The organism is Kineosporia babensis (assembly GCF_021129305.1).
In the GTDB taxonomy this organism is placed as follows: domain Bacteria; phylum Actinomycetota; class Actinomycetes; order Actinomycetales; family Kineosporiaceae; genus Kineosporia; species Kineosporia babensis.
In genome coordinates this window covers 171870-229540 of record NZ_JAJOMB010000017.1, presented here as the reverse complement: position 1 = coordinate 229540, position 57671 = coordinate 171870, and the positions used below count along the sequence as shown (strand labels likewise).

Annotated in this window: 48 protein-coding genes, 1 tRNA gene and 2 pseudogenes (2 of these 51 cut by a window edge); 23 read left to right on the top strand and 28 right to left on the bottom strand. The window is 69.5% G+C overall.

Annotation, left to right across the window (positions count from 1 at the left end; genetic code table 11):
• Positions 1–4, bottom strand: partial view of an ArnT family glycosyltransferase gene (locus LR394_RS42120; protein WP_269329862.1) — the start only. It extends 2192 nt beyond the left edge of the window; the window shows 4 of its 2196 coding nt (coding positions 1–4); the start codon lies at positions 2–4; its stop codon lies beyond the left edge, outside the window.
• A 127-nt stretch (positions 5–131) separates the two neighbouring features.
• The gene (locus LR394_RS27735; RefSeq protein WP_231447456.1) at positions 132–1100 is read right to left on the bottom strand and encodes an FAD:protein FMN transferase; all 969 of its coding nucleotides are present in this window, start codon (positions 1098–1100) and stop codon (positions 132–134) included.
• Positions 1101–1402: 302 nt separating this feature from the next.
• Between LR394_RS27735 and LR394_RS43750 the strand changes: the two are divergent.
• From LR394_RS43750 to LR394_RS27720, 3 genes and pseudogenes are all read left to right on the top strand, one after another.
• Positions 1403–1714: pseudogene (locus LR394_RS43750) on the top strand (DMT family transporter); the annotation flags it as partial.
• Positions 1715–2308: 594 nt separating this feature from the next.
• On the top strand, positions 2309–3373 hold the full coding sequence (locus LR394_RS27725; RefSeq protein ID WP_231447451.1) for a COX15/CtaA family protein: 1065 nt from the start codon (positions 2309–2311) through the stop codon (positions 3371–3373).
• Positions 3374–3406: 33 nt separating this feature from the next.
• Positions 3407–3850, top strand: a complete 444-nt coding sequence (locus tag LR394_RS27720; RefSeq protein WP_231447449.1) for a regulatory protein RecX — start codon at positions 3407–3409, stop codon at positions 3848–3850.
• On the opposite strand, the gene LR394_RS27715 is transcribed toward LR394_RS27720, so the two are convergent.
• On the bottom strand, positions 3839–4708 hold the full coding sequence (locus LR394_RS27715) for an alpha/beta fold hydrolase (RefSeq protein ID WP_231447447.1): 870 nt from the start codon (positions 4706–4708) through the stop codon (positions 3839–3841). The two genes, LR394_RS27720 and LR394_RS27715, sit on opposite strands and share 12 nt — an antisense overlap.
• A 79-nt stretch (positions 4709–4787) precedes the next feature.
• On the opposite strand from LR394_RS27715, the gene LR394_RS27710 reads away from it, so the two are divergent.
• On the top strand, positions 4788–6800 hold the full coding sequence (locus LR394_RS27710) for an AfsR/SARP family transcriptional regulator (RefSeq protein ID WP_231447445.1): 2013 nt from the start codon (positions 4788–4790) through the stop codon (positions 6798–6800).
• 40 nt (positions 6801–6840) lie between these two features.
• Here LR394_RS27710 and LR394_RS27705 read toward each other — a convergent pair whose 3' ends face one another.
• Positions 6841–7524, bottom strand: coding sequence for a hypothetical protein (locus LR394_RS27705; protein WP_231447443.1), 684 nt, complete (start codon positions 7522–7524; stop codon positions 6841–6843).
• 327 nt (positions 7525–7851) lie between these two features.
• On the opposite strand from LR394_RS27705, the gene LR394_RS27700 reads away from it, so the two are divergent.
• Together LR394_RS27700 and LR394_RS27695 are read left to right on the top strand one after the other, a co-directional pair.
• A complete protein-coding gene (locus LR394_RS27700) occupies positions 7852–8346 on the top strand; it encodes a peptidylprolyl isomerase (RefSeq protein ID WP_231447472.1) in 495 nt (164 codons plus the stop codon).
• Positions 8343–9239 carry a rhomboid family intramembrane serine protease gene (locus tag LR394_RS27695; protein ID WP_231447441.1) on the top strand — a complete coding sequence of 299 codons (897 nt, stop codon included), beginning with the start codon at positions 8343–8345 and terminating at the stop codon, positions 9237–9239. Before LR394_RS27700 ends, LR394_RS27695 begins: the two co-directional genes overlap by 4 nt.
• Here the strand turns inward: LR394_RS27695 and LR394_RS27690 are convergent.
• Together LR394_RS27690 and LR394_RS27685 are read right to left on the bottom strand one after the other, a co-directional pair.
• Positions 9236–9844, bottom strand: a complete 609-nt coding sequence (locus LR394_RS27690) for an HAD family hydrolase (RefSeq protein WP_231447439.1) — start codon at positions 9842–9844, stop codon at positions 9236–9238. The genes LR394_RS27695 and LR394_RS27690 overlap by 4 nt on opposite strands.
• Before the next feature lie 137 nt (positions 9845–9981).
• Entirely contained in the window at positions 9982–10230 is a 249-nt protein-coding gene (locus LR394_RS27685; protein ID WP_231447438.1) for a cell division protein CrgA, read from the bottom strand.
• Between the two features lie 92 nt (positions 10231–10322).
• Between LR394_RS27685 and LR394_RS27680 the strand changes: the two genes are divergently transcribed.
• Together LR394_RS27680 and LR394_RS27675 are read left to right on the top strand one after the other, a co-directional pair.
• Positions 10323–11207, top strand: a complete 885-nt coding sequence (locus LR394_RS27680) for a DUF881 domain-containing protein (RefSeq protein WP_231447435.1) — start codon at positions 10323–10325, stop codon at positions 11205–11207.
• Positions 11208–11837 carry an aminodeoxychorismate/anthranilate synthase component II gene (locus LR394_RS27675; RefSeq protein ID WP_231447433.1) on the top strand — a complete coding sequence of 210 codons (630 nt, stop codon included), beginning with the start codon at positions 11208–11210 and terminating at the stop codon, positions 11835–11837. It abuts the gene before it with no gap.
• Between the two features lie 72 nt (positions 11838–11909).
• Here LR394_RS27675 and pknB read toward each other — a convergent pair whose 3' ends face one another.
• From pknB to LR394_RS27640, 7 genes are read right to left on the bottom strand one after another with little or no spacing between them, the layout of a single operon-like run.
• Positions 11910–13904, bottom strand: a complete 1995-nt coding sequence (gene pknB, locus LR394_RS27670; RefSeq protein WP_269329861.1) for a Stk1 family PASTA domain-containing Ser/Thr kinase — start codon at positions 13902–13904, stop codon at positions 11910–11912.
• A 25-nt stretch (positions 13905–13929) separates the two neighbouring features.
• Complete coding sequence (locus LR394_RS27665) at positions 13930–15564, bottom strand: protein kinase domain-containing protein (RefSeq protein ID WP_231447431.1); 1635 nt, start codon at positions 15562–15564, stop codon at positions 13930–13932.
• Entirely contained in the window at positions 15561–17018 is a 1458-nt protein-coding gene (locus LR394_RS27660; protein ID WP_231447429.1) for a peptidoglycan D,D-transpeptidase FtsI family protein, read from the bottom strand. Before LR394_RS27660 ends, LR394_RS27665 begins: the two co-directional genes overlap by 4 nt.
• Positions 17015–18670: an FtsW/RodA/SpoVE family cell cycle protein gene (locus LR394_RS27655; protein WP_231447427.1), complete on the bottom strand. Its 1656-nt coding sequence runs from the start codon at positions 18668–18670 to the stop codon at positions 17015–17017. The genes LR394_RS27660 and LR394_RS27655 overlap by 4 nt, the downstream gene beginning before the upstream one ends.
• Positions 18670–20310, bottom strand: coding sequence for a PP2C family protein-serine/threonine phosphatase (locus LR394_RS27650; protein WP_231447425.1), 1641 nt, complete (start codon positions 20308–20310; stop codon positions 18670–18672). The genes LR394_RS27655 and LR394_RS27650 overlap by 1 nt, the downstream gene beginning before the upstream one ends.
• 3 nt (positions 20311–20313) lie before the next feature.
• Positions 20314–20796 carry an FHA domain-containing protein FhaB/FipA gene (locus LR394_RS27645; protein WP_231447423.1) on the bottom strand — a complete coding sequence of 161 codons (483 nt, stop codon included), beginning with the start codon at positions 20794–20796 and terminating at the stop codon, positions 20314–20316.
• A gap of 10 nt (positions 20797–20806) precedes the next feature.
• Complete coding sequence (locus tag LR394_RS27640; protein ID WP_231447468.1) at positions 20807–21568, bottom strand: FhaA domain-containing protein; 762 nt, start codon at positions 21566–21568, stop codon at positions 20807–20809.
• A gap of 337 nt (positions 21569–21905) precedes the next feature.
• On the opposite strand from LR394_RS27640, the gene LR394_RS27635 reads away from it, so the two are divergent.
• Positions 21906–21989, top strand: a tRNA-Leu gene (locus LR394_RS27635).
• A gap of 232 nt (positions 21990–22221) precedes the next feature.
• Here the strand turns inward: LR394_RS27635 and LR394_RS27630 are convergent.
• Positions 22222–23586, bottom strand: coding sequence for a UDP-N-acetylmuramoyl-tripeptide--D-alanyl-D-alanine ligase (locus LR394_RS27630; RefSeq protein WP_231447421.1), 1365 nt, complete (start codon positions 23584–23586; stop codon positions 22222–22224).
• Between the two features lie 127 nt (positions 23587–23713).
• Between LR394_RS27630 and LR394_RS27625 the strand changes: the two genes are divergently transcribed.
• Genes LR394_RS27625 through LR394_RS27605 form a run of 5 tightly spaced genes read left to right on the top strand, consistent with a single transcriptional unit; the run spans position 23714 to position 28329 of the window.
• The gene (locus LR394_RS27625) at positions 23714–24334 is read left to right on the top strand and encodes a M15 family metallopeptidase (protein WP_231447419.1); all 621 of its coding nucleotides are present in this window, start codon (positions 23714–23716) and stop codon (positions 24332–24334) included.
• Positions 24331–25425 (top strand): alanine racemase, encoded by a 1095-nt coding sequence (gene alr / locus LR394_RS27620; RefSeq protein WP_231447417.1) that lies wholly within the window; start codon positions 24331–24333, stop codon positions 25423–25425. The genes LR394_RS27625 and alr overlap by 4 nt, the downstream gene beginning before the upstream one ends.
• Positions 25422–26387 (top strand): D-alanine--D-alanine ligase family protein, encoded by a 966-nt coding sequence (locus LR394_RS27615; protein WP_231447415.1) that lies wholly within the window; start codon positions 25422–25424, stop codon positions 26385–26387. The genes alr and LR394_RS27615 overlap by 4 nt, the downstream gene beginning before the upstream one ends.
• On the top strand, positions 26384–27661 hold the full coding sequence (locus LR394_RS27610; protein WP_231447413.1) for a sensor histidine kinase: 1278 nt from the start codon (positions 26384–26386) through the stop codon (positions 27659–27661). Before LR394_RS27615 ends, LR394_RS27610 begins: the two co-directional genes overlap by 4 nt.
• Positions 27658–28329, top strand: a complete 672-nt coding sequence (locus tag LR394_RS27605; RefSeq protein WP_269329903.1) for a response regulator — start codon at positions 27658–27660, stop codon at positions 28327–28329. The genes LR394_RS27610 and LR394_RS27605 overlap by 4 nt, the downstream gene beginning before the upstream one ends.
• Here the strand turns inward: LR394_RS27605 and LR394_RS27600 are convergent.
• Together LR394_RS27600 and LR394_RS27595 are read right to left on the bottom strand one after the other, a co-directional pair.
• Positions 28326–29966 carry an Eco57I restriction-modification methylase domain-containing protein gene (locus LR394_RS27600; protein WP_231447409.1) on the bottom strand — a complete coding sequence of 547 codons (1641 nt, stop codon included), beginning with the start codon at positions 29964–29966 and terminating at the stop codon, positions 28326–28328. The two genes, LR394_RS27605 and LR394_RS27600, sit on opposite strands and share 4 nt — an antisense overlap.
• Positions 29963–31426, bottom strand: coding sequence for a sulfatase family protein (locus LR394_RS27595; RefSeq protein ID WP_231447407.1), 1464 nt, complete (start codon positions 31424–31426; stop codon positions 29963–29965). The genes LR394_RS27600 and LR394_RS27595 overlap by 4 nt, the downstream gene beginning before the upstream one ends.
• Positions 31427–31619: 193 nt before the next feature.
• Here LR394_RS27595 and LR394_RS27590 point away from each other — a divergent pair, with 193 nt between their 5' ends.
• The 4 genes from LR394_RS27590 to LR394_RS27575 all read left to right on the top strand — a co-directional run bounded on the left by LR394_RS27590 (position 31620) and on the right by LR394_RS27575 (position 34590).
• Positions 31620–31850: a Flp family type IVb pilin gene (locus LR394_RS27590; RefSeq protein ID WP_231447406.1), complete on the top strand. Its 231-nt coding sequence runs from the start codon at positions 31620–31622 to the stop codon at positions 31848–31850.
• A 92-nt stretch (positions 31851–31942) separates the two neighbouring features.
• Positions 31943–32704, top strand: a complete 762-nt coding sequence (locus tag LR394_RS27585) for a hypothetical protein (protein ID WP_407937136.1) — start codon at positions 31943–31945, stop codon at positions 32702–32704.
• Positions 32705–32818: 114 nt separating this feature from the next.
• Complete coding sequence (locus tag LR394_RS27580; RefSeq protein WP_231447402.1) at positions 32819–33766, top strand: ATP-binding cassette domain-containing protein; 948 nt, start codon at positions 32819–32821, stop codon at positions 33764–33766.
• Positions 33763–34590 carry an ABC transporter permease gene (locus LR394_RS27575; protein ID WP_231447400.1) on the top strand — a complete coding sequence of 276 codons (828 nt, stop codon included), beginning with the start codon at positions 33763–33765 and terminating at the stop codon, positions 34588–34590. Before LR394_RS27580 ends, LR394_RS27575 begins: the two co-directional genes overlap by 4 nt.
• Here the strand turns inward: LR394_RS27575 and LR394_RS27570 are convergent.
• The 6 genes and pseudogenes from LR394_RS27570 to LR394_RS27550 form a co-directional block, all read right to left on the bottom strand.
• The gene (locus LR394_RS27570; RefSeq protein ID WP_231447398.1) at positions 34572–37805 is read right to left on the bottom strand and encodes a BTAD domain-containing putative transcriptional regulator; all 3234 of its coding nucleotides are present in this window, start codon (positions 37803–37805) and stop codon (positions 34572–34574) included. The genes LR394_RS27575 and LR394_RS27570 overlap by 19 nt on opposite strands.
• 21 nt (positions 37806–37826) lie before the next feature.
• Positions 37827–39401: an ABC transporter permease gene (locus LR394_RS27565; RefSeq protein WP_231447396.1), complete on the bottom strand. Its 1575-nt coding sequence runs from the start codon at positions 39399–39401 to the stop codon at positions 37827–37829.
• Positions 39401–39871: an ATP-binding cassette domain-containing protein gene (locus tag LR394_RS43745; protein WP_407937139.1), complete on the bottom strand. Its 471-nt coding sequence runs from the start codon at positions 39869–39871 to the stop codon at positions 39401–39403. Before LR394_RS43745 ends, LR394_RS27565 begins: the two co-directional genes overlap by 1 nt.
• Positions 39872–39877: 6 nt before the next feature.
• Positions 39878–40222, bottom strand: a pseudogene (locus tag LR394_RS43740) (ATP-binding cassette domain-containing protein); the annotation flags it as partial.
• 140 nt (positions 40223–40362) lie between these two features.
• On the bottom strand, positions 40363–41634 hold the full coding sequence (locus tag LR394_RS27555) for an ATP-binding protein (RefSeq protein ID WP_231447393.1): 1272 nt from the start codon (positions 41632–41634) through the stop codon (positions 40363–40365).
• A gap of 102 nt (positions 41635–41736) precedes the next feature.
• Entirely contained in the window at positions 41737–42471 is a 735-nt protein-coding gene (locus LR394_RS27550; RefSeq protein ID WP_231447392.1) for an NUDIX hydrolase, read from the bottom strand.
• A 118-nt stretch (positions 42472–42589) separates the two neighbouring features.
• On the opposite strand from LR394_RS27550, the gene LR394_RS27545 reads away from it, so the two are divergent.
• Both LR394_RS27545 and LR394_RS27540 read left to right on the top strand, forming a co-directional pair.
• Positions 42590–43582 (top strand): SPFH domain-containing protein, encoded by a 993-nt coding sequence (locus tag LR394_RS27545; protein WP_231447390.1) that lies wholly within the window; start codon positions 42590–42592, stop codon positions 43580–43582.
• Complete coding sequence (locus LR394_RS27540; RefSeq protein ID WP_231447387.1) at positions 43579–44442, top strand: diacylglycerol kinase catalytic domain-containing protein; 864 nt, start codon at positions 43579–43581, stop codon at positions 44440–44442. Before LR394_RS27545 ends, LR394_RS27540 begins: the two co-directional genes overlap by 4 nt.
• A gap of 4 nt (positions 44443–44446) precedes the next feature.
• Here LR394_RS27540 and LR394_RS27535 read toward each other — a convergent pair whose 3' ends face one another.
• Positions 44447–44701 (bottom strand): helix-turn-helix domain-containing protein, encoded by a 255-nt coding sequence (locus tag LR394_RS27535; RefSeq protein ID WP_231447385.1) that lies wholly within the window; start codon positions 44699–44701, stop codon positions 44447–44449.
• Positions 44702–45005: 304 nt separating this feature from the next.
• Between LR394_RS27535 and ligD the strand changes: the two genes are divergently transcribed.
• On the top strand, positions 45006–46250 hold the full coding sequence (gene ligD, locus LR394_RS27530; RefSeq protein ID WP_231447384.1) for a non-homologous end-joining DNA ligase: 1245 nt from the start codon (positions 45006–45008) through the stop codon (positions 46248–46250).
• On the opposite strand, the gene LR394_RS42115 is transcribed toward ligD, so the two are convergent.
• Both LR394_RS42115 and LR394_RS27515 read right to left on the bottom strand, forming a co-directional pair.
• Positions 46247–50635, bottom strand: a complete 4389-nt coding sequence (locus LR394_RS42115; RefSeq protein ID WP_331283108.1) for an AAA domain-containing protein — start codon at positions 50633–50635, stop codon at positions 46247–46249. The genes ligD and LR394_RS42115 overlap by 4 nt on opposite strands.
• Positions 50636–50698: 63 nt before the next feature.
• Entirely contained in the window at positions 50699–51709 is a 1011-nt protein-coding gene (locus tag LR394_RS27515) for a TetR/AcrR family transcriptional regulator (RefSeq protein ID WP_231447382.1), read from the bottom strand.
• 106 nt (positions 51710–51815) lie between these two features.
• Between LR394_RS27515 and LR394_RS27510 the strand changes: the two genes are divergently transcribed.
• The gene (locus LR394_RS27510; RefSeq protein WP_231447380.1) at positions 51816–52247 is read left to right on the top strand and encodes an organic hydroperoxide resistance protein; all 432 of its coding nucleotides are present in this window, start codon (positions 51816–51818) and stop codon (positions 52245–52247) included.
• Between the two features lie 559 nt (positions 52248–52806).
• Here LR394_RS27510 and LR394_RS27505 read toward each other — a convergent pair.
• Positions 52807–53775, bottom strand: a complete 969-nt coding sequence (locus LR394_RS27505; protein ID WP_231447378.1) for an NAD(P)-dependent alcohol dehydrogenase — start codon at positions 53773–53775, stop codon at positions 52807–52809.
• A gap of 251 nt (positions 53776–54026) precedes the next feature.
• Between LR394_RS27505 and LR394_RS27500 the strand changes: the two genes are divergently transcribed.
• The gene (locus tag LR394_RS27500; RefSeq protein WP_231447376.1) at positions 54027–55469 is read left to right on the top strand and encodes a CAP domain-containing protein; all 1443 of its coding nucleotides are present in this window, start codon (positions 54027–54029) and stop codon (positions 55467–55469) included.
• Between the two features lie 11 nt (positions 55470–55480).
• Here LR394_RS27500 and LR394_RS27495 read toward each other — a convergent pair whose 3' ends face one another.
• Both LR394_RS27495 and LR394_RS27490 read right to left on the bottom strand, forming a co-directional pair.
• On the bottom strand, positions 55481–56701 hold the full coding sequence (locus tag LR394_RS27495; RefSeq protein WP_231447374.1) for an EAL and HDOD domain-containing protein: 1221 nt from the start codon (positions 56699–56701) through the stop codon (positions 55481–55483).
• Positions 56702–56910: 209 nt separating this feature from the next.
• Positions 56911–57671, bottom strand: the 3' portion of a protein-coding gene (locus LR394_RS27490; RefSeq protein ID WP_231447372.1) for a class I SAM-dependent methyltransferase. The gene runs 559 nt beyond the window's last position; 761 of the gene's 1320 nt are visible here — the last part of the coding sequence; the start codon falls outside the window, past its right edge — the gene reads right to left on this strand; it ends in the stop codon at positions 56911–56913.

The window sequence follows — 57671 nt, the reverse complement described above, 5'->3', positions numbered from 1 at the left end:
TCATCAGTTCTGGTCCTTGTCGTATGGCAGTCGGAAAGCAGCAAGCGGTCGGAAAACGCCCGGAAGAAAGCAGTCCTCACTAGGTAGACGCGCCGGAGGCACCCAAACGTGAGGTCACGCGTCGGTTGGTTCTAAAGGTCTTTCAGGGCAACGGTGTGGGCCTCCCAGTTGCCCGCGAGCAACTCGTCCTCGGCCGTTGTGACCAGCCGCGCGGGCACCCACAGCTGAGTCAGCCAGGTACGCGCCCGGGTGCCCCGCACCAGCGAGGCGGTGGTGTAGGCCGAGGCCTCGAGCGCGCTGAAGCCGATGGCGCTGACCATCCGCCAGACCGGCAGCGGCAGTTCCCCGGTGTGCGGATCGATCAGCTGACTGACTCGCGGATCCCGGCGATGACCAGGCCGGACCCCGGAACGTGAGGTGGCCAGCGCGGAGCCGGGATCCAGGTAGACCTCGCCGTACGGGCGATCCTCGATGCGCACCCGCCATCCTTCGGCCGGCGCCGGACCGGCCGAAGCCACGTTCCCACCGAGCTGGACCAGCACCCCGGCATCCACCCGCTCGTGTACCCGGGCGGCCGCCCGGTCGCAGATCGCCGCTTTGGCGGTGGCACTGAGGTCGAGCGTGGTTCCGGCCGGGACCTGGAGCTTGCGGCCCTCCAGCCGGACCTGCTCCCAGCCCGGCACCGGCCGGGACCGGGTGGTGCGGGACCCGCAGACCGGCAGCGCCGAACGATCCCGGCCGCGGGAATCGGCCCAGGTCATCGCCGCGCCCACCGTGGGGTCGACATCACCGTCGGTGCGCTCGGCCACCCGCAGAGCCGCCGCCACCAGCTCGGCCAGCAACGGGCTGATCGTCACCGGACGACCTGCCGCGCGGTAGAGCTTGTGCAGTTCGGCATCCTTCCGGAACCGCGCCGCCGCCTTCTCGGCGGCGGCGAACTGCCGGGCCACGATCCGCCGGGCCACGTTCAGCGCGGCCGGATCGTCCACCGTGACCGACGCGGTGGTACCCCAGGCGGGCCAGCTGGCGCTCCTGGCACCGCTGGTCCGGGTGCGCTGCATCGGCAGAAGACCAGGTGCGACGAGATCGGTGATGGCCACGGCTCCTCCTCAGGAATTCGTTGTCATCACCTTGAACTCGGCAGCTGGATTGATCGGCAGAGCAGTCTGAAAGTCTGCTGTGCGTGTTACCTAAGAAAGACCTGTGAATTCTGTGCACCACCTGTGCTGGTGGGACGGAATTCGAATCGGGTCATCGAATGCCCGATTTGCAGGGACCGCCCCCGAAATGAGCTTCTAATTCGCGGAAATTCGGCCCGTTCGCCCCGGGGTCGGCTACTCCGCAGTCAGTTTCGGGTTAGGCTTCCGGGAAAGTTGATCACGTCCGGATCTGGGGGATTTTCGTGGCTTGGCTGGCCTTGGCCGGGGCAATCGTGCTGGAGGTCATTGCGACGGTCAGTCTGAAGACCGCCGACGGATTCACCCGCTTCTGGCCGAGTGTGATTGTGGTGGTGGGCTACGTCGGCTGTTTCAGCTTACTCGGATTCGCGCTGAAAACATTTGACGTGGGCCTGGTTTACGCGATCTGGTCGGCGGTCGGAACGGCGGCGATCACGATCGTCGGGATCATGCTGTTCGGTGAGTCGATCACCCTGCCCCGGGCCTGCGGGGTGCTCCTGATCGTGCTGGGTGTGATCGTGCTGAACCTCAGCGGAGGTGAGGCCCATGCGGCCGGCGGTCCAGCCAGCCAAAAGCCGGCCACTCAAAGGCCCGCTACCCAAAAGCCCGCCACTCAAAAGCCGGTCGGCCAAAAACCAAATGCCCAGAACAAGACCGCGTTCATCCCGAATCAACGGGCCCGCGTCCAGAACCGGCCTGTACGCATTCACAATCGCGGGGCGCACATCCGCAACCCGGTCGCCGACATCCGCAACCAGCCGATCGAATTCAGCATCGGCCCGGACGCCACGATCACATCCTCGGCCTTTGTCGGGGCGATCTCGCTGGACCGGGTCAAGCTCACCCGCCCGGACGCCCCGCCCAACCTCGGAAAGGCCCCGCAAGAAGCTGAGTCGGAATCCGGAGAAGCGCCCATGCTCACCCCACGCACCGGCCTCGTTCCGAGGCAGGCGCGACCCCGGCACGATATGAGCACCGATCCGGATTCCGACCTGGGACCGATCTTTCCCGATCTGCGGCGTAAGGAGACCTGACCTTGGTCCCGAACCGGCGCGTCCATTCGTCCCCGAAAGCCCGTGACCCACGCCCTGCAACCGGATCACCGCAGGCTGCATGACAGACTCGACCCCATGCGTACGCCGTTCGGCCTGCTGGAGCCCTACGTAAATCTGTCTCCGCGAGCGGTGCGCTGGGCCACCACGTTCGCTCTGCTGTGCAGTATCGGCATCATCCTCACCGGCGGCATCGTCCGGCTGACGGGTTCCGGTCTGGGCTGCCCGACGTGGCCCAAGTGCACCGACGACTCGCTGATCGTGCCTGCCGAGATGGGCATCCACGGCACCATCGAGTTCACCAACCGGATGCTGACCTTCGTGATCTCGATCGCGGTGGGCCTGGCGATCATCACCGCCCGACTGCAGAAGGTGCCCAACCGCTGGCTGGTGCGCACCACCTGGTCGCAGTTCTTCATCATCCTGCTGAACGCGGTGCTCGGCGGGATCACGGTCTGGACCGGCCTGAACCCGTACATGGTGGCGATCCACTTCTGCGCGGCCACGTTGCTGCTGACCACCACGACGCTGAGCTACGACTACGCCCACAGCCCGGCCTTCGAGCGCTGGAGCAGCAAGTTCTCGGTGCCTGAGGGTCCGGGCACGCGCTACCGCCGGGCCAAGGCGCTGATGGAACAAGACAAAGCCGACAGTGCGAGCGTCCTCAATCAGATCCCGCCCGACCCCACCCGTCCGGTGCGCACCAAGCTGGCCTGGATCCTGCTGGCCGTGGGTGGGCTCCTGGTGGTGGCGGGCACACTGACCACTGGTGCCGGCCCGCACCCGGGCGACTCCAACGAGGTGCACCGGATCGAGCTGGACTGGGCCGGGCTGGCCTGGCTGCACGGCCTGATCGCGCTCCTGGTGCTGGTGCTGGCCGTGGGCTGCACCTGGGCCGCCCAGCAGGCGGGCGACCGCAAGACCTTCCAGCGCGGCCTGATCCTGGTCGGGCTGCTGCTCGGGCAGGGGCTGATCGGCGTGTACCAGAGCCTGGACGGCCTGCCCTGGGTCGTGGTTGCCGCGCACATGGTCGGTGCAGCGCTGGTCTGGGTGGGTCTGCTGCGCGTACTGCTGGCCACCATCCACCCCGATCCGGTGGCCCTCGAGCGGGAGCCCGAGACGCCCGCCCCGGCCAACGCTTGACCTCAAGCACGGTTCATTTCCTACGGTGACCGCATGAACGAGTACCCCACCGAGCAGGTCGCCGCCCAGCCGATCGGCTACTGGAGCCGGGTTGCCTACCAGGCAACCGTCGGCCGGCTGCGCGCCGAACTGGCGATCCAGCAGCTCACCCAGCCGCATTGGTGGACGCTCAACCACGTGGCGCGAGGTACCTGGGCGCGGACCGAACTGGCGGACAAGCTGCAGCCGTTCGACGACCTGGGGATCGAGTTCGAGGACGTGTTCGACGATCTGATCGAGCGCGGCTGGCTGGCGGAGAACGAGACCCTCAGCCTGACCGCGCTCGGCACCCAGGAGCTGGAAAAGGCCCGGGGACGGATGTCCGCGGCGCAGCAGGACACGCTCGCGGGCATCGATCCGGACGACTACGTGACCACGATCAACACGCTACGGCGGATGATCGAGAACCTCGGTGGGGACAGCTCACTACCGAGCTAGCAGGTCGCGCAGGGCCTGGACGATCAGCTCCGGGTCCTCCTCGGCCATGAAGTGCCCGCAGGTCACGGTGCGATGTTCCAGATCGGGCGCCCAGTGCTGCCAGCGCTGCACGGCGTGCCCGGTCATCTGCGGTCCCCAGTCCTGCTGCAGCACCAGCACCGGCATCTTCAGCCGGTTGCCCTGCGCGCGGTCGGCCTCGTCGTGCTCCACGTCGATCCCGGCCGAGGCGCGGTAGTCGGCGACGATCGAGCCGACGGCTTCGCGGGACTTCTTCAAGTACAAATTGCGGACGTCGGTGGGCACAGGCGTCTTGGCCCACCCGTCGAGGAAGTGGCCGAAGAACTCGTCCGGCACGGCGTTGATCATGGTTTCCGGCAGGCCCGGGGGCTGGGCCATCAGGTAGAGATGCCAGCCCACGGCGGCGGCCCGGCCGGCCATCACATCCCAGGTGTCCAGCGTGGTGAAGACGTCGAGCGAGGCCAGGTGCGTGATGACGTCGGGGTGGTCGAGGCCGGCGCGGATCGCCACCAGGGCGCCGCGGTCGTGGCCGGCCAGGGCGAACTTCTCGAAGCCGAGGTGCTGGGCGACGGCGACGATGTCGGCGGCCATGGTGCGCTTGGAGTACGTGGTGCCGCTGTCTTCGGGCTTGTCGCTGTCACCGTATCCGCGCAGGTCAGGGGCGATGACTGTGTTGGTTCGGGCCAGTTGGACGGCTACCTCGCGCCAGCAGACGTGGGTTTGCGGGAAGCCGTGCAGGAGGACGATCGGGGTGCCGGTGCCGCCCACGGCCACGTTCAGGTGGATGCCTTCGGTGGCGGGGATTCTGGTCACTTCGAAGCCGGGGATCTGTGGGGTCATGCCGGTTACGGTGTCCTGGGTGAATCAGTAGCTGATCAGTGGCTGGTCAGGTCGGCATGAAGACCTACTGTGTAGCCCGATGCTGAACTTTGCTGTGCTCGGCCCGCTGGAGGTCGAGAACCATGCCGGGCCGGTCAGATTGGGCGGCCTGAAGCAGCGCGCGGTGCTGGCCCGGTTGCTGATCGCCGCCCCTCGCGTGGTCCCGGTGCAGTGGCTGATCGACGACCTCTGGGACGACCCGCCCCAGAACGCGCTCGGCACGGTCCAGACCTTCGTCGGGGCGTTGCGCAAGGCCTTGGAGCCCGATCGGCCTCCTCGCACGGCCTCGCACTTGCTTCTCACCCAGGCGCCCGGTTATGTGTTGCGGCCCTCCGCAGTAGACGCCTGGAAATTCGCCGAGGAGGTCCGCGAGGGTGAGCGACGGCTGCACGCCGGCCAGCTTCTACCCGCTCACGACCAGCTAGAACGTGCTTTGGGACGGTGGCGCGGGCCTGCGTACGCAGAGTTCGGCGATCAGTCCTGGGCTCGGGTGGAAGTGCAGCGACTGGAGGAGTTGCGGTGCCTGGGCGTTGAGCGCCGGGCCGAGGCGGCGTTGGGGTTGGGGAGGGCGGCGGCGGTGGTGCCGGAACTTGAGGCCCACGTTGCGCGGCATCCGTTACGGGAGGACGGGTGGCGGCTGCTGGCACTCGGGCTGTACCGCAGCGGTCGGCAGGGGGATGCGCTGGCTGCGTTGCGGCAGGTTCGGGAGGTGCTGGCCGATCAGTTGGGGGTGGATCCGGGCGAGGCGTTGCGGCGGTTGGAGCAGGATGTCCTGGCCCAGGCCGAGCATCTGGAAAAGCCGGTGACGGAGAAGGTTTCCGGGCTTTGGCGGGCGGCGATCAGCGGGCAGGACCCGACCACGACCAGCGCGGCCGGTCGGCGGGAGCGGCTGGAGGCGTTGCTGGGGCTGGTCCGGGCGCTCGCGGTCACCGGGGAGCTGGCGCAGGCCCGGCAGTACCGGGCCGAGGCGGTGCGGGCGGCCGCCGAGCTGGCCGACCCGCTGCTGTTTGCCCAGGTGGTAGGGGCTTTCGACGTCCCCGCGATCTGGACGGCCAATGATGACGAAGAATTGTCGACGTTTCTGGTCGAGTCGGCGGAACAGGCGCTGGTCGGGCTTCCGGCTGAAGAACACCTCGTCGAGCGCACCCGTCTGCTGATCACGATCGCGCTGGAAAGGCGGGCCGACAGCGGGCCGCGCGGGCTGCAGGCGGCTCGTGAGGCCGAGCAGCTGGCCCGCCGGCTGGGCGATCCGAGCCTGCTCGCCCTGGCCCTCAACGGCCGCTTCCTGCAGACCTTCGACCGGGCCGGCCTGGCCCCGCAACGTGCCCTGATCGGTCATGAGCTGCTGGAGATCGCTGCGGCTCAGCCGCCGGATCAGGGGTTGCCGACGGTGGCTGTGCTGGGGCATCTGATCCTGTTGCAGGCGTACGCGGCGCTGGCCGACCTATCGGCCGCCGACCGCCACGCCGAGACTGCTGACCGCCTGGCCGAGCAGCACGGGATTCCCCTGGTCGGGGTGTTCACGGCCTGGTACTCGGCGCTGCGCACGGCCATCACCGGCACTGCCGATGCCGCCGAAGCCGCCTATGCCCAGGCCGCCGCCAAGCTTCCCGGCTCAGGCATGCCCGGCGTGGAGAATGGCATCCTGCCGCTGGCCCTGCTCTGCCTGGACCTGACCCACGGTGGAGACGGAAAACGCCTGTCAGGAGAAGACTTCGGCCCTTACCAGCCCTGGTACCAGGCGATCATCGACGCCAACCCGGCGCCGGCGTCCCCACGTGATCTGCTCTTCGAGGTTCGCACCTGTCTGCAGGCCGAGGTGGCGATCCGGAACAACGACCAGCCAATGATGACAAGCCTTTACGCGCAGCTGCTTCCGGCGGAGGGAGAGCTGGCCGGGGCGGGCAGCGGCATGGTAACGCTGGGGCCGGTGGCCGGATATCTGGGCAGGCTGGCCGAGGCTCTGGGCGAGAACGACCGAGCCGAAACGCACTTCGCCAAGGAGCGCGAAGTCCTCGCCCGGACGCACCACGAAAGTCCCGGTCACCCCTGAGAGGCGACCGGGACGTCCGTTGCTGTGAAACCCGAGCCGGTCAGCGCTCGGTCTTGTAATCGTCCGTGACCTGCGCGGACTCTTCGTCCTCGACCGACGCCACCGGGGTGCCGGGCGTGGCCAGCGGAGTGCCGTTCGCGGCGCCGTTGATCGTGGTGACCCCCGGGTCGGGCGTCCACGGATCTTCGGTGGCGCTGCGCTGCTTCCAGGCCACTGCGGCCGCACCGGCGGCCGCCGTGATCACCGTGAAGATCAGGAAGCGACGGCGACGCTGACGGCGACGGGCCTTCTTCTGCGCCTTCTTGTTGGCCGGCAGGTTCTGCACCACGTCGGCAGCGCGCTCCTGGGCGTGGTCCACGGCGTTGTCGCGGGCCGCGATGGCCGCCGCCGAGGCCGCGGCGATCGCCTCGGCCAGCTTCGGCAGCAGGTCGTCGACCACCTTGTCCCGGCCGTGGGCGACCACCGGAGCGGCCTTCTCCCGAGCCTGGCTGTAGCCCTTCTCCAGGGCCGGACCGGCGTGGTCGGCGGCGTTGCGCACCGCCGGGACCACCTTGTCCTTGGTGACCACGGCCACCTTGTCCTTCGTCGCGTGGGCGACCGGGGAGACCCGCTCGGCGACGAGCGTGCCGCCCGTGCGGGCGTTGACCGCCGCGGTGTCCAGCGCGGACCGCAGCTGAGCCCGGGCCTCCTTCTGCGCCTTGGCCCTCTTGCTTCGCGCTCTCACGGCCATCGTCCTCCTTCTCGTGCGGGTCTCTCCACGTCTGGGGCCCATCGTTCCGCGATCTGGGCGATGTGCCACCCGAGCCCGGTCGTCGGATCAACTATGTGATCTTTAACGGCCGGTTCCAAGCCGAAGTGCCGGGTGTCGGATCGAAGTGCGGTGCTCGTGCGTTGGACCAGGAGCCCCAGGAGGTGCCGGAAGTGTTTGCGGAGGGCGAACCGCGCAGGTCGTGTGCCACCGTCCGTGACAGACTTCCCCGGCACGCAAACCCGCCACGCAGAAGGGGTCAACCCGTTGACCGAGCAGCTTCCCTCGAACCTGTACGCCGACATGCTGACCAACCACGGTCTCATCCGGATCCAGTTGTTCCCCAACCACGCGCCGAAGACGGTGCGTAACTTCGTCGAGCTCGCCGAGGGCACCCAGGAGGGCGCCAACAACGGCAAGCACTTCTACGACGGCATCATCTTCCACCGGGTCATCGAGGGCTTCATGATCCAGGGTGGCGACCCGACCGGCACCGGCACCGGCGGCCCGGGCTACAACTTCGACGACGAGATCCACCCGGAGCTCTCGTTCACCCAGCCGTACCTGCTGGCGATGGCCAACGCCGGGATCCGCGGCGGCCGGGGCACCAACGGCTCGCAGTTCTTCATCACCACGAGCACCCCGACCCACCTGCAGGGCAAGCACACGATCTTCGGCCAGGTCGCCGACCAGTCCAGCCGCGACGTGGTGGACAGCATCGGCAAGACGGCCACCGACCGTCGTGACCGTCCGGAGAAGGACGTGGTGATCGAGCGGGTCACCATCGAGCGCGGGTGAGCTCTCAGCCCTCCATGGGTGGCGCGGCGGCCGAACCGGTCTGTCCGCGCCACCCGGACCGCGTTTCCTACGTCCGCTGCCAGCGCTGCGAGCGCCCGGTCTGCCCCGAGTGCCAGCGCGCGGCCGCGGTCGGGGTGCAGTGCATCGACTGCGTGCGTGAGCAGAACAAGGGCGTGCGCCAGGCCCGCACCCCGTTCGGGGCCGTGCTGACCCAGGACACCCGTCCGGTGGTCACCTTCACGATCATCGGCCTGTGCGTCGTGGCCTGGTTCCTGCAGCGGTCGAACCCACAGGTCACGGCCGATTTCTCGTTCTACTCGCCGTACGCCCTGTCCGAGCCCTGGCGGCTGGTCACGGCGGCGTTCCTGCACTCGCCCTCGAGCCCGCTGCACATCCTGTTCAACATGTACGCGCTCTGGGTCACCGGGCCGTACCTGGAGCGGCTGTTCGGCCGGATCCGCTTCGTGGCGCTCTACCTGATCAGCGCAGTCGGCGGCTCGATCGGCTACTTCCTGCTGGCGGTGCCGGACGCAGACGTCGGCTCCGGCTGGCGGACCATCACGGTGGGCGCCTCGGGGGCCGTCTTCGGCCTGTTCGGCGCGTTCTTCGTGGTCCAGCGCCGGCTGAACGGCGACACCACCCAGGTCGTGGTGCTGATCGCGATCAACTTCGCGTTCGGCCTGTTCCTGCCCAGCATCGCCTGGCAGGCGCACCTGGGCGGGCTGGTGGCCGGGGTCGCGGCCGCCGGGGTTCTGGCGTACGCACCCCGGGCCAATCGCACGGCGGTGCAGGCCGCGGGCCTGGTCGGGCTGGTGGTGCTGCTGGCGGCCGCCTACGCGATCAAGATCAGCCTGGTCCCGGAGGGGCTGCTCATTCCGCTCGGCGGCTACTAGACCTCGAAACCGAGGTCGCGCAGGGCCTCCTGGCAGGCCTGCTGGGTAGTGAACCGGTAGGCCTGCCAACCACGCTGCCGGGCGGCCTCCACGTTCGGCGGCCGGTCGTCGAAGAACACCAGCTCGGGTCCGGGCCGCTGCAGCGCTTCCTCCACCGCCTGGTAGATCTTCGCGTCGGGCTTGATCAGGCCCAGGTCACAGGAGAACACCCGCTCGTCGAACCCGGCCGACCAGTCGCTGCCCTTGACCACCTGGGCCATCGAGGCCGGTGCGTTGGACAGCAGCGCCGTGCTCACCCCGGCGTCCTGCAACGCGGTGATCAGTTCCAGCCGGCCCGGGGCCAGCCGGGACCAGCGCTGGGCGTCGAACTCATCGACCCGGGCGAGATCTTCTTCCGAGAACTCCATGCCCAGGTCGGCCGCGACCAGACCCCAGTACTCGGCGGGCCGGGTGCCGCGGTCGTAGTCGGGCCGGTGCTTCCAGTACGGCACCGCGAAGCGCTCGCGCTCCACCCCGATCAGATCCGACAGCTCGGGCACGCCACCTTCGGACGTGGTCAGCACGCCACCGATGTCGAAGACCACCGCGGGTTGTGTCTGTTTCAAGAGTGTTTCACCATTTGCTCGACCTGGTTCGATATGGCCCGCGGTGCGGTGATTTTCACGCCGCAACCGCTGGGCTCGATCGAAGTTGTTCACACCTGTGGAAAAGTCTGGGGACAACTTTCACCGGTGTAATTCATTCAGCGCCAGCGGGTGAGCATCCCGAAGCCGACGAGGGCGATCCCGATGCCGACCACCAGGTTCCAGTCACCCAGGCTGGGGACCGGGTAGTCGCCCTGGGTGAGGTAGTAGGCCACGATGTAGGCCAGCCCCAGCAGCAGGAACCCGACCATGATCGGCGCGAAGAAACGGCCGTTGGGCTTCTGGGCGGCAGCCTTGGCTCGGGGGGCTTCGTAGCCGCCCTTGTTCCGCGGCTTGGACTCGGGCATGGACGGACTCCTCAGGGGACGGACGGGCTCTCACAGCTGCTGCACGCGCCCACGGGCCGTGGGCGTGCGGCAATGTCCTCTAGCGTAGTGCCGTGGCCCCCGCATCGGACGATTCAGTCGAGGTGCACAGCCACGGCCGCTCTCGCACAGCTCCGCCCGACCCTCATCTGCCCCTCGCGGGCACTGCGCACCCAGTTGTGCGGCGCCCGCGGCGCACCCGGGTCGGGGCCTTCGGGGTCGGGGCCGTGCTGGTCGTGGCCGGGCTGCTGTTCTCGACCAGTGCCTACACCTCGCACGGCACCCAGCTGCGCTCCGAACGCGCCAGCCTGGCCGATCTGCTGCAGGCCGAGAACGAGCGGGTGCAGGAGCAGTCGGCCCGCGTCGCCGAGCTGAACGAGCAGGTCAAGGCCGACACGGCGGCCGCCGCGCTGAGCGATGCCACGATCCGCGACCTGGAACAGGGCTCCAGCGACGTGGAGGCCGAGGCCGGACTGGTCCCGGTCAGCGGCCCCGGCCTGACCATCACCCTGGACGACGCGCCGCGCGACTCCTCGGTGCCCAGCCAGGCCCGGCCGGACGACCTGGTGGTGCACCAGCAGGACGTGCAGGCCGTGGTCAACGCGCTGTGGGCGGGCGGCGCCGAGGCGATGATGCTGATGGACCAGCGGGTGATCTCGACCAGCGCGGTGCGCTGCGTGGGCAACACCCTGATCCTGCAGGGCCGGGTCTACTCCCCGCCCTACGTGATCCGGGCGATCGGCGACGTCGAGGCGATGCGTACGGCGGTCGACGACTCCCCGCAGATCAACATCTACCTGCAGTACGTGGCCTCGCTGCGGCTGGGCTGGGACGTGGAGCAGGTCCAGAAGCTGGACTTCCCCAGCTACCAGGGATCGCTCAGTCTCAGCCACGCCCGGGTCGCGGGTGCCGAACCCACCACTGCCCGAGAAACCACCGACAGTCCCCAGGAGTCCTGAGTGAAGCCCGTCAGAGTGCTGGTCGTGGACAACTACGACAGCTTCGTCTACACGATCGTCGGTTATCTGACCCAGCTCGGCGCCGAGTGCGTGGTGCGCCGCAACGACGAGGTGGAGCTGTCGGACGCGGACGAGTACAACGGCATCCTGCTCTCACCCGGTCCCGGCGCCCCCAAGGACGCCGGCATCTGCCCGGAGATGGTGCTGCACTGCGCCGAGAAGAAGCAGCCGATGCTCGGCGTCTGCCTGGGCCACCAGGCGCTCGGCGAGGCCTTCGGGGCCACCGTGACGCACGCCAGCGAGCTGATGCACGGCAAGACCAGCGCGGTGCTGCACGAGGGCGTCGGTGTGCTGGAGGGCCTGCCCACCCCGTTCACCGCCACCCGCTACCACTCGCTGGCCGTGGTGGCCGACACCGTGCCAGCCACGCTGCAGGTCACCGGCCGGACCGAGGGCGGGGCGGTGATGGCCCTGCAGCACCGCGAGCTGCCGCTCTTCGGGGTCCAGTTCCACCCCGAGTCGGTGCTCACCGAGGGCGGGCACCGGATCCTCGCGAACTGGCTGGCGGTCTGCGGCGACCCGGGTGCGGTGGAGCGCTCGGCCGGGATGGCACCGCTGGTGCGCCGCTGACGTCTGCAAGCTCCTGAACAAAACCGAACGGCCCCAGGCAGGTTGCCTGGGGCCGTTGCGCGTACTGCGGGACTACGGGTTGAACAGGCCGCCGCCGTCTTCCTCTTCTTCTTCGTCGTCACCCGCCGACTCGGTCGGGGTGGCCGAATCGGTGGGGGTGACCGAATCGGTCGGATCCGCGGTCGGTTCTGTGGGCGTCGACGGTTCGTCGGTCGGCTCCTGGGTGGGCACGCTCTCGGCCTTGGCCACCCGCAGGCCGACCGTGGAGCCCCGGGCCACCGACTCGTCGGCGCCGACCTCCGCTTCGATGACGGTGTTGACCGCGACGTCGTTCGTCTCGACGGTGGTGCGGGAGACCTTCAGGCCGACCGCCTCGAGCGCCTTCTTGGCCGCGCCGTAGTTCATCCCCTCGACGCTGGGCACGGTGACCTGGGCCGAGGTGACCGTGATGTTCACCGTCGTGCCGGGCTCGAGGCTGGTACCCGATCCCGGATCGCTGCTGACCACGATGCCGGCCGTGGTGGAGCTGCTCCTGGTGGCCTCGCCCACGCTGCCGAGCACCAGGTCTTCCTCGGCGAGCAGCGTCTTGGCCTGCTCCTGGGTCTTACCGTTCAGCTCGGGAACGCTGGAGGTGTTCGCGTCCTTGCCGATGGTCAGCGTGACCGTGTCGGTGGTGGTCACGGTCTCACCCGAGGCCGGGTCGACCGTGATGACCTTGCCGACTTCGGTCGCCTCGGTGGTGTTCTTCTTCTTGATCTCGATCTGCGTTTCGGGCAGGCCGGCGTCGGTCAGCGCCTTCCGGGCCACCTTCTCGTTCATCCCGACCAGATCGGCCGGGATCTCGACCTGGACCGCGGAGTCACCGCCGCCCCCGCCGTCACCGCTGCCGTCCCCGCCACCGAACAGGCCGGTCTGGCTGAGGATGATCGCGATCACCACGATCAGGGCCAGGATCCCGGCCCCGATCATCAGCGGCTTGCGGTTGCTCGGTTCCGGCTCCCGCGAGCGCCGGCTGTACTGGTCGGGCTGCTGACCGTACTGGTCGTACTGGTCGTACTGATTGCCGACCGTGGTGGCCTGGTCGCCGTACGCGGAGGCCGCGTTCGGCACCGGCGGCATCGCCTGGGTGCCGTCCGCCGCCGGCATGAACTGCGTGGTGGCGTTGGAGCCGGTCATCGCCGGCATCGGCGCGTAGATCTGCCGTCCGCCCCGGGCCGCCTCGACGTCGGCGCGGAAGTCCTGCGCGGTCTGGTAGCGCTCGTCGCGGCCCTTGGCCAGCGAGTGCAGCACAATCCGGTCGACCGCTTCGGGGATGCCGCCGACCACGTGGCTCGGCGGGATCGGCTGCTCCCGGACGTGCTGGTAGGCCACCGAGACCGGCGAGTCACCCATGAACGGCGGGCGGCCGGTGAGCAGTTCGTAGAGCAGGCAGCCGGCCGAGTACAGGTCGCTGCGGGTGTCCACCTGCTCACCGCGCGCCTGCTCGGGGGAGAGGTACTGCGCGGTGCCGATGACGGCCTGGGTCTGGGTCATCGTGGAGGAGGAGTCGGCCATCGCCCGGGCGATGCCGAAGTCCATCACCTTCACGTCGCCGACCGGGGTCAGCATGACGTTGGCCGGCTTGATGTCCCGGTGCACGATGCCGATCCGGTGGCTGTACTCCAGCGCGGCCAGCACCCCGGTGGTGATCTCCAGCGCGGCGTCCACGTCGAGGTGATGACCCTCGCCGAGCACCTCTCGCAGGGTGCGGCCCTCGACGTACTCCATGACGATGTACGGCAGGTTCACCACCCCGCCGGTGGCCTCGACCATCGACTCCTCGCCGGTGTCGTACACCGCGACGATGGAGGGGTGGTTCAGCGCGGCGGCGGACTGCGCCTCGCGCCGGAACCGGGCCTGGAACGTGGCATCCCGTGCCAGATCGGTACGCAGCAGCTTGACGGCGACGGTCCGGCCCAGCCGGGCGTCACGGCCCTCGTGCACCTCGGCCATACCGCCACGGCCGAGCAACCCGCCGATCTCGTAGCGGTTGCCGAGCACCCGCACGTTGTCGTTCACCGGTTCCATCCTGACGTCGTCCTGGCCGCGTCCATCATCCCTTGATCCCGACGCCTGTGCCCAGGCCAGTGTTGCGCTCGAACAGCCCGGACGAGGTGAAGTGACCGGATCGCAATCCGGCTTCGTACGCCGAGGCGGTGGCCGCGTCGCTTCTGGTTGCTAGGTAAACGATCGCGACCAGCACGATCAGCGCGATCAGGGCGATCAGCGGGATCGACAGCCGGCGCCGGCCACCCCGTCCGCCCGACGAGCCCTCGCCACCGGAACGGCCGTGGCTGGCCCGGGTCCGAGAAGGACCCCGGTTGGCGCCGCGCGCGGAGTAGTCACCGGCTGAACCCAGCGAGGAGAACGGATCGTCGTCCTGACGGTCGTAACCGCCCTGACCGCTGGAGTACCCCTGGCGCGGACGGCGGTTGTCGTCGTAGCCCGAGTCGAAGCGCTGCTGCTGGTCGTACCCGCCCGGACGGCCCTGAGGGCTGCGCGGATCAGGCCGGTTCTGCGGGCGGTAGCCACTGGGCTGCTGCTGGCGCGGATCCTGGCGCGGGTCTTGCCGGGGGTCCGGTCGCTGGTCCCGGCGGTAGCTGTGGTCCGGCGCGGGGGCGTACCCCGAGTCGGCCAGCGGCGCCTGACCCTGCTGACCCCCTGGCCCGCGGCCGTCGTAGGGGTTTTGCTGACGCTGGTTGCGCGACTCCCAGGCCGAGGGACGCGCGGGGCCGCCGGCGTTGCGGTCGAGGGCGGCGTTACGGCGACCGGTCGGGGCGATCTGAGTCTCGCCGTCCTGCGGCCAGGCCTGGTCGCCACTGGCGGGCGGGGCCAGTTCCGGAGCGCCGCCACCGGGGCGTCCACCCAAGCCGCGCAGTCGAGCGTCCTCCATCAGCGAAGCCAGCTCGTTGGCCCCCTGAGGCCGCTTGGCCGGGTTCTTCGCCATCGCTGACATCACGATGCTGCGGATCTGCGCCGGGATGGTCTCCGGCAGCGGCGGCGGCTCGTCCTGCAGGTGCGCAGTGGCCACCGCGACCTGGTTGTCGCCCTCGAAAGGGCGCCATCCGGTGAGGCACTCGTAGGCCACCACCCCGAGCGCGTACACGTCCGACAGCGGTGAGGCCGTCTCTCCGCGGGCCAGCTCCGGAGCCAGGTAGTGGGCGGTACCCATTACCTGGCCGGTGGCGGTCAGCGGCTCGTGGTCGCGGGGCCGGGCGATCCCGAAGTCGGTGACCTTGACCCGCAGCTCCGGCGTGACCATCAGGTTCGCCGGCTTGATGTCCCGGTGGATCACCCCGTGCTGATGCGCGGCGTGCAGGGCCCGGGCCGCCTGCGAGACGATCGAGAGGGTCCGCTCGGAACCCAGCGCCCCCTCGTCGGCGATCATCGCCGACAACGGGTCACCCGGGACCAGTTCCATCACCAGGTAGGCCGAGCCGAGCGCCTCGCCGTAGTCGTAGACCGCGGCGATCCCGCCGTGGCTCAGCGCCGCGGCGGTCCGGGCCTCGGCCCGGAACCGGGCCTGGAAGTTGGCGTCCGGAGCCAGGTCGGTGCGCAGCACCTTGACCGCGACGGGCCGGTTCAGGACCTCGTCGACAGCCGCCCAGACCTCGCCCATGCCACCCACGGCCAGGCGCTCGCGCAGGACGTAGCGTTCACCAAGTCGTTGTCCAACATTGGTGATCATTTGATCACCGCCTCCATCACAGCCTTGGCGATCGGAGCCGCGACCCTTCCGCCAGAGGCTTCGCTACCTGCATTTCCACCGCGCTCGACCACCACCGCAACCGCGACCTGCGGATCGTCCGCCGGTGCGAAGGCAGTGAACCAGGCGTGCGGGTTCTCGCCCGGCTGATTCTGCGCGGTGCCGGTCTTACCGGCCACCTCGATGCCAGAGATCTGCGCGTTGGTGGCGGTGCCTTCTCGCACCGTCGCCGTCATCATCTCGGTCAGCTGGTCGGCCACGTCCGAGGTGACCGCCTCCGAGAGTTCTTCCGGGCTGCGTTCCGACACCGTCTTGCCGTCGGCGCTGAAGATTCGCTTGACCAGGTTGGGCCGCATCACGACCCCGTCGTTGGCGACCCCGGCCGAGAGCATGGCCACCTGCAGCGGGGTGGTCCGGACCTCGTACTGGCCGATGCCGGACTGGGCCAGCTGCGGCTCGTTCAGCTCGCCCTCGGCGAAGCTGCTCTTGGCCACGGTCTGCGGGACGGTCAGTTCCTGGCCGAAACCGAACTTGGCCGCCTGCTCCTGCATGATGTCCTGGCCCAGGTCCATGGCCATCCTGGCGAACGTGGTGTTGCACGAGTCGGCGAACGCCTCCAGCAGCGTCGGCGAGCCGTCGCCGCAGGCGTGCATCCCGCTGTTGCTGATCGTCGCGGTGGTCTGCGGCAGCGTGATCGTGGTCGAGCCGTCGATGTTGTTCTCGGAGTCCGGGGCGTAGTCGCCGTTGGACAGCGCGGCCGCCGCGGTGACGATCTTGAACGTCGAGCCGGGCGGGTAGAGCTGGGCGATGCTGCGGTTGATCAGCGGCTCCAGCTCGTCCGCGTTGAGCCGCGCGCGCTCGTCCCGCGATGCGGTGGTGTCGTGCGTGGAGAGCTTGTTCGGGTTGTACGACGGCTTGCTGACCATGGCCAGGATGTCGCCGGTCTTCGGGTCGAGCGCGACTGCCGCCCCGCGTTGGTCACCCAGGGCGTCCCAGGCGGCCTTCTGTGCGGCGGGAACGATCGTGGTCTCGACCGAGGCGCCCTTTGGCTGCTCCCCGGTGAGCATGGTGGTCAGGCTGCGCAGGAACAGCTCGTCCGCAGTTCCGGAGAGGTAACTGTTCTCGGCGTTCTCCAGCCCGTACGTGCCGCTCAGCAGAGCGTAGTAGCCGGTCACCGGCGCATACATCTGCCCGTTGGGGTACTCCCGCAGGAACGGGTACGCGCTGTCCTCGACGGCCTTGGAGTTGGCGATCACCTTGGTGCCGGCCAAGATCTGGCCACGCTCGCGGCTGCGCTCCTTGGCGATGGTGCGCAGATTGCGGGGGTGGTCCTCCAGCTCCTTGGCCGCCACCACCTGGATGTAGGTGACGCTGATGAAGAGCGAGGCGAAGAGCAGGGTGATGACCGCTGCCAGCCTGCGGATCGGGCTGTTCACCGGTTCACCGCCGATTCCTGGTCGTAGTCCGGTGCGTCGGGCCGACGCCGGGTGTTCTGGCCGAGCTGATGGCCACCGGTCCGGGGCCGGTTGTCCCACTCCGGCTCGTCGAGGCCAGGCTGATCGTCCCAGCCGTGCTCGGTGTCGGCCGAGCGGTAGTGCTGATCCTCCGAGGCCCGGCTGTGCCCGACCGGGATGCCCTGACTGTTCGGCTCGTTCTCCTGGCCGCCGAGGCGGCGCCGGTCCTCCTGGAATTCGGGGTCGTTCTTGAGTTCGTCGGGCAGTTCGTCGAAGGGCAGGTCGAACAGCGGACCTTCGGACGCGGTCGGTGGGCGCCGGGAGGAGTCGGAGATCCGCAGCAGGATTGCGATGATCATCCAGTTGGCCAGCAGCGACGAACCACCGGCGGCCATGAACGGCAGGGTCAGACCGGTCAGTGGGATCACCCGGGTGATCCCACCGACCACCACGAACACCTGCAGCGCCATACTCAGCGCCAGGCCGGTGGCGAACAGCTTGCCGAACCCGTCGCGGGCCGCGATCCCGGTGCGCAGGCCGCGCTCCACGATCAGGGCGAAGGCCAGCAGGATGGCGAACAGGCCGGCCAGCCCGAGCTCCTCGCCGAGGGCGGCGAAGATCATGTCGCTCTGGGAGTACGACAGCGTGGTCCCGTAGGGGCTGCCCTCGCCCAGGCCGGTACCGATCAGACCGCCGCTGGCCATCCCGAAGATGCCCTGGACGATCTGGGTGCTGCTGTCGATCATGTCCTCGCGGAACGGGTGCAGCCAGTAGTTCACACGCCCCTGGACGTGGCTGAAGAGCTGGGTGGCCACGAAGGCCCCACCCAGGAACAACCCCATACCCAGAACCACCCAGCTGACGCGCTCGGTGGCGATGTAGAGCAGACCGATGAACAGCCCGAAGAACAGCAGCGAGGTACCGAGGTCGCGCTCGAACACCAACACGGCCAGGGTGACGCCCCAGGCGGTGAGCAACGGGCCCAGGTCCTTGGCCCGGGGTAGCTGCATCCACAGCACCTTCCGGCCCGCCAGAGACAGCGAGTCCCGGGCGGTGACCAGATATCCGGCGAAGAAGATTGTGAGCAGGATCTTGGCGATCTCGCTGGGCTGGAACGAGAACGGCCCGATGAAGATCCAGATCCGGGCGCCGTTGACGGTCCGGCCCAGGAACGGGACCAGCGGCAGGAGCAGCAGCACCAGACCGCCGGCCATCGCGCTGTAGGTGTACCGGCTGAGCTGCCGGTGGTCCCGGAGCCAGACGATGATCACGGTGGCGGCGACGACCGCCAGCGTGGTCCACAGCAGCTGCTTGAACGCGGCCGACCCGAGGAAGCCCTTGCCCAGGGCCAGGTCGACCCGGTGGATCATCACCAGACCCAGGCCGTTCAGCAGCATTGCCAGCGGCAGCAGCGTGGGGTCGGCGTAAGGCGCGAACTTACGCACCACCAAGTGCAGCACGAGTGCCAGAGCGCCCAGCCCGGCGCCGTAACCGAGCATGCCCGGCGGCAGCGCGTCGTTCACCGCCAGGCCGACCATGGCGTAGGCGCCGATCGCCAGGCCGATCGCCACGACGATCAGCAGGGCTTCCATGTTCCGGCCGGTACGCGGCGCGGCGGAGCGTGCGGCCGCCATCAGTTCGTTCCCCCGCAGTCGGGCGAGGTCTCACCGCCCGGCGACGTGGACGGCGTGGTCGGGCCGACACTCTGCGTGGGCGTGTCGGTGCTGTTCGTCTGCGCAGCATTGCCGGCGTTGCCACCGTTGCCCGCGCCTTCGGTGGGCTCGACCGTCGGGCCGGCCGAACCGGTGGGCTCGACCGTCGGGGTCTGGGCGGCCTGCTCGGCCGCCTCGCGGCACTGCACCTCGGTGCGCAGATCGTCCACCTTGGACCGGGCCGCGGCCTCGTTCTCGGCGGTGATGCCGCTCTCGACCTTGCTCCGGCTCTCGTCGGACAGGCCGTCCAGCGGCACGTCCGGAGCGCGGGTGGCGATGCTCTTCAGGTCCAGCGGGCCGACCGACTGCGGCAGGCCCTTGAAGATGGCCACCGCCCCGGCCTCGGCCCCGACGAAGTACTGCCCCTGGCTCCACCGGTAGGCCCCGAAGGCACCCCCGGCCAGCACCAGAACCAATACCAGGCCGAACAGACCGAGCCGCAGGCCCCGGCGACTCTTGCCGCCCTTGCCTTCGTCGCCCTGGTCATGTCCGCCCCGGCGCCGCCCGGGCGGCGGCTCCTCCTGACGGGAGGAACCGTCCTCGTAGCGGTCGTCGAACTGATCGTCGTACTGGTTCGGGTACCCGTCGCGGTACTCGTCCTGGTACGGCTGCTGCTGGTACCCGTCCTCGTAACGATCGGTGTACTGGTCGTCGTAGAGCTGCTCGCCCGGGTGGTCGCGGTTGTCGTAGTCGCGCACCACCGGGATCGGCGCCGTCGAGGTCAGTTCGGCCGCTCGTTCAGCCGCGGATCCACCGAACCCGATCCGCGGCTGGGGATGAAGAGAGGCGGCTCCGACGACCACCGGCTCGATGCTGACGGGGGAGCTGACCGGGTCGACCACGTCGGCCACGATGCAGGTGACGTTGTCCGGGGCACCGCTGCGCAGGGCCAGCTGAACCAGCTGGTCGCAGGTGCTGGCCGGGTCCTTGCCGAAGGCCAGCGTCTCTTCGATGGTCTCGAAGCTGACCACGCCGGACAGCCCGTCCGAGCACAGCAGGTAACGGTCGCCGATCCGGGCCTCGATCATCGACAGGTCCGGGTCGACGTCGTCCATCACGTCGCTCAGCACCCGCATCAGGACCGAACGCTGCGGATGCTGTTCCGCCTCGGCCAGCGTGATCCGCCCGTCGTCCACCAACCGCTGGACGAAGGTGTGGTCCCGGGTGATCTGGTCCAGCCGCCCGTTGCTCAGCACGTAGGCCCGCGAGTCACCGATGTGCGCCAGCCCGAGCCGGGTGCTCCCGACCCGCAGCAGCGCGGTGACCGTGGTGCCCATGCCGGACAACGCCGGCTCCTGCGCCACCCGCTGTTCCAGCTCCCGCTGCACGTGCCGGAGAGACTCCAGCAACTCGTCCAGCGCCGCCTCGCCCGCGTCGTGCTGCATGTCGTTCAGCGGGGCCATCTCACCGATGGCCATGGAGGACGCGATGTCACCGCCCGCATGTCCGCCCATACCGTCCGCGATGATCAGCAGGTCGGGACCGGCGTAGCCGGAGTCCTGGTTGTTGGACCGGACCAGGCCGACATCGGAGCGCGCCGCATACCGCAACGCGATCGCCATGTCTTACCTCCGCAGCTCTAGGACGGTACGCCCGATCCGGACCTGTGCTCCGGGGGCGATCGGTACCGGGTCCTGAACGCGGTTGCGTCCCAAGAAGGTCCCGTTGGTTGACCCGAGATCTTCGACCATCCAGACACCGTGCCGCAACGACAGCCTCGCATGCCGGCCGGAGGCGAAGTCGTCGTCCAGCACCAGAGTGCTCTCCGGTGCCCTTCCGAGCAGGATCGGAGCCTGCCCGAGCGGGATCGTCGTGCCTTTCAGTGATCCCGCGGTCACGACTAGATGGGTCGGTGGCGGGGGTTCCTGCTGCGCCGGAGGTCTGCCTCCACCACCGCGGGCCGGGGCGGGGGCGGCCCCGGCCATGGCTGGGCGGCGGGCGGCACTGTTGAACAGGTCGCGGCGCAGGACCGCCACCACCGACAGCACCAGCAGCCAGAGCACTGCAAGGAAACCCAGCCGTAGCAGGGTCAGCGTGAGCTCGCTCATCGCGGTTTCATCACCATGATCCGAAGCGGACGACGAGAGTGCTGCGGCCGATCTTGATCTGGCTGCCGTCGACGACCTCAGCGGTATCGATCCGCTCTCCGTCGACGAACGTGCCATTGGTCGAACCCAGGTCGGCGGCGACCAGGCGGCCGCCCTCGACCCGGACCTCGGCGTGTCGGCGGGACACCCCGATGTCGTCCACGATCACATCGGCCTCAGTACCGCGGCCGATCACAGTGACCGCCGCGGTGATCGGGTAGACCCGCCCGTCGACCACCAGCGCCGGATGATCCGGCTGCTGCTGGTGCTGGGCGGGCGGTTGCTCGCTGTACCCCCCGTAGCCCGGCTGCGGCTGCTGGCCCCGGGAGAGAGCCTGCTGCTGCGGATGGGCCTGCTGGGGCCGGGTGCCGCGGGTGGTGGTGCTGCGGACCCGGAAAAGGCCGGTGTCGAGGTCGTGCGCCTCCTCGAAGCGGACCGTGATCGGCCCGACGAAGGAGTACTCCTGGGAGCCGGCGTGCTCCGCGACCACGTCGCGCAGCTCGTCGCCGAGCGTGTCCTGCCATTCGCCGAGGCGTGAGAAGTCACCCTCGCCGAGCTCCACCACGAAGGTGTTCGGCGCCAGGGTGCGGCCGCGGGCGACCACGGTGGCCCGGTCGTCGATCTCGCGGCGCAGGGCGCTGGCGATCTCGACCGGCTGCACCTCGCTCCTGAAGGCCTTGGCGAAGGCGCCGTTCACGGCGCGTTCGATGCCCTTCTCCATGCGGTCGAACATTCCCACGGCTACCTCCTCCCGGTCCGGTGGCGACTGGCGGTCCGGGTAGATCCTGCCGCAGTCACCCCTCTATGCACGACCGGGCCGCTCAGCGGCACCTGTCGCGGCGCATCCTCGGGCACAACGGCCGAGGGGCGCGCGACGATCCGCGTCATCGGGTCCGGTCACCTCCAGCGTATCCGCGAGCCGGTCCATCTCGCGGATGCGACGGGAACCGAAGATCGTCCGCGATTATCCCCCGATGTCCGGCTTGTGGCTCATCGGACGACCGGGCGGTGGCGGGGTGGTCAAGAGGCCCCCGCAGATCGTGCTAACGTTCTGCACACAGCAAGGGCAAGCGCGAGTGGCGGAATAGGCAGACGCGCACGGTTCAGGTCCGTGTGCCCGAAAGGGCATGGGGGTTCAACTCCCCCCTCGCGCACCGAAGTTAGGTGCAAGAAGAAAAGGGTCCGGCTTCAGGCCGGGCCCTTTCTTGCTTTGCACGTGGTCGAGCTCGACTGCTCCGGTCAAGAAGAAAACAGCATCGGACCAACGGCCCCGACACCCGGTAGCGAGGCAGTACGCAGCGTGTTCGGGTGTGAAAGAACCCGCCCGCCCGGAAACAGTGAGGGTCGTCACTCCGGCCGGGCGCAGGCGGGCACGAGGAACCTGCCTCAGCTCGTTCTCGCCATCGGCCGCAGCCGGGAAGGCGCCGAATCCAGCAGGGCCTCCACCAGAATCTCCAGCCCGCCGTCCCGGGATCCCTTGACCAGGACCACGTCCTGCGGGCTGACGTTCGCCCGCAGCCATTCCAGTGCGGCCGCCTGGTCCGGAACGTGCAGCCCGCCCGACTCCTGCGCGGTGAGCGCCGCCCCGGGCCCGACCGCGATCACGTCCTGCACCCCGAACACCCGGGCCAGAGCGCCCACTGCCCGATGGGATTCGGCCGCGTGCTCCCCGAGTTCGTGCATCTCGCCCAGTACCGCCACGGTCCGCCCGGTGCGCCGCCGGCCGATCCCCTCCAGGCAGTTCAGGGCAGCCATGGCCGCATCCGGGTTGGAGTTGTACGTGTCGTCCAGCACCAGCAGCCCGTCGGTGCGGGTCTTCACCTCGAGCCGATGCGGGGTCGGGCCGACCTCGCTGAGCCGGCTCGTCACCGCGGCCAGGGACTCACCCGTGGCCAGCGCCATTGCCGCGGCCGCCGCCGCATTGCGCACCTGGTGTTCCCCGCTGCGCAGCAGCCGCACCGCCGCCCACTGCCCCTGGTACCCGAGTTCGAAGCTCGGGCGGCCCAGATCGTCCATGCTTATCCGCCGCCAGGTCACCTCACCGCGCCGGCCGAAGGTGAGGACCGGGGCGATCGTGCGCGAGGCCATGCTCATCACCCGCGGGTCGTCGCCGTTCAGCACAGCCACGCCGTCGGCGGCCAGCCCTTCGATCAGCTCCCCCTTGGCCCGCGCGATCAGCTGGGGCGAACCGAAGCGCCCCACGTGCGCGGTGCCCACGTTCAGTACCGCCGCCACATCGGGGGCGGCCATCGTGGTCAGCCAGGACAGGTGCCCGACCGACCGGGCGCCCATCTCCAGTACCAGCTGATCCGTGGCCGCGCCCACCTCCAGACAGGTCAGCGGCACCCCTAGCTCGTTGTTCCGATTGCCCGAAGTGGCGACCGCGCCGGGCAGAATGGCGGCCAGAAAGTCTTTCGTGCTGGTTTTGCCGTGCGATCCGGTCAGCGCGAACACCTTCGGCTTCACCCGCTCCACCACCCGGCGGGCCAGCAGCGCCAGCGCCACCACCGGATCGGGCACCACCACGGTCGGGGCCTCGGTGGGGCGTGAACCCAGCACGGCGTGAGCACCCGCCGCATGGTCGTGCCCGTCGACCTGGTCGCCGGGCAGAGCCACGAAAAGGCCACCGGCAACCGGGGTACGGCTGTCCAGGTAGGCCGGGCCGGCCACCCGCACGGTACGCATCCGCGGGTCGCCGTGGACGTAACCGCCACAGGTGAGGGCGATCTCGCCAAGAGTCATCGGGATCATGCCCCGACTCTGCTACTTACGGGTCAGCGGCGCGTCATACCCAGGTCTGATCATTCAGCCGACAGAACATCCGCCTGGTACTTCAGGAGGAGGCAGCCGACCGGGGGTGGTGGCGAAGGTGGTCACCGTGACTGTTCTCCTCTCCGACCCGCAGGTCCGGGCCGTTCCGGTGCACGAGTCCGGTGAGCGGCTGGTGCGCCTGTCGGCGGCCTACGGCCCGGCCCGGGCCACGGTTCGGGCGGGTCTGGCCAGCCGGCTGGCCCAGGCTCAGACCCTGATGCCTTCCGGTCTGCAGTTGCGGGTGGTGGAGGGGTACCGCCCGGCGGCCCGGCAGCAGGCGATCATCGACCGGTACACGGCCGAGATCCTTCTCAAGAACCCGAAGGCCGACGAGGGTGAGCTGGCCGGCCTGGTGGCCCGGTTCGTCTCCCCGTTACCGGTCGCCCCGCACGTAGCCGGTGCTGCTGTGGACCTGACCATCGTGGACGGCGACGGGCAGGAACTCGACCTAGGTACGGCGATCGACGCGACGCCGGAGGCCTCCAACGGCGCCTGCTACTTCAACTCTCCCCTGATCGCGCCGGAGGTCCGCGCCAACCGGCGTCTCCTGGCCGCTGCCCTGCACGCCGCCGGCTTGGTCAACTACCCCACCGAGTGGTGGCACTGGTCGTTCGGAGACCGCTACTGGGCCCTGGGAGTCGGCGCCCGCTACGCCCTCTACGGTCCAGTACCGAGGAGCCAGCCGTGAAACTGGCCACTGAACAAACCGAAACCGGCCTGAGCGTGGATCTGGCCGCCGTAGCCGCGAACACCCGGCACTTCCGCAAGGTCACCAACGGCGAGCTGATGGCCGTGGTCAAAGCCGACGGTTTCGGCCACGGCGCGGTAAACGCCGCCCGCACCGCACTGGCCCACGGCGCCACCCGGCTCGGCGTGACCAGCCTGGCCGAAGCCCTGGAGCTACGCGCCGCAGGCCTGAAAGCTCCCATCCTGAGCTGGCTCAACCCGATCGACGCGGCCTGGGACCAGGCGGTCCGGGCCGGTATCGAGACAGCCGTGCCCAGCCTGGAGCACCTGGCCGCGCTGCCCGAAACGGCTGCCGTACACCTGCACCTGGACTGCGGTCTGGCCCGCGACGGCGCCGATCCCGCGATCTGGCCGCAGCTGTGCCAGGCGGCCCGAGGCAGGCGGGTGGTCGGCGTGATGGGGCATATGAGCAGTGCCGATGTGCCCGCCGACCCGATGAACGCCGCGCAGCGCGAGACCTTCGACTGGGGCGTGCGGGTGGCGCTGGCGAACGGCCTGAACCCCGGGCATCGGCACCTGGCCGCCACCGCCGCCACCCTGAACGACCCGCTCAGCCACCACACGATGAGCCGGATCGGCGCCGGCCTGTTCGGGATCGACCCACTGAACCGGCTGCACCCCGCCCTCACCTTGACCACGCCGCTGATCAGCGTGCGCACCGTAAGGAAAGGCACTGGCGTGGGGTACGGCCACAGCTGGGTCGCGCCGGACACCACCCGCCTGGGACTGATCGGCCTGGGGTACGCGGACGGCCTGCCCCGTGCGGCTTCCAACCGGGCTCAGGTGCTGGTGCGCGGTGAACGGCGGCCACTGGTCGGAAGGATCTCGATGGACATGGCGGTGATCGACCTGGGGACGGCCGAGGCCGGGCCGGGCGAGCCGGTCACGGTCTTCGGCCCGGGTGGTCAGGGCGAGCCGACGATCGCCGAATGGGCCTCGTGGGCCGGAACTATCGAGCACGAAGTGATGACGGGTCTGGGTTCCAGACCGGTACGCAGGGTGCGGTTCGCCGGCCCGGGAAGGCAGCGATGAGCATCCGCGTGGCAGTGATCGGCGGAGGGCGCAACTGCGAGCACGAGGTCTCGCTGGCCTCGGCCCTCTCGGTGGAGGAAGCCTTGCGGCACAACGACTATCAGGTGGTGCGGCTGACCGTCGACCGGGCCGGGGTGTGGCGCGACGCGGAACTGCGCCCGATCGGCCTGGCCGGGGCGGTGCGGGTGCTCGGGACCTGCGACGTGGTGGTCCCGATGCTGCACGGTCCGCACGGCGAGGACGGCACCCTGGCCGCGCTCTGCGACCTCGCCCAGCTGCCCTACGTGGGATCCGGATTGCGGACGGGTGCGCTCGCCATGGACAAGTGGGTCACCAAGCTGGTGGCCCAGGCAATCGGGATCGCGGTCGCGCCCGGCGTGCTCCTGACCCGCAGCACCGCGTCCTCGTACGCTTTCACCGGGCCGGTGGTGGTCAAGCCGGTGGCGGCGGGCTCCAGTCACGGGGTTTCGCTGATCGAGGACGAGGCGGGACTGGCGAGCGCGCTCAAGGCGGCTCTGGAACTGGACGAGCGGGTGCTGGTGGAGAAGCAGATCCGCGGACGTGAGGTGGACGTGGCCGTGCTCGCTCGCCCGGACGGCACCCGGGTGGTGGCCCCGGCGCTGGAGATCGTGCTGCACCAGGGCATCTTCGACCAGCACGTGAAGTACGACGGCAGCGCCGATCTGCGGGTGCCGGCCGATCTGGCCGAGGCCGACCGCAAAGCCCTGGAAGCCGCCGCGGTGGCGATGTACGACGCGTTGGGCTGCGCCGGGGTGGCCCGGATCGACTTCTTCCTCACGGCCGACGGCCCGGTGCTCAACGAGGTGAACACAGTGCCCGGTTTCACCGCACAGTCGCAGGTGCCGAAGATGTTCGCGGCGGGCGGGACGAGCTACCCCGACCTGGTCGACCTACTGGTCCGGGACGCCTTGTCCCTCGCCACCGTGCAGCAGGAAGCATGAAAACCGACATCTGGAGCCTGCTGCGCACCTGGTGGCCGGACCTGCTGGCCGGTTCGCTGCTGCTCCTGCTCGGGCTCGTCGAGGCGGTCCGCACCAGCGGTTTCAGCTACCAGCGCTCGGACCTGGCCGCCGCGATCATCGTGCTGGCCATGGCGCTGGCCGTCTTCCTGGCCCGGCCCGTACCGCCAGCTGCGCTGGGCCTGGTCTGGTTCGTCGGCCTGTACCAGCTGGTGGGCGGTCCGGGCATCATGGCGATCCAGTTCGCCATCGCCTACATCGCCTTCGCCGTGGCCCGGTGGGGCAGCACGATCACGCTCTGGCTCAGCGCGCTGTCGTTGCCGTTGGCGGTGATGGGCGGTCTGCTGTTCCTGAACAGCATGACCAACGTCTCGGCGGTCACGTTCGCCGGGCGGTCCCCGCTCTCGCTGGCGGCCGACGCGCTGGGGGTGCCCTGGCCGCTGATGACCGCCGCGTTCATCCTCACCCTGCTGGCCGTGCCCTGGCTGATCGGCCTGGCGGTGCGGCTCAGCGTGCGGGCCAGCGCCTCGCAGGCCTCGCTGGAGGTGGCCGAGGCCGATGCGGTGCGCGCCCAGCGGGAGACCGAGCAGGCCCGTGAGATCGCCGCGCTGCGTGAGGAGCAGGCCCGGCTGGCCTCGGACGTGCACGACGTGGTGGGGCACTCGCTCGCGGTGATCCTCGCCCAGGCCGAGTCGGCGCAGTTCCTGGGCGACGACCCGGTGGTGCTGAAACAGACCATGGCCACCATCGCCACCTCGGCCCGTTCCTCGCTGCAGGACATCCGCCAGGTGCTGGCCGGCGCGCAGCAGGCCGGGCAGGCGGCCGCCGCGCACGGCTCCTACGAGGGCCTGATCGCCGGGGTGCGCTCGGGCGGGCACGAGGTGGAAGCCGCCGAGGTCGGCCAGTCCCGCCCGCTGCCCCCGGAGCTGGAGGTGGTGGCCCACCGAGTGGTGCAGGAAATGCTGACGAACGCGATCAAGCACGGACGACGCGAGCGTCCGGTCCGGATCGAGCGGGCCTGGCCGGAAGGGGCCTGGGCGCAGGACCTGCGGATCGAGGTGTCCAACTACGCAGCCGACAGCCGGCTGGGCGACACCCGGCCGATCGAGCCGAACCAGGGCAACGGCGGCCAGGGCCTGGAGGGAATGCGTCGCCGGCTGGAGGCGGTTGGTGGCAAGCTCGACGTGCGTCAGCGAGCCGAACCGGAAGGGCAGGTCTTCACCGTGACCGCGTGGATCCCCGTGAGCGGGCGATGAGCGAGCCGGACATCCGCGTCCTCCTGGTGGACGATCAGGAGCTGTTCCGGGCCGGGGTGCAGGTGATCATCAACGCCCAGCCCGGGATGAGTGTGGTCGGCTCGGCCGGTGACGGCCTGGAGGGCATCCGGCTGGTCGACGAGCTGGAACCGGACGTGGTGCTGATGGACATCCGGATGCCGGAGATGGACGGGGTGGAGGCGACCCGGCAGATCTTCCTGCCCGACCGGGCCGCCCGCCGGGCCCGGCCGGTCCGGGTGGTCGTGCTCACCACGTTCAACCTGGACGACCGGGCCGCGCGGGCGATCCGCTACGGCGCCAGCGGTTTCCTGCTGAAGGACACCACTCCGCTGATGCTGCGCGACGCCATCCGCACCGTGCACGCCGGCAACGCCGTGCTCGCCCCCAGCGACCTGAGCACCTTGCTGGACAGCCAGTTCCAGGAGGCGGTGCCGATCCCGGCCAGCTATCAGCAGCTCACCGAGAAGGAACGGGAGGTGTTCGAGGCGGTGGCCCGAGGCCTGTCCAACACCGAGATCGCTACCCAGGTCTTCGCCAGCGAGTCGACGGTCAAGACGCACGTCGGCTCGATCCTGCGCAAGCTCGCCCTGCGCGACCGGGTCCAGATCGTGGTCTTCGCCCACCAGCACGGCCTGGTCAAACTCTAAATCCGAGTACGCCCTCGGTCCTGGCGGCGCCGGCGCAGGTGCGCGTGGGCCGAGCGGATCTGCTGGATCGACTCGGCGGGCAGTTGCAGGGTCTGCCCCAGCAAGGCCTCGTCGACCAGCTTCACCGCGTCGGCCAGCCGGAACCGGGACAGCGCGAAGGCCACGTCCGCACGTACCGCCGACAGCGCCGGGGCGGCCGCCTTCAACAGCGAAGGGCCGGGCAGCGGCAGCCGTTTCGCCTCGCTCGGCTCCAGCTTGAGCAGACCGCCCCCGTAGGACCGGCCGACCGTCTCCCCGCCGAGCAGGGTGGCCGAGCTGAGCGCGGCCAGCGGCAGCAGATCAGCCGCCCAGCCCAGGCCCGGGTGCAGGTGCACGCCGTGCACCGAGTTCAGGTGATGCGCCCGCGCGGTGTTGGTGACCAGCCGGGCGGCATCGGCGTTCATGTAGGTCAGCAGCAGATCCGGCGGCTCGACCAGGCGCACCTGCCACCACGGGCTGCGGATCCGGCACTTGTAGGCCTCGTCCACGCCCATCTTCTCGCCGGCCCGGACGTAGGCCACGGCCGCCGGGCTGCGCTTGGTGCCCGGCCGGAAGAGCCAGGTGGCCGAGCCGGTCTGACCCAGCGCGGCCAGGTCCTGGGCCGAGAACTCCAGCTGGCGCAGGTGCGCGGAACCGGGCGGCGACAGCGGCAGCAGGTCGGCCGGGCCCAGGCCGAGCCCGGCGGCCTGCGCGGGGTTCAGCGCGAAGTAGCCGTTGTTGCCGGTCACGATGCCGAGCGAGACCTTGCCCCAGTCGTCCAGCACGCCGAACCCGGCCCCCGGCAACTGCGCGAAGGCGCGCAGCGGTTCGGCCGGGATCAGCGCCGACGTCCACTTCTGCTCCGGCGCCGGTACCGCGAACGAGGCAAAGTCCGCGTCCAGAGCGAGATCCTCGAGCTCGGCGGCGTTGCGCACCTGCACGGTCTCCAGCCGGGGCGAGGCAGCCGCCTGGCCGTATCCCTCGGCCAGCAGCAACATGATCTCCGCGACCACCCCGGGAAAGACCCGCTCGGTGAAGGCGACCAGCCGCACCCGGGCGAAATTCTCCAGCAGGTACCGCCGCACCGGCGCCGCGTAGTTGACGCTGAGCAACTCCGCCGGCAGCACCAGACCGAGCCGCCCACCCGGCCGCAGGAACCCGGCGGCGTGCACCGTGAACGCGGCCCAGCTGGAGGCCAGCCCGGTCAGCTCGACGCCCGCCCGCCGGGCCGCGTTCTGCGCCCGGATCCGGTCGGTCCCGGTGAAGTCGTGAAACCTTACGTAGGGCGGGTTGCCGACCACCGCGTCGTAGTCACCGGTCGGCGCGACCATGAAGAAGTCGGCCCTGGTGATCCGGATCCGGGCACCGGTTTCTTCCAGAGCCGACAGCGAAGCCGAAACCGCCGCTGGGTGCCGCTCAACCCCGTCCAAAAGCCATTCTGAACCAGCCGATTCGGCAGCCGCGAGCAAGAAGGGAGCATCCCCGGCCGCCGGCTCCAGCATCCGCCCGCCGCGCTCGCCGCCCTGCATGGCCCAGCGAGCCACGTAGCGGGCGATCGGGACCGGCGTGAAGTAGGCGCCGCGGGCCTTGGCCGGATCGACCCCGTCCAACGTGGTCACTGAGTAACGCCCTGCGCCTTCGCGCAGGCGACCGTACCGGCACAGGCCTCGGCCCGGCGCAGCGCGGTGTTCAGTTGTTTCAGCCGCTTGGCGGGCATCTTCCGGGCGATGTTGTTCAGCTGGAACGGGTCCTTGCTCATGTCGTAGTACTCCTGCTCACCGCTTTTGTACACGACGTAGAGCCAGTCCGGGCCCCGGATCGCCTCGTAATCCGGTGGATTGCCCCCTTCGGGCAACGGGTAGTCCGGGTCCTTCTTGTCGGTCACCGGCCCGTGGTGCTCGACCAGCACGAACTTGCGCTCCTCGGGGCCGGGGTCCTCCTTGCGCCACAGCGGGGCCAGGCTCCGGCCGTCGACCGTCTCGGGCACCTGCGCCCCGGCCAGATCGCCGAAGGTGGAACGAATGTCGATGTTGGAGGCCAGCGCGTCCACCGTCTGCCCGGCCGGCACGTCCGGGCCGACCACCACGAAGGGCACCTGGATATCGGTGTCGAAGGCGGTGGTCTTGCCGTTGGTCAGCGAGTGCTCACCCATGTGATAGCCGTTGTCGGAGCTGAACACCAGGTAGGTGTTGTTCGCGATGCCCAGTTCGGTGAGCTGCTTGCGCATCGCCGTGATCATCTCGTCGATGCTGAGCATGGTCTGCGCCCGCAGCCGGAAGTCGCGGTCCATGTTCTTCTGGTCGGCCTTGGTGAGCTGGTACGGCTTCAGCCACGAGGGCGCGTTCTTCGGCCGGGCACCGTAGGACTCGGTGCGCGGCGCCTTCAGCCCGGCCAGTTCGTTCTTGTGGCGCTCGGCCGGGATGTACGGCGCGTGCGGCATGAACGGGGCCACTTCCAGCATGAACGGCTGGTTCTCGGAGCCGGCCCGCCGGATGAAGTCCTGGGCCCGGCCGGAGAGCACGTCGGTGATGTAGTCCTGCGGGTCGGAGCCGTACTTCACCACCTCGCCGTTCTGGTTCAGGCTGTAGTTGTAGCCGTTGTACCCGTAGCCGGCCACCGCCCACTCGCTCCAGCCGGCCGGCACCTTGCGGGGCTTTTCCGGGAACCCGGGCTGGTACTGGTTGAGGTACTTGCCCATCATCGCGGTGCGGTAACCGGCCTTCTGCAGGTCCACCGCCATGGTGTCCGACTCCAGGCCCAGGGCCTTGAAGGTGACGTAACCGCCGTCGTCCCCGACGTTGCGGTAGATACCGGTGTTGTGCGGGTAACGGCCGGTGAAGATCGAGGCGCGGGAGGGGCAGCAGAGCGAATCGGTGACGTAGTAGTTCGAGAAGGTGGTGCCCTCCTGCTGCATCTGGGCCACCGAGGGGACGTACTGCAGCAGGTTCATCGACATGTCGTCCAGCAGGACCAGCACCAGGTTGGGCTTGGCCGGGTCCTGCGCGGTTCTTCTCGGCTCCGGGTCCGCGCCGCTGGAGCCGGTGCATCCGGCCAGCAGGGCCGCCAGCACAACTGTCACGACCCCGAGGATCCTGCCGGGCCGTACCCGCTTCTCGCCCACCACTGCCCTTCCGGTCCTGGCCCGGACCTCCCGGGCTGTCGCCGTAGTCTCCCGGTTTCTCCTGAGCGCCCGCACACAGGCACGCCCGATTCCGGGCAAGCGTGAGCGGGTGGTTGCGTTCAGTGAATTTGAGACGCGTATGGTCACCGTCGTGACGCACCGGCCGGTTCGCGACGGGGGCGCCTCGGCGCTCGAGTACGGGCTGATCGCCGGCGGCGTGGTAGCGGCGTTCCTGATCGCCTTCGTCGGGCTGCAGGCGGCCGTGGGCGCGGTGTTCGGCCGGGTCGTCTCCTCGGTGGAGCAGCCCGGCCCGGCGCCCAGCGCGATCCCGGGCGGCGCCCGTAGTCAACCGGTGCCGGAGGCAACCACCGGCTTGCCCTGAGCGGCGGAACCGCTGCTGTCGCGGACTCGTTCGAAAGAGGGCAGTGTCACGGCGTAAGGCGGTGACGACTAGACGGAGGAGTGTGACCTGTCGTGGGCTTCTTGGACAGGCTGCTAGGGCGCGACAAAGGGCAGCAGAACCAGGGGTACCAGCAGCAGGGGTACCAGCAGAACTACGGTGGCCAGAACTACGGCGGCCAGCAGCAGTACGGCCAGCAGTACGGCGGTCAGCAGCAGCCGTGGGGTTCCCCGGCTCCGCAGCAGCAGTACGGCGGCCAGACGGTGGGGCGCCCGGGCGCCGAGCCCGGCAGCGACGCCAAGGCCGATGAGGCCGCGATCGCGCGCTACCGCTACATGCTGAAGACGGCTCCGCCGGAGAAGATCGAGGAGGCACACGCCGAGGCGTTCGCCAAGCTCTCGCCGGACCAGCGGCGGATGGTGCTGGCCGGGCTGTCCGAAGAGGTGCCGCCGCACGAGCGCGCCGCCTCCGACGACCCGCGCTCGCTGGCCCGGATGGCCACCCGCGCCGAGATGCGTAATCCGGGCACCCTGGAGCGCAGCTTCAACCGCCCGGGTATGGGCGGCGGCATGGGTGGCGGCGGCGGGATGGGCATGGGCGGCATGATCGCCGGTGGCCTGCTCGCCGGTGTGGCCGGCGCCTTCGTGGGGACCGCGATCGCCGACGCGATGTTCGACGGCGACGAGTTCCAGGAGGGCTACGAGGCCGCGGCCGACGACTTCACCCAGGCCGCCGAGGAGGCCCCGGCCGAGATGGAAGAGGCGGCCGGTGACTTCGGCGGTGGCTTCGGCGACTTCGGTGGGGGCGACTTCGGCGGCGGGGACTTCGAGCTCTGAACCCCTTGCCGAAGAACGCCGCTGACAGCGCCTGACAGCGGGGCGTGCGCGGCCTGACAGTGCGAACGGCGACCTTGGAGGAGTCAAGCCCGACTCATCCAAGGGAGCCACCCCATGGCATACGCCTTCGAGGCCGAGGGCCTGGTCAAGCGCTTCGGCGCCACCACCGCCCTGGCCGGCGTCGATCTGGCCGCCGCCGAGGGCACCGTTCTCGGCGTTCTCGGCCCGAACGGCGCGGGTAAGACCACCGCGGTCCGGGTTCTGGCCACGCTGCTGCGCCCCGATGGGGGCCGGGCCAGCGTGGCCGGCCTGGACGTGGTCCGGCAGGCCCCGCTGGTCCGCCGCCAGATCGGCCTGACCGGCCAGTACGCCTCGGTCGACGAGGACCTGACCGGCACCGAGAACCTGGTCCTGATCGGCCGCCTGCTCGACCTGACCCGCCGCGACGCCCAGGCCCGGGCCCGGCACCTGCTGGCCCAGTTCGACCTGAGCGAGGCCGCCGACCGCCCGGCCAAGAACTACTCCGGGGGCATGCGCCGCCGCCTGGACCTGGCCGCGAGCCTGGTCGGCCGGCCCAGCGTGATCTACCTCGACGAACCCACCACCGGCCTCGACCCGGCCAAGCGCGACGACGTCTGGCGGCTGGTCCGCGGCCTGGTCGCCGACGGCACCACCGTGCTGCTGACCACGCAGTACCTGGAAGAGGCCGACGCCCTGGCCGACGACATCACGGTGATCGACCACGGCCGGGTGATCGCCCACGGCACCCCGGCCGAGCTGAAGCACGTGGTCGGCGGGCAGACCCTGGTGGTCCGGCCTACCGACCCGGCGCACCTCGACACCGTGAGCGCCCTGCTCGGCCAGGTGTCCGGCAAGGCCGTGGACTCACCGGCCCGCGGCGTGCTCAGCACCGCCGTCGACGGCGACAGCGCCCTGACCACGGTGGTGCGCCGGCTCGACGAGGCCGGCATCTCGGTCACCGAGCTCTCCCTGCATCTGCCCAGCCTGGACGAGGTCTTCTACACCCTGACCGGGGTCAAGAAAGAGGAGCGTGCGGCATGACCAGCACCCTGATGACCGAGGCGCCGGACGTTCCCACCGCGCCCACCTCGGACACCCCGGCCAAACCCTTCGCCCTGATCCGGCACTCGCTGGTGCTGGCCGGGCGCTCGATCACCAAGATCAAGCGCACCCCCGAGCAGCTGGTCGACGTCACCATCCAGCCGATCATCTTCACCGTGCTGTTCGTGTACCTGTTCGGCGGCGCGATCTCCGGTTCGCAGCACGCCTACCTGCAGTTCGTGCTGCCGGCGATCCTGGTCCAGACGATCATGTTCGCCACCCTGGCGATCGGGGTGAACCTGAACACCGACATGTCCAAGGGGGTGTTCGACCGGTTCCGCAGCCTGCCCATCCCCCGCGCCGCGCCGCTGGTCGGGGCCGTGCTCGGCGACGTGGTCCGGTTCGTCACCAGCATGGTGGTGCTGTTCGCCTTCGGCTACGCGATCGGCTTCCGGGTGGAGACCAACCTGTTCCAGGCCCTGGCCGCCTGCCTGCTGGTGCTGTTCTTCGCCTTCTCGCTGACCTGGATCGCGGTGTTCATCGGCACCGCGGTGCGTAACTCGGGCACCGTGCAGGGCATCGGCTTCCTGCTGATGTTCCCGCTGACCTTCGGCTCGAACATGTTCGTCCCGGTCGACACCATGCCGGGCTGGCTGCAGGCCTGGGTGAAGATCAACCCGGTCACCCACCTCACCGAGGCCTGCCGAGGATTGCTGACCGGCGGGGCGGTGGCCACCCCGGTGCTGCAGACCCTGGTCGCCGGACTGGTGATCACCGCGATCTTCGCCCCGCTGGCGGTGCGCACCTACCGCTCGCGCACCTGATCCGGATGCGCCGCCGGGCCCGGCCCGGGCTCGGCGGCGCTGCGGGCGGTCTGCAGGATGAACGCCTGGGCCTCGGGCCGGCTCAACGCCTTGCCCTTCTCGTAGGCCGCGGTGAACAGCCCGGACTCCAGCACTTCCCGGGCCTGGGCCACGACCAGCGAGATGTCCGGGTCACGCAGGCCCTCGTAACCCCGCAGGGCCTCGGCCGCGCCGAGCAGCTCCACCGCCGGCACGGTCTGCTCGACCGCCAGGAGATACCGCGCCACGGTCAGCGTCACCCGGGCCACCACCGGCACGTCCCGGCTCTCGATCGCGTGCTCCAGCACCTCGGGCAGATGCCCCAGGGCCGACTCCAGATCGCCGTCCTCGATCTCGTAGTACGTGAGCTCGCTCAGCATCAGGGCCCTGAGCTGGGGAATCGACCGCGGCGCGTTCCGGCTCAGCTCCAGCCCTTCGGCGGCCAGGCGCCGGGCCAGCTTCAGGTCGCCGTCGGCCGCCGCCAGCCCGGCGATCCCGGAGATCGCGAAGGCCTTGGTCATCCAGGACCCCGACTCCTCCGCGCTGCGCCGGGCGATCTCCAGATCGCGGCGGGCCCCTTCCAGATCGCCCATCTCCTTGCGCAGCCGGGCGATCCGGACCAGGGCGTAGCCCTCGTCGTCGATCACCCGCAGCTCGACCATCATCTGCCGGGCCGTGCTCAGCAGCTCGACCGCCTCGGCCAGCTGCCCGCGCACCCGCAGCAGCTCGGCCTGCTGACTGCTCGCGGTGGCGATCCCCCAGCGATCCCCGATGGCCTGAAAAGCGGCCAGCGCCTGCGGGATCCGTTGCTCGGTGATCTCGAACTCGCCCTCGTTCTCGGCCAGCACCGAGGACATCAGCATCAGCATCGCCCGGGCCCACGGATCGGGATGCTCCAGGTTGCGCTCGACCGCTCGCCAGCCTTCGGCGATGTCCTCGCGGAAGGCGGCCAGCCCGGGCTCCACCGCCACCATCAGCGGATGCGCGGTGGCGAGGTCGACCTGGCGGAGCTGCTGTTCGATCGTGTCGAGCTGTTCGGCGTCCGGTGGGCCCTCACCGGCGAACGACGAGCCCACCATGGCCATCACCATCACGAAAAGCTTCGGCCCGGGCGGGCTCTCACCCGGGATCCGGAGCGCCTGCTCGGCCCAGCTGCCGGCCTCCTCGTGCCGGCTGGTCATGGTCCAGAACCAGATCAGGGCTCCGGCCAGGCGCACCCCCAGATCGGCGTCCTGGGTCTCCACCGCGAATCTCAGTGTGGCGAGCAGGTTGTCCCGCTCGGCGGTGAGCCGGTCCAGCCAGCTCAGCTGCTCCGGCCCGCGCAGGTGCGGGTCGGCGGTCTCGGCCAGATCCAGGAAGTACGCCGCGTGCGCCTGGCGCATCGCCGCCATCGCCCCGCGTTCGGCCAGCCGTTCCAGCGCGAACTCGCGAATCGTCTCCAGCATCCGGTAGCGCGGCTGGGCCTCGTCCACCCCGGCCACCACCAGCAGCGACTTGTCCGCCAGGGAAAGCAGCAGGTCGGCGACCACGTCCTCGTCCAGATCGGGGCTCGCGCAGACGGCCGCGGCGGTCTCCGAGGTAACCCCGCCCGGGAACACCGAGAGCCGCTCGACCAAGTCGCGTTCATCGTCCGTAAGCAGTTCCCAGCTCCACGCCACCACCGCGCGTAACGTCTGGTGCCGGGGCATCGCAGTCCGGTTTCCGCCGGTCAGGAGGCGAAAACGATTGTCCAGCCGACCGGCCAGCGCTTCCGGGCCGAGCGAACGCATCCGCGCCGCGGCCAGCTCGATGGCCAACGGCAAACCGTCCAGACGGCGGCAGATTTCCGTTACGGCGTCGATGTTCTCGGGGGTAAGGGCAAATCCGGGACGTACCAGCGCGGCTCGGTCGGTGAACAACTGGACCGCAGGGGACTCGGCGGCCTGGGTAGACAGCGGACGCACCGGCCAGATCGACTCCCCGACGATGCCCAGCGGCTCCCGGCTGGTGGCCAGCACGGTCAGCTCCGGGCAGCGGGCCAGCAGAAACTCGGCCAGTTCGGCACAGGGCTCGATCAGGTGCTCGCAGTTGTCCAGGACGACCACCGCATCCTGACCGGACAACGCCTCCACCAGGCGACGACGCGCGTCCCGCATCGGTGGTTTGTTCTGCAGCATGGTCTCGACCTGGGAACGCTCGATCGAGCCGATGCTGCCCAGCACGGTCGAGGGCACGTCGTCCGGGTCCATCACCGGGGCGAGCTCGACCATCCACACGCCGTCGCGATTGTTCAGCCGGCTGGCCACCTCGCCCACCAGCCGGGTCTTCCCGGCCCCACCGGTGCCGACCAGGGTGACCAGCCGGGCCCGTTCGAGCTGCTCGGTGATCCCGTCCAGTTCCGGCTGCCGACCGACGAACGTGGTCAGCGGCACCCGCAGATTGGTGCGGCGGGGTAGCGGGTCGGCTTCTTTGCTTTTGGACGAGGAACGCAGGCCGGCGTCGTCCCGCAGCACCTGGGTCTGCAGCTGTTGCAGGGCCGCGGGCGGATCCAGACCCAGCTCGTCGGCCATGGCCCGGCGCAGGCGTTCGTACACCGCCAGTGCCTCGCCCTGCCTGCCGTCACCCGCCAGTGCCCGGATCAGCAGCTCGTGGGTGCGCTCGCGCAGCGGGTGCCGGGCGATCACTTCTTCCAGTTCAGCCACCGGATCGGCCGGGCGGCCCAGGGTGAGCAGCGCGGCCGCGCGTTCGTCGATGGCGGTGAGCCGCAGGCGTTCCAGGCGCTCGATCCAGGCCTCGGCGTAGGGCGCGTCCGCCACCTCGGTCAGCGGACTGCCGCGCCACAGCTGCAGCGCCTGGCCGAGCAGATCCACCGCCTCCTGGGGTGTGGCAGTGCGCCGGCCCTGGCCGATCAGGTTCTCGAAGGCCAGCGCATCCACGTCCTCCCTGGCCACGACCAGGCGGTAACCGGCCGGGCCGGACTCCACCAGATCCGGCCGGGGCAGGGCCCGGCGCAAGCGGGAGACCAGCGACTGCAGGGCGTTGACCTCGTCGGCGGGCGGATCCTGCAGCCACAGCGACTGCACCAGCCGGCTCACCGGCACCCAGGAACCCGCGTCGGCCGCCAGCCGGATCAGCAGGGACCGCAGCCGGGCGCCACCGATGTCGACCGGCGTTCCGTCTGCCTCGATGGTCAGCGGCCCGAGTACGCGTACCTGCACCAGGCCAGTCTCGCACCGCTGCTAATGCAGATCCCGCCGGTTAAGGGCGATGAGCCCGGCCGCGGTCAGGACAGCAGTAAGGGCGAAGAGCCACAACCAGGGGACGACGGTGAGGCCGGCACCGGGAAGCTCGGGCAGGTGCGTGAAGGGGCTGATGTCGAGCACGGCCTGCGGCAACTTCAGCGCCGGGCCGAGCAGTTCCACCACGGCGGTCAGGCCGACCGCCAGCCACGCCAGCAGGCCGGCCCGGGGCCGGAACCCGAAGATCAGCACAGTCAGCCCGGCCAGCACCCAGACCGCGAACACCTGGCTGAGCGCGGCCAGTACCGCACCTGGCACCTGCCCCGCCAGATCACCGCTGACCAGGCCGAAGGTGACGCCGGTGAACAGGCCACCGACCAGCATCAGCAGCGCACTGCCGGCGATCACCACCGCCAGGTGCCCGAGCGCCCAGTTCAGCCGGCTGACCGGGGTGGCCAGCAGCATCTCGGCCCGGCCCTCGGACTCCTCCGCGCTCAGCCGCAGCAGGGCCGACACCGCATAGGCCCCGGCCAGCACCCCGCAGATGGCGAACACCGTGCCGAGGTACGAATCCACCACCGAATCCCCGCCACCCAGGGCCTCCAGCACGTCCGCCAGCTGGGCCGAGTCCTCGACCAGGCCCTGCACGCTGTCGGCCAGGAACCCGACGGTCGTCCCGAGCACGGCGAACCCGACCACCCAGCCCAGCAACGGGCCGCGCTGCAGCCGCCAGGCCAGGGCGAACGACGAGTTCAGACGCCCTTGGGCCGGTCCGGGCCGGGCGGCCACGATCCCGGAGCCGAAGTCCCGGCGGGCCACGAGCCGGAACGCAACCACCGACAGGGCGACGGTTGCGCCGACCGGGAGCAGAGGCGTCCATAATTCGACCTGATCACCACCGAACGGACGCATGCGCTGAGCCCAGCCGAGCGGTGAGAGCCACGAGATCCAGGCAGTTTCGGTCGAATCGCCGATCGCCCGCAGCAGGTAGGCCGTCGCCAGAACCGCACTCGCGATCGCGGTGGCGGCCCGGGTGACCTCGGTGAGCTGCGCCGCCACCGCACCCAGCCCGGCGAACACCAGACCGGTCAGCCCCACCGCCAGCCCGAACCCGGCCGAGCCGCCCGGCGGCAGACCCACCACGATCAGGCCCAGCGCAATCAGCCCGGCCAGCACCAGGTTCGCGACCACCGCCGTGAGCAGCGCCGCCCGCAGGGGAGCGGATGCGTTGATCGGGGCCGAGCGCAGCAGTTCCAGCCGCCCCGACTCTTCGTCGGCGCGGGTGTGCCGCAGCACCAGCAGGAAACTCATGATCGCGGTGAAGGTGCAGGTCGTGCCCATCGCCCGCCAGGTGGTCAGCCCGCCGATGGTGAGCAGATCCTGGGCCGGGCCGGTGGTCGCCAGCAACCCGGCGTTGGCCTGGATGTCCTGCGCGAACGGTACCCGCGAGGCCCGGTCGGGGTAGATGTCGGCGAACGAGGCCGCGATCCCGGCCGGGACCAGACCCAGAATGATCAGCCAGATGCTCAGCTTGACCCGGTCCTTGCGCAGGGCGAACTTCATCAGCGCCCACATCAGGACACTTCCTCGTGCCGGTAGTGCTGCAGGAAAAGCTCTTCCAGCGTGGGTTTACGGCTGATCAGGCTGCGCGTGCCCGCCGCGCTCAGCCGGCGCATCACCTCGGCAAAGGCCTCCGGCGCGACCTCGCAGCGCACCCGCACCGGGTCCCCGCTCTCGACCGTGGCCTGGTGAACGCCGGAAAGGTCGTTGAGATCAGCGGGTTCGCGATCCAGTTCGGCCTCGATCGTAGTGCTGGTGAGCTGGCGCATCTCGTCCAGCGAGCCCGAGTCCACGGTGCGCCCGGCCCGCACGATACTGACCCGTTGGCACAGCTGCTCCACCTCGCTGAGGATGTGGCTGGACAGCAGCACGGTGCTCTGCGACTCGGCCACGCACTCCCGAAACACGTTCTCCATCAGGGGATCCAGGCCGGACGTGGGCTCGTCCAGCAGAAGCAGCTCGGCCTGCGAGGCGAACGCCGCCACCAGCGCCACCTTCTGCCGGTTGCCCTTGGAGTAGGCCCGGCCCTTCTTGGTCGGGTCCAGCTCGAACCGCTCGATCAGCTCGTCGCGGCGCTTGCGGTGCAGTCCGCCGCGCAGCTCGCCGAGCAGATCGATCACCTCCCCGCCGGACAGATTCGGCCAAAGCGTCACGTCACCGGGCACATACGCCAGACGCCGGTGCAGCTCGGCCGGGTTGCGGTGCGGATCTTCGCCGAGCAGCCGCACCGTGCCGCCGTCGTAGTTGAGCAGACCGAGCAGTACGCGCAGCGTGGTCGACTTGCCCGCGCCGTTCGGCCCGAGGAAACCGTGCACCTCACCGGTGTGGACGGTCAGATCGAGCCCGTCCAGGGCCCGGGTGCTGCCGAAGTTCTTCACCAGGCCGGTGATCGAGATGGCATCACTCATACCTTCGACCGTACGCCTGTGCTCGGTTCGGACGGCCGGTGACAGCTCACGCTGAAACAGACCCGCATCTAAGGGCCGAGCAGGGCGGCCGGGATCACGGCGATACCGTCCGGCCGACGGTATGCGTGGGGCCCGGTGTTCACCACCGCCGCCGTGATCAGCTCCTCGCCCAGTTGAGCCCGTAACCACTTCAGGTGCCGGACATCGGATTCGCCGACACTCGCCCCGAGCTTCACCTCGATCGCCAGGATCCGCTGATCGGGGCGCTGGACGATGAAGTCGACCTCGTGGTCGCCGTTACGGGTGCGCAGATGATATGGGTGAGCCTCGGCGACCTGACTGAAAACCCTTATCTGCAGGGCGATCAGCGACTCGAAGAGAGCGCCGAGGAAGGAGCCGTCACCTCGGACGGTGGGTGTCGTCCGGTTGTTCAGCAGCGCAGGTACGTCGAGGCCGAGTAGTCGGGCGGCCAGCGCCGGGTCAGTCAGGTGATGCTTCGGAGCTTGGGCCATCCGGGTGAAGGCGTTCGTCGTCGGCAGCCAACCGGCCAGCGGTTCCAGCAGCCACAGCTGTGACAACGTGTCGCGGTAGACCATGGTGGTGGTCTTGGCCGGTTTGGACGACTCCCCAGCGGTAGCCGCATCCAGGATGGCGTTGTACGAAGCTGATGTTGAGGTAGCGGCGGCATAGGCGCTGAGCCAGGCCCGCAGACTCTGCGGCCTGCGCACCTTCACACCCTGCTCGGCGAAGTCGTGTTCCACGATGCCGTTGATGTAACCGTCCAACTGAGCCCGGCGGGCCCGGGCCGGCAGACTGCGGATACCGGGGAACCCGGAGGCGACGATCTCCTCGGCATACTGCCGCAACCCGATCTCGGTATGCCCGTCGATCTGGGCCTGGGGATTCTCGAGTAGGTCGCGCAGACTCACGGTCGGTTTCGCCAGGCGTCGCTCCGCGAGCGTCATCGGGTGCATCCGGAGCCTGACGATCCGGCCGGCGCCCGAGTGTGTCGGAGCATCCACAGGAGAAGCGCTGCCGGTGAGCAGGAATCGGGCCGCCTCCGGGTTGCGGTCGACCTCGCGCCGTACCAGGTCCCAAGCTTCGGGCAGTCGTTGCCACTCGTCCAGAAGCACCGGCGTCCTGGCCGATGCCAGGCGCCTGGGGTCGGCCAGGAGCAGTTCGCGCTGCGCCGCATCGTCCAGAGCGAAGGTGGTGACCGCTCGTTGCTGGGCGGTGGCCGTTTTGCCGACACCTTTGGGGCCATCGAGGCTGATGGCCGCCAGTCCAGGGAGGAGCTCATCAAGCTCAAGATCGACTATTCTGGCGTCATAGCTGCTCACGAGGCTAAAACTACCGTTAGCAGGTGTTCTACGCTCCCGTTAGCAGGTTCTTTGTCGAACCGTTCGCAGATCGTCACGGCCAGGGTCCAAGGCCTCGCCCGGTCAGATCACCGTGGGGCTGGGCCGCAGGATCGGCGGGTTCAGGCTCTGGGTGGGGCCCTGCCGGAACAGCTGGGCCGGGCGGCCGCCGCCGCGGGTGGTCATCTCGCCGGTCGGCTCCAGGAAACCCAGCGTGCCGGTCACCTTGCGGTGGAAGTTGCGGGCGTCGAGGTCCACGCCCCAGACGATCTCGTACACCCGGCGCAGCTCGCCCACGGTGAACTCGTCCGGACAGAAGGCCGTGGCCAGGCCGGTGTACTCCAGCTTGCCCCGGGCCCGGTCCACGCCGTCGCGCAGGATCCGGCTGTGGTCGAAGGCCAGCAGCGAGGGAGTCTCGGGCAGGGTGCTGTCCAGGAACGAGGCCACCGGAGACCATTCGGCCGACGTGGCGTCGCTGCCGCCGACCACCTCGGGCGGGTTCGGGATCAGCGCCAGGTAGGCCACGCTGACCACGCGCATCCGCGGGTCGCGGCCCGGGTCGCCGTAGGTGCCCAGCTGCTCCAGGTGCATGCCCCGGGCGCCGGTCTCTTCCTCCAGCTCGCGCGCGGCCGCTGCGGCCAGCGTCTCGTCGGGCTGCACGAAGCCGCCGGGCAGGGCGTAGCTGTCCTTGAACGGCTCCGCGCCCCGCCGGATCAGCAGCGCCGCCAGGCTGTCCTGAATGATCGTGAGCAGGACGATGTCCACCGTCACCGCGATCGGCGGGTATTTGGACGGGTCATAGGTCTCGGTGCCGGACACGGCGATGGGTCCCTTTCGAGTGACGGTCTTTCGTCCGGTTGACGATAACAAAGCTCCGGGCTAGCGTCACCCTCACCAGAACTCGTCAAAGTGACGATAAACGGTGAAGGGATTGATCATGGCCGAGATTCGTCGTTACCCCCTGGTCTGGCACGTCCGTAGCGCCACCACCGATCACCTGGTGCACGTGCGCCGGGGCCGGACCGTGCACTCCGGCCCCGGCCAGGCCTTCTGGTTCCGCCCGCTCAGCGCCGCGCTGAGCGAGGTGCCGATCGACGACCGCGAGCTCGGCCTGCTGTTCCACGCCCGCACCGCCGACTTCCAGGACGTGAGCGTGCAGGCCACCGTGGCCTACCGGATGGCCGACCCGGACCTGGCCGCCCGCCGGCTGGACTTCGGACTGGACCCTAAGAAGGGAACCTGGCGCGGACGTCCCCTGGAACAGATCGCCCAGATGCTCACTGAGGCTGCTCAGCAGCACGCGCTGGATCTGCTCACCGGTTTCACGTTGCACCAGGCGCTTACGGCCGGGCTGGCCGCAGTGCGGGAGCGGATGGCCACGGGACTGAGCAGCGATGAGCGGCTGAGCGCTACGGGCGTTGAAGTGGTGGACGTACGGGTGATCGCTCTACGTCCAGAGGCCGACGTGGAGCGGGCGCTGCAGACCCCCGCACGTGAGCAGGTGCAGCAGGAGGCGGACAAGGCTACGTACGAACGTCGCGCGCTGGCGGTGGAACGGGAGCGGGCGATCAGCGAGAACGAGTTGCAGTCCCAGATCGAGCTCGCCGCGCGGGAAGAGCAGCTGGTCAGCCGGCGCGGGGCGAATGAGCGGCGTCGGGCGACGGAGGCGGCCGCGGCGGGGCGGATCGAGACCGAGGCGAAGGCGGAGCAAACTCGGCTGCTGGCCGATGCCCGGGCGGAGAGCACGCGTCTGGTCGGGGCGGCGGACGCGGAGACCGAGGCGGCGCGGATGGCGATCTACGCCGACATGGACCAAGCCGTGCTGCTGGCGCTGGCGGCTCGGGAGGCGGCCAAGAATCTGCCCCAGGTCGGCAGCCTGACCATCACGCCGGACGCGGTCACCAGCGCACTGACGGCCCTGTCCCGATGATTGCTCCCCGCGCGGTTCTAGTGCATCGCCGCAGCGAGCTGGACCTGCTGCTGGAGCGGCACAGCACCCGGGGCCAGGCCGAGTTCTTCCTGCGCTCGCGCGGCCGCGATCTGGGTGCAGTGCAGGCTCGGCACGATGCCCTGCACGAGGCATTACGCCTGGTGGAGAACGGGATTCCGGGTGGCTGGCGGCGTGCTTCGCTGGAGCGGGCGGATCTGCCTCGGCTGCGGTTCGAGCCAGAGGACGTTGTGGTTGCCGTCGGTCAGGACGGTCTGGTGGCGAACGTGGCCAAGTATGTGAACGGGCAGCCGGTGCTCGGCGTTGATCCGGAGCCGGGGGTGAATCCGGGTGTTCTGGTTCGGCATTCGGCCGCAGCTGTGGGTGGGTTGCTGGCCGGTATCGGGTCCAGCGCCTTCGAGCAGAGGACGATGGTGGAGGCTTTGCTGGACGACGGCCAGACGCTGCGGGCCCTCAACGAGCTGTACATCGGCGACGCGGGCCACCAGTCCGCCCGCTATCGGATCCGGGGAGAACGGCAGTCTTCCTCGGGGATCCTGGTCGGGACCGGCACCGGTTCGACCGGCTGGTGCGCTTCGCTGGCCCGGGAACGAACCGACGCTCCAGAGTTGCCGGGCCCTCTGGACGAGAGCCTGGCCTGGTTCGTGCGCGAAGCCTGGCCCTCACCGTTCACCGGAACCAGCCAGACCCAGGGTCGGCTGGCCGCTTCCGAGGAACTGCCGCTGGTCGCCGAGGGAGACCTGGTGGTGTTCGGCGACGGGCTGGAGGCTGACCGGCTGACGGTCGGCTGGGGCCAGCAGGTCACCGTGCGGGTGGCGGCGCAGCGACTTTCGCTGGTGTGAGGGTTTAGTGAGGGGGCGTCAGGCCAAGGGCTTCGAGTTCCTCGGCATCCGTACCCTCGGCCAGCTTCCACAGCGGCACACCGAGAGCCCGGCACAGCGGACCGAGTTCGTCGACCTGAACCCGGCGTGCCCCGGTCTCCAGTTCGGACACCTTGGTTCCGCCCCAGCCAAGCTCTTTCGCAAGATCTTTCTGGAGCCACCCGCGGCGGGCACGCTCGGCCGCGACGTTGCGCGGCAGCACATCCAGGAGAGTGGGCATGTCCGGACGGTAGGAGCTTTCGCCGTCCGCATGCATCCGCCGCCGGAGTGAAACCTGCTTTAGCTGCTCTGTTTGGTAATAGTCGGCTCAGGTACGGTAAATCCGTAACGCGATCAGCATAAACACATAGATAGCGGAAGTGCGCCTTTGGGTTATGGCTCATGGTGATCGAAGTCGCTCGGAGGGTGATGGTGGGAACTGTGGGCCAAGCGCACCTCGTTGCCTCCGCCATCTCGGCATGGGCGGACTCCCCAACCCGCGCGTTCCTCCTGCCGGTTCTCCTACCCCGGCTTAGCCTGGCCAGATGGCGAAGGCGCAGGGCACGGTTCTCGAGGTCGCCGGGCACGAGGTCACGGTGACGCATCCGGACAAGATGGTCTTTCCCGAGGCCGGGCATCCGGCCGGCGGGGTCGGAGTCACCAAGCTCGATCTGGTGCAGTACTACCTAGCGGTGGCCGAAGGTGCGCTGCGTGGAGTCAGCGGCCGGCCGATGGTGCTCAAGCGCTTCGTCAAAGGGATCGACGAGGAAGCGTTCTTCCAGAAGCGGGCGCCCAGCAATCGTCCCTCGTTCGTAGAGGTCGCCGAGCTGAAATACGCCTCGGGCCGCTCGGCCGAGGAGGCGGTGATTCGGGACGCCGCCGGTCTGGCCTGGATCGTCAACCTCGGCTGCATCGACCTGAACCCGCATCCGGTGCTCGCCGAAGATCTCGACAAGCCCGACGAACTGCGGATCGACCTGGACCCGATGCCCGGCGTGGAGTGGGCCCAGATAGTTGAGGTGGCGTTCGTGGCCCGGCAGGTGCTGGCCGAGCACGGGCTGGTCGGCTGGCCGAAAACCTCCGGATCACGCGGCTTTCACATCTACGCGCGAGTGGACCCGACGCGTCCGTACAAGGATCTTCGGCTGGCCGCGGAGACCGTCGCCCGCGAGGTGGAGAACCGGGTGCCGGAACTGGCCACCGCCCGCTGGTGGAAGGAGGAGCGCGGTTCGCAGGTCTTCGTGGACTTCAACCAGAACGCCAAGGACCGGACGATCGCCTCGGCCTGGTCGGTCAGAGCGGTTGCGGATGCTCGGGTTTCGACCCCACTGCGCTGGGACGAGGTGGCCCACTGCCGGATGGAAGAGCTCACGCTGGCCACGGTGACCAGGCGTTACACCGAGCAGGGGGATCCGTGGGAAGGCATCGGGGAGCAGCCGGGCACGCTGGATGCGCTGCTGGCGCTGGCCAAGGAGTTGGGTCCGGCCGAGAAGCCGCCGAAGGGGGTGGGCCGCCGGCAGTCGACCATGCCGCTGATCGAGATCGCCAAGACCAAGACCAAACCCGAGGCGCTGGAATGGCTCGAGGTGTGGAAGGCGAAATATCCAGATGTCGCCGCGAAACTGGAGCCGGTGGACGTACTGGTCGACGGCATGCGGGGACGTAGTTCGCTCTGGTACCGGATCCGGATCAATCTGCAGCACGTTCCCGAGGCCGAACGCCCGCCGCAGGAAGAACTTCTGGCCGACTACAACCCCTGGGCCGGGATGACCTGGAACCAGGAGAACTAAAACAGCACGTCGGCGGGGTCCTCGTCCTCGGGTAGCTCGACCACTGACTCTTCGAGGGAGACCTCGGCGACCAACGATTCCTCGACCAACGGCGTAACCGCAGCTGCCGGGACCGCGGTGCGCACAACGTCCCACATTGGCTTGGGCAGCACCCCGTGTTTCTCGAGCCGCTCGAACAACGTGCCCACCGTCTCGGCCCGCTCCCGGTAGAACTCCGAGGCCCGGATCCGCCAGAAGGTCCAGCCCAGCCGTTCCAGCTGGCGCTGGCGCCGGATGCCGTCCTCCCAGTGCTCCGCGCCGGAGTAACGATCGCCGTCGCACTCGATCGCCAGTCGGGCCGACTGCCCGACCACCACCAGGTCGATCCGGTAACGGCCGACCTGGTGCTGCACCTGCACCTCGTACCCGGCCCGTCGCAGTTCCCGCAGCAGCGCCAGCTCGAACTCCGACTCGCAGCGTTCTTCCTGGTCCTCGCTGGTCGGCGGCTTCAGGGCGGCGTCGCGCAGGTACTCCAGCAGGGCCCGGCGCTGATCGTCCTTGTGCAGCCGGCCGGGCTCGACCGTGTGGAACACCCACAGCTGATCCTGCGCCCGCGAGGCGGCCACGTTGATCCGCTGCTTGTCCGCGTTCTTGGTGGCGGCCCAGGTGGCGTCGGCCGCCACCACGCTGACGAAGACCACGTTGCGCTCGTCGCCCTGGAAGGCCGGTGGATTGCCCACTCTCAGCCGACGCTCGGCAAAAGCCTCGGGCCCGAGCCGCTCTCGCAGCAGGTTCTCGATCAGCGGGCCCTGGGCCGAGCCCTGCAGGGTGACCACGCCGAACGTCATTCCGGCGTAGGCCCGGTCCCGATGGCAGGCCAGGACCTGCTCGACCAGGGCCTGGGCCTCGGCCCGGTTGACCTTGTCGGTGGTGCCGCTGGTGGCGCCGTCCTCCACCCGGATCAGCCGCAGCGGGGCGCCGATGCCGGCCACTACCGGCTCGCGCAACGGCAGGATGTCGCCGTCGTAGTAGCGGTTGGAGAACTCGATGATCTCGGGCACGCAGCGGAAGTGCTCGCGCAGCAGGATCGTGCTCGGGAAGATCAGCTCGGCCAGCGCGTAGAGGCTCTGGTCCACGGTGAGCAGGCTCTTGGCCTCGACCCCGCTCAGGTGCGAGTTCTGCAGCTGGATGATCCGCTCGATGTTCACCCCGACCGCGGCCGGGCTGGTCTGCTGGTCGTCCCCGACCACGACCGCCTTCGCGCCCAGCGCCAGCACCCCGACCGAGAGCAGGTCGCACTGGCTGGACTCGTCCACGATCACCACGTCGAACGGCTCGGTGACCAGCGGGTCGAAGTTCTCGATCACCCGGTGCACGGGCATGATCCAGACCGGCACCGCGCCCATCGCGCTGGGCATGAACCGCCGGGCCTCGCTCTCCCAGTGCGGGGCGTACTTGCCCGTGCCCTTGCCGCGTTTGCCCAGCGCCCGCAGCCAGGAGGCCAGCGCCCGCCGGTTCTTCTCCCGCAGGTTGTGCTTCAGCCCCAGCGCGGCCCCGCGCCGGGCCCGTTGCAGCACCAGAGCCTGTTCCTGCTGCTGCAGGGTGATCACCTGAGCCTGCAGATGAGCCAGGTCACCGGCCCGCAGCAGCTCGTCCAGCCAGGTCGCGGTGATCCGCCAGTGCCAGATCTGCGGCGCCCGGGCGGCGGTGCCCGCCAGTTCCGGATCAGCGCTGGTGGACACGATCGCGGCGGCCCAGCCCGGGGCCACGGCGGCCAGCCGATCGGTCAGTTCGTGCTGCTCGGCGGCGACCGGTTCCAGCCCGGCCAGTCTCCCGATCTCGTCGAGGGTGACACCCCAGGCGGCCCAGTCGCGGTGCTCGAGGGCGGTGCGCAGGGCATTCCCCAGCGGCTCGTCCGGGCCCTCGCGCAGTTCGTCGGACAGGGCCTTGAGCTCAGCGGTGACCTTGCGTTCTTCCTGCCGGGCGCCGGTGGCGGCCAGCAGCCGGCCCAGAACCTGCAGGTCGGCGGCGGTCAGGTCGGGCCCCAGGTGCGGTACCAGCGGACGCGTGCGGTTCAGCAGGGCCGGCAGCTCCTGGGACTCCCAGGTCAGGGCCAGATCGAGCTGCTCGGTGAGCATCGTGGCCCGGTGCACGAAGTCGGCGGTCTCTTCGAGGGGCTCCAGCAGTGGCAACTGGGCCAGCATCCGCTGCGCGGCCGAGCGCGCCTCGTTGAGGTTCAGCCAGGTCAGCGCCAGTTCGGTGTCTTCGGCCGTGCGCAGCGCCCGGCCGTCGATCAGCGCCTGGGCCTGCAACTGCTTAAGATCGCCGCCGCCGAATCGCGGAAGCCCTTTACCCGCAGCGAATCTCTGCCCCAGGTCGGTCAGGACCTGACGCTGCTGATGCGGATCGCCCGGTGGCAGCTGAACCTCGTGCCCGAAGAGCCTGGCCTGCAACTCGGCAGCCCGGGTGGTGCTCGTGCTGAGTTGCTCCGCCTGCACCGTCCACGACCGGGCGGAGGCCTGCGAACCCCTGATGTCGGAACGGATCTTGAGCAGCCAGGGCGCCTCCAGCCCGGCCAGATGGATCGCCGCCTCGTGCACCGCTGCCCTGAGGTCGGCCAGCTCCTGCGGCCCGAGCTGGTCCAGTGCCGGCAGGGCCACCCCGGACTGCTCCAGATCGGCCACGTCCTGCCGCAACTCGTCCAGCTTGCCGGTCTGCGCGACCAGCTGGGCCGGCGTGGGCAGATCGGTGCGCGGGCGCCGGACGCCCAGGGCCTGGGCATCGGCCGGGGTGATCCGCTCGCTCAGCTCGAACAGCCGCGCCAGCTCCACCTCGGACAACGGCAGCACGGCATCCAGGGCCAGCTCGTCCGGGATCAGGCCGAGCGTGGCCTCGTTCTCGGTGAGCCACTGCGCGACCTGGGGCGCCTTCTGTGGCCCGGCCGGCAGCTCCCACTCCGCGTCCTCGGTGCGCAGCGCCTCCAGAACGGCCTGCTCAACGCCGTGCAGGTTGCCCCGGACCCGGTCGAGCTCGGCTTCCAGCTGCCCGATCGCCTTGGTCTCGGTCTCGACATCGATCTGCGCGGCAATGTCCTGCACCGCGTGCGCCGATCCGCGCAGCTGCTCCATCGACTCGCTCGAGGAACCCAGCACCGCGATCGACAGGTCCCGCAGCTCCTCAGGGATCTTCTCGCGCAGCACGGTCAGCGCCTGCTCGTTCTGCGCGGTGACCAGCACCCGCTTGCCGTGCGCGAGCAGATGACTGACCAGGTTCGCGATCGTGTGGCTCTTGCCGGTGCCGGGCGGGCCCTGCACGGTGACCCCGCGCTCGCGGGCCAGCTGCCGGGCGATCCGCTCCTGCTCGGCATTGGCCGGCAGCGGCATCAGCAGGCGCTCGCCGATCGGCTGCCACGCGGCTCCGTCGGGCAGTTGCTCCAGCTCGGCCTGCGCCACCTGCAGCTCGTCCTCGTCGGCCACCACCGAGGCCAGGCCCTGGGGCAGCACCGAGTCCTCACGCAGCCGCTCGGCCAGTTGCAGGTAGAAGCGCTCGTGCCGGGTAGGGCGACGCCGCAGGAACAGCACCCACGTGTCGCTGATCACCGGAACCGGGCCGGGCGCAGGGATGTTCGGCCCCTCGAGCACCGTCGCGTCCAGATGCAGCGGCGCAAGCAGCTTGTCGTGCAGGGCCTTTCGGGCTTCCTGATCCCAGACGTCGAAATCGCCGAGCTCGGTGAGCCGGTTCAGCTCGGCCAGCACCGGCAGGTCAAGGCCCTCCAGCGCGGCCAGCTCCAGTTCGGGCGGGCCGTCCGGCAGCACGCGCAGGGCCCCGGTGGCCGCGTCCAGCTCGATCCGCGCGCCGGTGATCAGCAGTGGGTGGCGGATCTGCTCCAGCGCCACGTCCCAGGAGAGCACGCTGTGCCCCCAGACCAGCTCGTGCGTGCTCTGCTGACGCTCGGCCTCCAGTTGCAGGGCGAACAGCCGTTCGTAGAGCTGACGAGCCCGATGACCGGCGCCGGCCGACTCCGCCCAGGGCTGCCAGGTGTGCTCCAGCCACTCTTGGAAGGCCTGCTGCACCTCGGGCGCTGGGCCTGCGTCTGCGGTCAGGATCGGCGGACGGACATCGGTGGAGACGTATCCGGCCAGGTCAGCGGGGACTTCGGGCGGCTCGCCGGGCAGCGGGACCTTACGCACCTCGAGCCAGTCGTCCCGGTCCTCGGCCTCGGCGCCCCGGAACCGGACCTTCGGGTGCCGGGGGACGTCGGTGGGCAGCAGGGCGCCCGGCCCACCTGAGCTTTCGTGCTTGAGGACGTCGCGCACCGGGCGGACGGTCAGCTCCCGGGCGGCGGCGGCCAGGAAGGTGAGCAGGCGACGCGTGCGGTCGAGGACCACCTCGCTCCGCTCGCCCACCGTGACTCCCATGAGTTGTGCCCTACCGGCCTGTGCTGTGGATTGTGGCAAAACCCCGAGACATCACGAACTCGACCGGCCGCTGGTGAGCAGATCCTCTACACCCTCGCGCAGCGTGGCCCGGGCCGCCTCCGGATCGTGCAGGTACCCGGAGATCATCGCGCCGTCGCGCAGCAGCATGAACCGGCGCCCGGCCCGATCCGGAGCCGGGTGCCCGGCCCGCCGGAACGCGTCGGTGGCCGTGGCGAGCATCCAGGACCGGTGCTCCTCGATGGCCTGGCGGACCGGGGAATCAGCAGAGGGGTACTCGGCCGCGGCGTTGATGAACGCGCATCCCCGGAAGCCCGGCTGGCAGATCCGCTCGGTGTGCTCGTCGATCAGCGCCTCGATCAGCGAACGAGAAGCCTTGTTCCCACCTCCGGCCGCAGCCTCGGAACCGGGCTGAGCCGGACGCACGAAACCTGGCTGGGTCTGGTCCCTGGAACCGGGTTGGGGCTCGCTGGTGGAACTGGGCTGGGTTTCCTCCCCGAAACCAGGCTGGGCCGCGCCGTCAGTGCTCGCCTCGGCCTGGGCTCCGGCAGCCTCGACCCGAGCCTCGGCCTCGCCGGACCCAGCTTCCTCCGCCTCGCTGAATCCTGCGTTCCCTCCACCGGACCCTGCTTTTGTCCCGCCAGATCCTGCTTTCCTGAGGCTGGATCCAACTTCCGTCGCGCTGGACCTGGCTCCTGCCTCGCCGGATCGAGCCCCCATCTCGTCGCCGGCAACGACCGAGGCCGCTCCGACCTCTACGCCGATCGACGGGATGCTCAGATCGGCACCGCCCGCCACCGCTGCCTCCACGTGGCTGCGCACCGCCGAGTCCATCGCCCGGATGTAGCTCAGCACCAGATCCTCCTTACCGGGGAAATGCCGGTAGAAGGTGGAGCGGGTGACCTCAGCCTCGCCGAGGATCCGGTCGACACCTACCTCGTGGATGCCTTCGGAGTAGAAGAGGGCCGAGGCGGTTCTCAGCAGGCGCTCGCGTGCCTTCGAGGGTCTGACCGACCCGGTGCTGACCGCCTCGCTCGTTGCCATACCCCCACTCTATCGGACCGATCGTTCCGTCTTGACAGGCGAACGGGTGGTGCGCGAAAGTACAACACGACAGAACGATCGGTCCGATTTCTTGGAGGCAGTTGTCATGGCCGCTGTTTACACCGCTGTTGCTACCGCTACTGGTGACGGCCGGGGTGGCCACGCCAAGTCCACCGACGGCGTGATCGACATCGACCTGGCCGTCCCGAAGGAGATGGGTGGCCCGGGCGGCGAGAAGACCAACCCCGAGCAGCTCTTCGCCGCCGGCTACGCCGCCTGCTTCCACGGCGCCGCCCGCCTGGTGGCCGGTAAGCAGAAGGCCGACGCCACCGGCTCCTCGGTCACCGCCGAGGTCGGCATCGGCTCCAACGGCCAGGGTGGCTTCGCCCTCGAGGTCGTGCTCCGGGTCAACTTCCCGGCGATGGACCAGGCCACCGCCCAGGCCGTCACCGAGACCGCCCACCAGGTCTGCCCCTACTCCAACGCCACCCGCAACAACATCCCGGTCGAGCTCGTGGTCACCACCAACCCGGCCTGATCTCGCTCTGGGGAGTGTTCGGAAATTGCCTCCAGGCGATCGCCTGGGTGCCCCGCAGTAGGCGCGGGCTTCCGAACGCGACCTAACGCCACCAACGGCCCGCTGGCGCATCGCGCCGCGGGCCGTTGGGCGCTTCCGGCGCCTCTCGGTGGGATCGCCAGCCTGGCCGGAATCCTGGTATTGCCACGCGCCCGGCCAGTGTCCAGCAGGCCGTCGGCCGTCGAGGTGACCGCCCGGGCCCGGGTGCACCGACTACGCAGCGGCTGCTGGATGCCACACGCTGGTTCCTGGTTCCTGGTTCCTGGTTCCTGGTTCCTGGTTCCTGGTTCCTGGTGCTCGGGGCCCGCCATCCTTCGCTGCCGAGAAAACGCTTTAGAGCGAACCAAAGTCACATGGTGTGGTGGAACCTGCGGTGCGGGCGAAACCTGCGGTATGACGGAACCTGTGGTGCGGGCGAAACCTGCGGTGCGGTGGAACCTGCGGTGTGACGGAACCTGTGTGCGGTGGTGCCCGTGGTGCGACGAAACCGGCGGTCTGGCGGAACCCACCCAGGTAGCGGTCACGATGGCCGGACGGTGATGACCACGTTCCCGACTTTGCGGCCGCTGTCCACGTAGCGATGTGCTTCTACGATCTCGTCCAGGGAGTAGGTTCGGTCGATCACCGGCCGAAAGATTCCTTGCTGCATGAGGTTCTGGAATTCCTCGGCCATCTCTGAGTTGGCTGTAGGGATCGGGAAGCGTACGTGGCGTTTCCTCAACATCGGGGTGATCAGGGCCAGCGGAAGGTTCTGCCAGTAAGGGCCCACGTCTGCCGAGATGTAGACGCCGCCCGGCCGCAGTAGTCGGCGGCACTGCCCGAATGTGCTCTTGCCGACCGCGTCGAGCACCGCGTGGTACTGACCTTGGTGGGTCTCGAACTCGCCTTTGGCCCGGTCGATCAGCCTGTCGGCGCCGAGGCTTCGCACCAGATCCAGGTTTTCCGTGTCGCAGACGGCGCTCACCCGAGCACCTTGCCCGTGCAGAAGCTGTACCGCGGCCGAACCGATGGCTCCGGTCGCTCCGTAGACCAGCACTTCTTGCCCAGGCTCGATCCGGGCCCCGCGAATCATGGTCTGGGCGTAGTGCGCTCCCTCGGTACCGGCCACCGCCTGTTCGAAGCCGAAACCTACGGGCAGGAGGGCTATTGGGCTCTTCTCCTTCACCGTCAGGTACTCGGCGTGGGCGCCGAAGCTTGCGTCGTTGAAGCCAAAGACATTGTCTCCCGGGCTGAAGCGAGAAACACCCGGGCCCAGGGCTTCCACCTCGCCGGCGTATTCGCACCCGGCGATGCGCAGCCGAGGGCGGATCAGGCCGGTCAGCAGGCGCCAGAGGAAAGGCTTACCGGCTCGTAGTGCGCAGTCGGTGCGGTTGACCGTGGTGGCGTAGACCTTGATCATGATCTGCCCCGGCCCCACCGCGGGTTTCGGGATCTCGGTGAGCCGGACCACTTCGGGTGGTCCGTAACGGTCACGGAGTGCGGCCTTCATCGGAAGTTCCCATCGTCCGTGATCGGCTGACGCGTTCGGAGACGTTCGGGCACCGCTCGTGCACTGCATACCTAAAGACGACGGATTTCCCGGGAATGTTCCGAGCGTCAGTTAACCGACAGCAGGCCAAGGCTTGACCAATCCCGACCCGTCGCCTGCTGATCCGTACCCCCCGACCGCGCTCGAGACAGCATTTGCCAGGTAACAATATGACAACGCCTTAACTGGCAAACGTGCTAAAACTCCTGGTCATGTCCCTGATCCGTCATCAGAAGTTCCGCCCGCTGCTGATCGGCGCGGTCACCGCAGTCGTCGTCGGTGGCAGCGGTGCCATCTGGGCCTCAGGCGGTTTCCTGAATCGGGACCAGGGCACTCCCACGCCGCTGATGACCGGGGCTTTCGCCTCGCTCGGCGAGCCGTCCAGTGATACCCGGCCCGATGCAGAAGCCGAGGCAGAGGCGGATCAGGCTCGTGAAGACCAGAAGCAGCAGCCGAACGGCGAGATCGGGAGCGGGGTCCCGGGCTCGTCCAGCGGCGGAACGGCCGATTCGGCGGACCCGGCGGCCACCGGGGCCGCGGACCCGGCCGACCCGACCACCAAGCCGGCCGACCCGACCACCCGGCCGACGCAACCGGGCAACTCGCCGACCGGCCCGGGCCGGCCGGGGAGTGGTGGCGAGTCGGGGAGCGGGGCTGATGGCGAGTCAGGCAACGGGACAGGCAACGAGCCCGGCGGGGCTGACGGCGAGTCGGGGAACAGGGCTGACAGCGAGGCGGGCGGCGGGGCTGGTACCGGGTCGGGCGGTGGGACTGAGTCAGGCAACGGGACTGCGCACGAGTCGGATGGTGCTGACGGCGAGTCGGGCAACGGCGGCGCTCACAGCGAGGTAGGCAACGGGACTGACGGCCAGTCAGGTAACGGGTCGGGCAACGGGACCGGTGCCGGGTCGGGGAACGGGGGCGACGGCGAAGCCGGTCAGGAGCAGGGCCAGGGGGCGGACGAGGCGTCAGGTGAGCCGGGCCAGGGGTCGGATGGGGTCGGGTCGGACGACGGTTCGAGCACTCGGCCGGAAGCACCCACCGGCGACTCGTCGGTCGAGGAGCCGGAGGACTCAGAAGGGTCGCAACGGCCTGGAGAATCCGAAGGGCCTGGGAAGACCGGAGAATCGGGGACGCCCACCGGCACCGCGCCCTCAGGCACAGCGCCAACCAGCGATACGGCGGCCACCGACACAGCTGCTACTGACACACCCAAGGCGACCACTACGTCCTCTGCTTCCGGCGCCAGCAGTGACCTGGCGCTGGAGTCCAAGGTGATCGAACTGGTCAACGCAGAGCGCGAGAAGGCCGACTGCGAGCCCCTGGAGCGCAACGCCAAGCTCGGCCTGGCTGCACGGACGCACTCAAAGAAGATGCAGGCCGCCAACCGGATGTCGCACCAGCTCTCGGGCGAGAGCGCTCTGGGCATCCGGCTCACGGCGGCCGGCTACTCCGGCTGGAGCAGCATCGGCGAGAACATTGCCGACAACTCCGGCAGCGATGCAGCGGCCGGCGTGATGAAGCTGTGGATGAACAGCGAAGGGCACCGCAAGAACATCCTGAACTGCTCGTTCAAGGACATCGGGGTCGCGGCGGTCAAGGCCGACGACGGACGCATCTGGTGGACTCAGACGTTCGGCGCTCAGCTCGCCTGAACCAGAGCGGTCTACTGAGTGGCCAGGTGCCCAGCACTGTCGGTGGCCCGGGTGGTCTCGGTGGTCCAGGCCAGCGCCTGCAGGTAGGCCTCGGCCATCACTCGCAGGGGCACCGGCCCGCGCTCGGCCTCTTCCAGGTCCTCGTGCTCGTAGGCCCGCACCGAAGTCAGCAGCCGGCGCAGGGGGTGGCTCACGTCACCGGTGAGCGCGGCCGACAGCTCCGGGGTCAGCGTGGGCATCCGCTCCAGCAGGTCGGAGGCAGGCAGGCCCAGACCCTCGGCAATACCGTCGAGGAGTCCGGCGGTGAAGGCCGTGTCCGGAGCGGCGACCCGGCTGATGGTGGCCACCCGCTCACAAGTACGAGCTCGGGTCAGCGCCCGCACCATCCGGCTCTCGCTGCTGGCGTCCGGGGCCAGCGAAAGCAGAATCAGCCAGCCGCGCAGCCGGCTCAGGCCGACCATCACCAGCGCGTCGCGGATCGAGGAGACCTGCCGGCTGGAGCTCGAGGCGGCCGAGTTCGCGATCCGCAGCAGCCGGTAGACCAGCGCCGGGTCGAGCCGGACCGTGCGCTCGATCTCCTCGGTCGTCGTCTCCGGATCGCCGAGTCGCCCGATCAGCTGCAGCGCCAGCTGCTGCCCGGGCGAGAGCGTCTCGATCGACAGGGTTTCCGGCCGGTGCAGGTAGTAGCCCTGGAACAGCTCGAAGCCGACCGCGATGCAGCGCTCGTAGACCTCCCGGTCCTCCACCTTCTCGGCCAGCAGCCGGACGTTGTGGGGCCGGCACTTCTCCACCGTGAACAGCACGTCTTCCCAGCTCATGGCCAGGACGTCGACCTTGACGATGTCGGCGACGGCGAGCAGCGGCTCGGCCTGCGGCGACCAGACGAAGTCGTCCAGGGCCAGGCGGTAACCCTGGGCGGACAGCTGCAGTGCGCCGAACACCACCTCGGGGTCGATCTCGATGGTCTCGACGATCTCCAGCACTGCGGCCTCGGGCGGGAACGGCAGCGGCAGCGCCCCGGTCAGGAAGCTCCGGGTGAGGTTGATGAAACCGGGCTTACCGCCCAGCAGTTCGGCTGCTCCGAACTCGGCGAAGGCGGCCAGGATGGTCTGGGTGGTGGCCCCGTCGGTGTCGAGGTCTGCCGTGGTGGCCCCCGCCGTACCGCGGAAGAGCAGCTCGTAACCGTAGAGGTGGCCGGTGGCGTCGTTGATCGCCTGGCGGGCCACGTGCACGGGAGCTCCGTTTCCGGGCCGAATCGGCGGCCGTCCGGTTCTTGGGGTGAAGCGCTTGTGGGCTCCATCGGCCGGGCCGGGCGGGCGCTGAGGCCGGGGAGGGCCGAACGAGTTACCGCGAGGGTCACTCAGCGTCGGAGGTTCACCCGGGTGGAGCAGAAGCGAAGCAGGGCGCGGTTACTGCCGATCCACGCCCTGCCCGCCCGGGATCAGACTCCGAAGGTGTGCCGCAGCGGGTACTGCGAGTGGCCTCGTTCGTCCGGCCGCACCGCGAGGATCTGGTGCAGCTCGATCTGCCGCTTGCCGAAGCCGTTGCTGCAGCCGGCCAGGTACATGCCCCAGATCTTGGCCGTCGCCTCACCCACCTCGGCGACCGCCGCGTCCCAGTTGGCCATCAGGTTCTCGGCCCAGGCGGCACACGTGCGGGCGTAGTGCTCGCGCAGGTTCTCCTCGTGCCGCATCTCCAGCCCGGCGTTCTGCAGCGCGACGATCACGCTGCCGGCGCCGGTCAGCTCACCGTCCGGGAAGATGTACCGGTCGATGAAGCCACCCTTGACCCGGGCCCGGTGGATGTTGTCGGGCCGGGCGATGGAGTGGTTCAGCAGCCGCCCGCCCGGACGCAGCTTCTCCCGCAGGAACTCGAAGTAGGACGGGTAGTTGCGCACCCCGATGTGCTCGGTGAGGCCGATCGAGCTGACCGCGTCGAAGTCGCCCTCGATCACGTCGCGGTAGTCGCCGAACCGCACCTCGGCCAGGTCTTCCAGCCCCTGGCGCTTGATCTCCTGCTGGGCCCACTCGGCCTGTTCGGCCGAAAGGGTGACCCCCAGCGCCTTCACGCCGTAGTGCTCGGCCGCGTGCCGGACCATCCCGCCCCAGCCGCAGCCCACGTCCAGCAGCCGCATCCCGGGCTTGAGGTCGAGCTTGCGGGCGATCAGGTCGTACTTGTTGTACTGGGCCTCCTCGAGCGTGG

Excerpts from the sequence above, each read along its gene's own strand:
- LR394_RS27725 (WP_231447451.1), top strand. The coding sequence starts at position 2,309 with ATGCGTACGCCGTTCGGCCTGCTGGAGCCCTACGTAAATCTGTCTCCG.
- LR394_RS27720 (WP_231447449.1), top strand. The coding sequence starts at position 3,407 with ATGAACGAGTACCCCACCGAGCAGGTCGCCGCCCAGCCGATCGGCTAC.
- LR394_RS27715 (WP_231447447.1), bottom strand. The coding sequence starts at position 4,708 with ATGACCCCACAGATCCCCGGCTTCGAAGTGACCAGAATCCCCGCCACC.
- LR394_RS27710 (WP_231447445.1), top strand. The coding sequence starts at position 4,788 with ATGCTGAACTTTGCTGTGCTCGGCCCGCTGGAGGTCGAGAACCATGCC.
- LR394_RS27700 (WP_231447472.1), top strand. The coding sequence starts at position 7,852 with ATGCTGACCAACCACGGTCTCATCCGGATCCAGTTGTTCCCCAACCAC.
- LR394_RS27685 (WP_231447438.1), bottom strand. The coding sequence starts at position 10,230 with ATGCCCGAGTCCAAGCCGCGGAACAAGGGCGGCTACGAAGCCCCCCGA.
- pknB (WP_269329861.1), bottom strand. The coding sequence starts at position 13,904 with ATGGAACCGGTGAACGACAACGTGCGGGTGCTCGGCAACCGCTACGAG.
- LR394_RS27665 (WP_231447431.1), bottom strand. The coding sequence starts at position 15,564 with ATGATCACCAATGTTGGACAACGACTTGGTGAACGCTACGTCCTGCGC.
- LR394_RS27655 (WP_231447427.1), bottom strand. The coding sequence starts at position 18,670 with ATGGCGGCCGCACGCTCCGCCGCGCCGCGTACCGGCCGGAACATGGAA.
- LR394_RS27650 (WP_231447425.1), bottom strand. The coding sequence starts at position 20,310 with ATGGCGATCGCGTTGCGGTATGCGGCGCGCTCCGATGTCGGCCTGGTC.
- LR394_RS27645 (WP_231447423.1), bottom strand. The coding sequence starts at position 20,796 with ATGAGCGAGCTCACGCTGACCCTGCTACGGCTGGGTTTCCTTGCAGTG.
- LR394_RS27640 (WP_231447468.1), bottom strand. The coding sequence starts at position 21,568 with ATGTTCGACCGCATGGAGAAGGGCATCGAACGCGCCGTGAACGGCGCC.
- LR394_RS27630 (WP_231447421.1), bottom strand. The coding sequence starts at position 23,586 with ATGATCCCGATGACTCTTGGCGAGATCGCCCTCACCTGTGGCGGTTAC.
- LR394_RS27615 (WP_231447415.1), top strand. The coding sequence starts at position 25,422 with ATGAGCATCCGCGTGGCAGTGATCGGCGGAGGGCGCAACTGCGAGCAC.
- LR394_RS27610 (WP_231447413.1), top strand. The coding sequence starts at position 26,384 with ATGAAAACCGACATCTGGAGCCTGCTGCGCACCTGGTGGCCGGACCTG.
- LR394_RS27605 (WP_269329903.1), top strand. The coding sequence starts at position 27,658 with ATGAGCGAGCCGGACATCCGCGTCCTCCTGGTGGACGATCAGGAGCTG.
- LR394_RS27580 (WP_231447402.1), top strand. The coding sequence starts at position 32,819 with ATGGCATACGCCTTCGAGGCCGAGGGCCTGGTCAAGCGCTTCGGCGCC.
- LR394_RS27575 (WP_231447400.1), top strand. The coding sequence starts at position 33,763 with ATGACCAGCACCCTGATGACCGAGGCGCCGGACGTTCCCACCGCGCCC.
- LR394_RS27565 (WP_231447396.1), bottom strand. The coding sequence starts at position 39,401 with ATGTGGGCGCTGATGAAGTTCGCCCTGCGCAAGGACCGGGTCAAGCTG.
- LR394_RS27545 (WP_231447390.1), top strand. The coding sequence starts at position 42,590 with ATGGCCGAGATTCGTCGTTACCCCCTGGTCTGGCACGTCCGTAGCGCC.
- LR394_RS27540 (WP_231447387.1), top strand. The coding sequence starts at position 43,579 with ATGATTGCTCCCCGCGCGGTTCTAGTGCATCGCCGCAGCGAGCTGGAC.
- LR394_RS27535 (WP_231447385.1), bottom strand. The coding sequence starts at position 44,701 with ATGCCCACTCTCCTGGATGTGCTGCCGCGCAACGTCGCGGCCGAGCGT.
- ligD (WP_231447384.1), top strand. The coding sequence starts at position 45,006 with ATGGCGAAGGCGCAGGGCACGGTTCTCGAGGTCGCCGGGCACGAGGTC.
- LR394_RS27515 (WP_231447382.1), bottom strand. The coding sequence starts at position 51,709 with ATGGCAACGAGCGAGGCGGTCAGCACCGGGTCGGTCAGACCCTCGAAG.
- LR394_RS27510 (WP_231447380.1), top strand. The coding sequence starts at position 51,816 with ATGGCCGCTGTTTACACCGCTGTTGCTACCGCTACTGGTGACGGCCGG.
- LR394_RS27505 (WP_231447378.1), bottom strand. The coding sequence starts at position 53,775 with ATGAAGGCCGCACTCCGTGACCGTTACGGACCACCCGAAGTGGTCCGG.
- LR394_RS27500 (WP_231447376.1), top strand. The coding sequence starts at position 54,027 with ATGTCCCTGATCCGTCATCAGAAGTTCCGCCCGCTGCTGATCGGCGCG.